A 54,149-nucleotide genomic window follows, 5' to 3' on the forward strand; every position below is an offset into this window, starting at 1 on the left:
GCCATGGGGCTTAAGGGTCTTTTGGGCCTGGGTCCACCCCCCTGGGCCGAGCAGCTCCTTTAATGGGCATTCGTGCTACCTTGAGGAGAATGGGACGCCCTCCCCTGTCCGAGGCCCAGGAGGACTACCTGAAGCAGCTTTTCCTCCTGGAGGCAAAGCGGCAAGGCCCGGTGCCCACCCAAGCGCTGGCCGAGCGCCTGGGGGTTAAACCTCCCTCGGTGACGGAGATGCTGAAGAAGCTCACCGCCTTGGGCCTGGTGGAGCACGCCCCCTACCAGGGGGCCCGGCTCACCGAGGCCGGGCGGCGGGTTGCCCTGGAGGTCCTAAGGCACCACCGGCTCCTCGAGGCCTACCTGCACCAGGCCCTGGGCTACGGGTGGGAGGAGGTCCACCAGGAGGCGGAAAGGCTGGAGCACGTGATCAGCGAGGCCTTTGAGGAAAGGATCGCCGAGCTTTTGGGCCACCCCCCCTTTGACCCGCACGGGGACCCCATCCCCACCAAGGACCTGGCCCTGCCGGAAGCCCCCGCCCTCCCCCTCTCGCAGGCCCCTTTGGGAGAGGCCCGGGTGGTGCGGGCCCTGGCCCAGGACCGGGGTACCCTAAACCTCCTGGCCAGGCTGGGCCTGGTTCCTGGAAAGGTCCTTAGGGTGGTGGAGAGGGGAGACGGGGTGGGCATCGAGGTGGCAGGGGAAGTATTCCGACTCCCCCAGGAGCTGGCCCAGGCGGTCGGGGTAGTGGCCCTTCAGGAAAGGGCTCCATAGACCAGGGTGCGGAAAGCAAGGCCAAGCCTTTGCCCAAGCTGGGAGTGAAGGGTCTTCTCCGGCTCCAGCACGGAAAGGAGATTGGGGGCTTGGGTAAACAGCAAGGCGCTCAGTTCCAGGGCAGGATCCACCAGGAAGTGGGTGCCGGCAAACCCCCACCAGTAGAAGTCCCCGGGGCTCCCTGGAGCCAGACCCCCATGGCCCAAACGCACCGCCACCCCCAGGCCGAAGCCGTAACCGGGCCCAGGTGTGTACTCGAGGCCCCGCCGCAACCCAGCCTCGTACAGGGGGCCCAGGTGGTCCTGGGTCATGAGGCGGCAGAGGCGGGGATGCAAAAGCCCCCGGCCCGTGCGCAGGGCCTCCAGGAACCGCAGGTAGTCCAAGGCCGTGCTCACGCCACCCAAGCCCCCCGCATACCGGGGCGGCTCCGCCTCCACGGGGATGAGGCGGATGGACCGGCCCGTCTCCGGATCCTTGGGGAAGGGCTCCGCCAGGCGGCTCGGGTCTTGGGCCCAGAAGCCCGAGTCCCGCATACCCAAAGGGGCAAAAACCCGCTCCCATAGAAGCTCCCCCAAGGATTTCCCCGAAAGAACCTCCAAGAGATGCCCCAGCACATCGGTGGAAAGCCCGTACTCAAAGGCTTCCCCAGGCTGGAAGCGGAGAGGCAAAGCGGCAAGCCGCTCCAAGAAGGCCTCCCGGGAGAGGTCAAACCGGTCCACCCCTGCCTCCAGGTAGAGCCGCTTCACGGGGGAGCGGAAAAAGACCCCATAGGTGAAGCCTGCGGTGTGGCGAAGGAGATCGTAGACGGTGAGGGGCCGCCTCAGGGGCTCGAGGACCACCTCCTCCCCCACTTCCCGTCCCACCTTTACCCCAGCAAAGGCGGGCAGGTACCTCTCCACAGGGTCCAGAAGGGAAAGGCCGCCCTCCTCCACAAAGGTGAGGGCCAAGGCGGAAACCCAGGGCTTGGTCATGGAGTAGATACGGAAAAGGGCGTCCTCCCGCATGGGCAGGCCCTTCACCGGGTCCACGTAACCCCCCACCCCGCGGTAGACCACCTCTCCCCCCCGGGCCACCAGGGCCACATACCCGGGAAGAAGGCCCTCAGCCACCTGCTTTTTCAAAAAAGCATTCAGCCGGGAAAAATCCATGGTTCCCCCTTGGGGACCTAGTCCGTATACCCTCAGGCGGGAGCAGCCCCCACCGTCCTGCCCCCGTCCACAAAGAGCACCTGGCCGGTGATGAAGCTGGACTCATCCGAAACCAGGAAAAGGGCAGCGTAGGCCACCTCCAAAGGCTTCCCCGAGCGGCCCAAGGGGGTGGCGGCGATGGCCTTCTCCCGCACCTTCTCCGGCACCTTGGCGGTCATGCGGGTTTCAATGAAGCCAGGGGCCAGGGCGTTGACCCGGATGCCGTACCGCCCAAGCTCCAAGGCCAGGGTGCGGGTAAGCCCCACCACCCCCGCCTTGGAAGCCGCATAGTTGGCCTGCCCCAGGTTGCCCAGGTACACCCGGGAACTGGTGAGCACAATGGAACCGGGATTGCGCTCCCGCATGGCCTCGGAAGCCGCCTTGGCCACCAGGAAGCTTCCCGTGAGGTTCACCCTTAGCACCGCCTCCCAGTCCTCCAGGGGCATCTTCCAGTGGAAGTTGTCCCGGGTGATGCCCGCATAGTGGACCACCCCATCCAGGCGGCCCAGGGCCTCGAGGGCCTCCTGGAATCCTCTCGCCACCGAGTTGGGGTCAGCCACATCCATGGGTATGGCCAAAGCCCCCGTGGCCTCCGCCGCTTCCCTTAGCGGTTCCTCCTCCAGATCGCAGGCCACCAGCTTGGCCCCCTCCCGGGCAAAGAGCTCCAGGGTGGCCCGGCCGATCCCATGGGCCGCCCCGGTGATCAGCACCACCTTGTCCTTGAGCCGCATCCCCCACCTCCTCTACGCAGCGACCGAACGGTCGGTAAGTCCACCCTACCCCGCGGCCAGGCTCCCCGTCAAGGGCCACCGGGGAGGCTTTCCCCTTTATGGACCCAAGCAGATCCCGGCCTAGAGCCGCCAGGCGTAGTACGGGGTTTCCACAAAGGCGGGCGGGCCTCCCAGGTACACCCTGAGCCCGGGAAGGATCAGGGTTTCCCCCTCCCACTCAAAGGCCAAGGGGTCCACCGGCAAGGGATAGTGGAGAACCCCTTCCCGGGGCAGGCCAAGCCGCAGGCGCTCGGGCTGGGAAAGCCGGCCCACCAGAAGGTAACGGGCCCTCTTGGGTCCAGACTCCGTGTAGAAGGCCACCTCCTCGCCAAGGTCCAAGAGGAAAGCCCGGCCGCGGATGTAGAGCCTGGCCCTATCCGTCCAGGTAGACATGGGGCCTCCCCCCAAGGTGGGCCACCCGCACTCGGGGGCCGTAGAGGTTTTGCAGGAGGGTTTCCGTGAGAACCGCTTCCGGGCTTCCCTCCGCCCAAAGCCTTCCCCCCTTGAGCACCGCCACCCGGTCGGCCAGGGCCGCCTGGTTGGGGTCGTGGAGAACGGAAAGGATCCCCATTCCCTTGACGGCTAAGCTCCGCAAGAGGGCAAGAAGCCCCCCCTGGTACTCCAGGTCCAGAAACGTGGTGGGCTCGTCCAAGAGGAGGTAGCGGGGCCTGGCCGCCAGGGCCCGGGCCAGAAGAACCCGCTGGCGCTCCCCCCCGGAAAGGCTGCCCAAATACCGGCCCCGGAAACGGGAGGCCCCCGTAACCTCCAAGGCCCACTCCACCGCTTCCCCATCCTCCCGTCCCTCCCGCCCCCAAAGGCCTAAGTGGGGAAGCCTTCCCAGGCGCACCACCTCCTCCACCAAAAGCCCCTCCGGGTAGGGACCTCCCTGGGGCAGGTAGGCAAGGAGCTGGCCCCGGGCATAGCTACCGTAGGCCCCAAGGGGCCTACCCTCCAGCAACACCTTCCCCGACCTGGGCCGAAGAAGCCCCGCCATAACCCTTAAAAGGGAGCTTTTTCCTGATCCGTTGGGACCCAAAAGGGCTAACCACTCCCCCGGCCTCAGGACCAGGTCCACCCCCAAGAGGGCATAGGGGCCCACGACGCCCTTAGCCTCAAGCCCTTCCACGCCGCCTCCACATGAGGTAAAGGAAAAAGGGCCCGCCTAGGAGGGTGGTGACCACCCCTACAGGAAGTTCCGCCGGACGGGTAAGGGTGCGGGCCAGAAGGTCCGCCAGGGTGAGGAGGGCTGCTCCCCCGAGGGCGGAGGCGGGTAGAAGCAGACGGTAGTCCTCACCCAAAAGGCGCCGGAGGAGGTGGGGGGTAACCAGGCCCACAAAGCCGATGATCCCCGCCTGGGCCACGGCAGCGGCCACCAGGAGGCTTGCGGCCAGGAGGAGGAGAAGCTTCAGGCCCTCGAGGGGCAGGCCAAGGCTCTTCGCCACCTCCTCCCCGAGTTGCAAAGCGTTCAGTACCCGGCCCAGAAGCATAAGGGGTGGAAGGGCTACGAGGAAGAAGAGGAGGAGGGCCTTCACCGAAGGCCAGCCCATGAAGGCCAGGTTGCCCAGGGTATAGGCAAAGACCGCCCGCACCCGGTCGGCATCCTGGAGCATCAGATAGGTGGTGGCCCCCGTCAGGACGCTTCCCACCACCACCCCCGCCAGAACCAGCTCCCCCGTCCGGGCCGCCCCCCCCGCCAGGACCAGGGTGAGCAAGGTGGCGGAAAGGGCCCCGAGGAACCCGAAGAGGGTGGCGGAAAGGGGGAGGCTTTGGAAGATGGCGTGCTGGGCAAAGGCGGGGGCCAGGCCCCCCAGCAAGCTGGCCAGAAGGGTCACGGCGAAGGCTGCCCCCGCCGCCGATCCCATGAGGTAGGGGTCGGCCAAGGGATTGCGGAATAACCCTTGGAAGCTGGCCCCCGCCACCGCTAAGGCTGCCCCCACCAGCATCCCCCCGAGAACCCTGGGAAGCCGCATCTCGGTAACGATGGGATTCTCCTTGAGGCCCAAAAGGGCTTGGAGTACCTCGCCTGGCGGAAGGTTTACCGCCCCCAGGGCCACCCCTAGCACCAGGGCCAGAAGAAGAAGGGAAAGCAACCAGAGGAAGACCAGGCTCCGCCTAAGGGCCAGGGGAAGGGTCTGGGTCATGGCCTAACGCCCGTGAAAACAATCCACCAGAAGCCTAAGCCCCTGGGCCACCCGGGGACCTGGACGGGAAAGGAGGCTATCCTGGCCCCCGGTAAACACGCAGATGCGCCCCGTCTGCACCGCCCTAACCCGGCTCCACCCAGGCCTGGCCCGGATGGTCTCCAGGGCGCCCGGGTAGGTGGCCACGATCACCTCGGGGTTTTTCTCCACCACGAACTCCGGGGCGATCTTGGGGAAGAGGCCCAGCTCCTTGGGGATAACGTTCACTCCCCGGGCCTTCCCGATAAGGACCCCGATAAAGCTTTCCGGGCCAACCGTGTAGGGGGTGGGATCGATCTCGTAGTAGACCGTAGGCCGGCTCTTGGCCTTGGCGGCACGGGACTCCTCCCCGTACACCTCCCGCTGGATCTGGGCCACCAGGCGCTCCGCTTGGGCCTCGAGGCCGAGGAGCTTCCCCAGGGTACGGGTGGTGCGGAAGATGTCCTCGTAGGTTTCGGTGCGCACCGCATACACCGTCAGGCCTGCCCGCTCTAAGGTTTCGTACAAACGCCCGTACTTGAAGACCAAAACCAAATCCGGTTTTAGGGAAACGATGAACTCCGGGTTGGGGTTGTAAAGCCCCCCCGCCTTGGGTAGGGCCTTCACCCTCTCAGGCCAGTCGGAGTAGTCGTCGGTGGCCACGATGCGGTCGCAAGCCCCCAAGGCGCACACGGTTTCCGTCACTGAAGGCAACATGGTAACGATCCGCTTCGGCGGCGCCTTAACGGTGACCGTGCGCCCCAGGTCATCGGTGAGGGTAAGGGGAAAGGCAAAGGCCAGAGCCAAAAGGACCGATAGAACCGCCAGTATTCTCCTCATGCCTACCTCCCTAAGGCCGCTAGGGCCAGGCCCGGGGGAGGTAGGGAAAACCCCTGCCAGGAGGCAGGGGCGCAAATGGCTTTGCAAACCCCATTGCTCCCCCATCCGCGTGAGGTGCCCGCCTAGGGGTCTAGCGGGCGGCCCTGGCAGGTATTCGGGCTTCCGGCCTACGTAGACGGGCACGAAGGAGGGCCGGTTACCGTTGCGGGACAGCGCCGGACTTGCACCGGACTTCCCCACTTTAAGCCTGGACTACGCGCCCAGGCACCAGGGCAACGGACCTGGCTTTGAGGCCCTAGCGGGCCTTAAAAAGAGGCTACTCCCTTGGGGGGTAAAGGGCAAGGGGTAAACTCCCCCCATGCGCGCCTGGGTGCAAGAACGCCTGCGTGGTCCACTGGTCCTTAAAGAGCTTCCTGACCCCACACCGAGCCCGGGAGAAGTGGTGTTGGAGGTGGAGGCGGTGGGCCTGAACTTCGCCGACCACCTCATGCGCCTTGGTGGGTACCTCACCCGCGTCCACCCACCCTTCGTGCCCGGTATGGAGGCCGTAGGTCGGGTGGCAGGCCAGCGCTTCGCCGCTTTAATGGGGCATGGGGCTCTAGCGGAGCGGATAGCTGTGCCCAGGGAGGCCCTTCTCCCCGTGCCAGAGGGGCTTTCCCCTGAGGAAGTCGCCGCTTACCCGGTTTCTTTCCTCACCGCCTACTTAGCCCTGCGGCAAGCGGGGGCCAAGCCCGGGGAAAAGGTCCTGGTGCAGGCAGCGGCAGGGGCCTTGGGAACCGCGGCCGTGCAGGTGGCCAAGGCCATGGGCTTGCGGGTGCTGGCCTCCGCCTCGAGGCCCGAGAAGCTGGCCCTCCCCCAAACCCTAGGCGCCGAGGCCACCGCCACCTATGGGGAGCTTCCGGAAAAGGCCAAGGCCTTCGGCGGGGTGGACATCCTTCTGGAGGTGCGCGGCAGCCTTCTGGAGGAAAGCCTGGCCCTTCTGAACCCAGGAGGAAGGCTGGTCTACATCGGGGCCGCGGAGGGGGAGGCCGCTTCCCTGAATCCCCTGCGCCTTATGCGCCGAAACCTTACGGTCACGGGCTTTTGGCTGGCTCCCCTCCTCAGGCAAAAGGCCTTGATGCAGGAAGCCTTGGGGTTTCTCCTGCCCCGGTTGGGCCGTGAGCTCAAGCCGGTGGTGGGGGCCGTTTTCCCTTTCCTAGAGGCTGAGGCCGCCTTCCAGGCCCTCATAGACCGGGGGCATACCGGAAAGATCGTGGTTCGCTTCTAACCCAAGCCCAGGAGGTGCCGCACCGCAGCCAGGTCAAAAAGCGCGTGGCCCACGCTCTTAAACAGCACGGGATCCCCGTCTGCTCGCTTGCCCAAAAGGGCTTCCCTTAAGGTGACCACGGGTTTAGAAAGGCCCTGAAGTTCCCCCGCCTCCACAAGGGCGTCCTCCGTGTCGCAGTAGACGGCGGCCCTTTCCACCAGGGCCCGGGGAACCTCCTGCATCTCCGGGCGGAAACTGCCAACGGCGGCGATGAAGGCGCCCTCCGGTACCCTTTCCGGTAGCACCGGGGCGGGACTGGGTGTAGCGGTAACGATGAAGGCTACCTCCTCAGGCACCTTCTCCCCCAGCCATTCCTCAGCGGGAAGGCCCATTTCTCGGGCCTTCTGCATAAAGGCCTTTAGCCTTTCCCGGCTTCTTCCCCGCACAAAGACCCTGGTGAGGCGAAGGCCTTCGGCGAAGGCCTCGAGGTGGGCTTCCCCCTGCGCTCCAGGCCCCACCACAAGAAGCGCCCCCTCTTGCCTCGGCGCAAGGAGCCTAGCCGCCAAAAGGGAGAGGGCGGCGGTGCGCCCTTTCGTGATCTCCTCCCCCGGCAGGTGGAAGACCTCCCCGGTATCCAGCCTCTTGGCCCAGACCTCCGCCTGCACCGAAGGCCGGCGCTGAGGCCCATCCCCTTCCCTTCGGGAAGCCTCCACCGTAACCAGCTTGCAAAGGGCCACCTCCTGGTCGGCGGCGGGCATCACCAGAAACTGCCTCTGGGGAAGGGTTAGAACCTGGCGCCTGGGGGCCACCCCTCCCCGGAGGAGCACCTTCCTTAGGGCCTCGGAAAGAGCCAGGTATCCCATGCCTTTAGAATGCCCCACATGCAGGCTCTCCTCAACACCGTGCTCCCCGTGGCCTTGGTGGTCTTGGCCGGTTACCTGTTGGGCAAGCGTATCCCCATGGACCTCACCACCCTAAGCCGGCTTACCCTGTACCTCCTGGTGCCGGCCCTCATCTTTGACGCCATGTATCGGGCAGAATACTCCCGGGAAGGCCTCTTGGGCCTCACCCTGGGCTTCACCCTCACCTACCTCCTTCTCTTCCTGGTTATCTGGAGTATAAGCAGACTTCTTCGCCTCTCCCCCGAGGCCTCCAAGGGGCTTGGTGTGTGCGGCCTCTTCCCCAACTCCGGCAACATGGGGCTCTCCCTGGTGTACTTCGCCCTGGGAGAAGAGGGCTTGAGGCGGGCGGTAATCTACTTCATCCTGTCCAGCGTGATGATGTTTGGACTTGGACCCGCCTTCATCCGGGGAGGGGGGTTTAAGGAAGGGTTTTCCTTCACCCTGCGCCTTCCTCTTTTCTACGCCCTCTTTCTGGGCCTACTGCTGAAAGCATTGGGAATAAGTCTTCCCTTCCGCCTGGACGAGGGTGTGCGCCTTATGGGCCAGGCAGCCATCCCCGTCCTACTCCTGACCCTGGGGATGCAGATGGGCCAAACCCGCTTCCAGGTGGGGGCCTTTGAGGGGGCGGCCAGCTTCTTAAGGCTTATCCTGGCACCCCTTCTGGCCTACGGGGTGGGGCTTTTCCTGGGGCTTCCTAGGCTTGAGCACCAGGTTCTGGTCCTGCAGTCCGCCACCCCAGTGGCGGTGAACGCCTTTCTCCTCACCCGGGAGTTCGGCAGCGAGGCCAACCGGGTGGCGAGGAGCGTGGTGGTTTCCACCTTTCTAGCCTTCCTAACGATTCCCCTTTTCCTCCTCCTCATCGGGATCCGGTAGGCTGGGGGTTCCCAGGTCCAGCTGGAAGAGCACCCCGCCTTCCCAAAGCCCCACCAGGCGGTGGTACCCCTCCCCTAAGGGAAAGGCAACCCCATAAAGGCCCGGCACCTCCAGGAAAAGAACCTTCTCCTGGAGCAAAGCCTCCTCCCGGAACCACTTAAGGTGAAGGTAGCCTGGCCGGGGAAGGCGCTCTACGCGAAGGGCCACGTGGGCCTCGCCCGCACCTTTCTCCAGACGGGCCACCAAAAAGGGTCGCTCCGGAGAAAGCGGCCTTCCGGGGTCCAGGGGCAAAAAGGTATAGCGGCACCCCCCAAGGAGGAGAAGAACCCCCAGGAGCCACCCTAGCCTCATCTCCCCTCCCCCGCCGTGCAAAGGGCGAGGAGAGCGATGGCCGCGGTTTCCGCCCGCAGGATCCTGCGGCCCAGGGAAACCGGAGTAAAGCCCCTTTCCTGAAGAAGCTCCACCTCCTCCTCAGCAAACCCCCCTTCCGGCCCCACGGCCAAGGCCAGAGGCTTAAGCGGATCCAACACCTCCCGCACCAGGCTCCTCGCCCCCAGATGGGCCACCAAACCCTGCTCCACGGCAGGGAGGGCCTTTAGGGGCATGGGGGGAAGCACCTCGGGCACCCGTAGCCTGCCCGACTGCTTGGCCGCCTCCACCGCCACCGCCTGAAGCCGCCTTAGCTTTCCTTCCCCCATCTCCTTGGGCACGCTGTGGCGAGTGATGAGGGGTTGGATGCGGGTGGCCCCGAGCTCGGTGGCCGAACGCACCACCTCGGAAAGCTTGTCTCCCTTTAGAAGGGCCGGATACAAGGCCACCTCCACCCCCACCTCCCGCTCGGGGCGCCACTCTTCCAGGATGCGGTAGCGCACCGGGGGGCCCAACTCCACCACCTCCGCCAAGGCCTCCCGTTCGGCATCAAAGACGGTGAACCGGTCCCCCACCTGGGCCCTGAGGACCTCGAGGAGGTGCCGGCTCTCCCTAAAGGAGAGCACCCCGGTAAGGCCTGGGCTATAGGCGCGGTGCGGGCGCATGGCTCACGTCCTGTAGGCCAGCAACACCCATTCCCCTTCCCCCTCCTCCCCCAGGAAGGAGAAGCCCTCCTTGGCCATGGCCTCCTTTACCCAGGAGGCTTTTTCCGCCAGGATCCCCGTGAGGAGAAGCCTTCCCCCAGGGGCCATGGCCTGGCGGTACCGGGGGGCCAGCTCCTGGTGAAGCTCTGCAAAGAGGTTGGCCACCACAAGGTCAAAGGGGCCATGGGAAAGGGCTTCCTCCAGGCTTCCCCAGAAGAAACGTACCCTAACCCCATTCCTTCTGGCGTTCTCCTCCGCCTGGGGGAGGACGGCTTCGTCAATGTCCACCCCCAAGGCCTCCCCGCCCAGCTTGGCGGCGGCGATGGCCAGGATGCCCGAGCCCGTACCCAAATCCAGCACCTTCTCCCCAGGGCACAAATGGCGGGCCAAGGCGGAAAGGGCCAGCCGGGTGGTTTCGTGATGCCCGGTGCCAAAGGCCATTCCCGGCTCTATCACCAAGGGTACCCCCTCGCCTTCCCAGGTATGCCAGGGGGCTAAAACCCAAAAGGGCCCCGCCCTTACCGGCCTAAGGTCCCTGCGCCAGGCAGCAAGCCAATCCTCGTCGGGGAGCTCCTCCCACACCCCCCCAAAGGGAAGGTCCACGGGAGCGGGGAAATAGGCCCATACCTCCCCCTCCCGCTCCTCGAGGCCCCGGGCCCCCCGATGGAAGAGTTCCGGGACCAGGGGGTCCAGCTCTGCCGCCGTGCCCTTGAGGCGGTAAACCCACACCCCGCTATTCTACCCGGTAACGGCAACAGTTCCCCCCCTCCGCCAGCCTCTCCTCCCGCATCAGGGGCAGGCCCAGTAACTCCTGGTAGGCGAGAAGTTCACTTTGGCAAAGGGCCTCGTGCTCCCGGGAAAGGGCCAGCTTGGGGCAACGCTTCTGGCAGAGGAAAAGCTTCCCCCCTTCCTCCACCACCTCCGCCTCGTAGCCCTGCTCCCGAAGGAACTGGGCCAGGCGGGTAAGCCGCTCCCGCAAGGGCAGGGCCTCCAGGTTCAGGGGGGCAAACAGGCTCCGGTTCCTTTCCAAGAGAAGGCGCACCACCCCCTCCCGGCCCAGAACCCTTTCCACCCCTTTAAGCACATCCCCGCACAGGGCGGCGTAGGGGGCCTCCCGGTCCTGGGCCATGTAAAGGCGGTAGGGCCGGCCCCGGCCCAGGCACTTCCTCACCTCCGAGCGCACCAGGCCCCGGGCCTCGAGGTCCTGGAGGTGCTTCAGGACCGCCACCCGGCTCACCCCTAAGGCCTTGGCCAGCTCCTTAGCGGTATAGGGCCTGAGCCTGAGGAGGTCCAGAACCCGTTCCTTGGTGCCTTCCAGGACTGGGACCATGTCAGGCCATGGGCAAGGCGATAAAGGCCTGCACGCTTAAGGCGGCAGCCAGCTCCCGGGCTGCCCTCCTAAAGGCTTCTGCCTCGGGGCCTTCGGGGCTTTCCACCAGGATGGGCCTTCCCCGATCCCCGCTTTCCCGCAAGGGTAGGGTGAGGGGAATCTCCCCTAGGAAACGGGCCTTGAGCTTCTCCGCAAGCCGCCTACCTCCGCCTTCCCCAAAGATGGGGGTGGGCTTGCCGCAATGGGGGCAGAGGAAGTGGCTCATGTTCTCCACCACTCCCAAAACGGGCACCTGCACCTTCTTGAACATGTCCGCGGCCCTTTCCGCATCTATAAGGGCCACCTCCTGCGGGGTGGTTACGATCACCCCGCCGGAAACTTGGGTGAGCTGGGCCAGGCTGAGCTGCACATCCCCGGTACCCGGGGGCAGGTCCACCACCAGGTAGTCCAGCTCCCCCCAGTTCACCTCCTCTAGGAACTGCTTGATGGTGCCATGGAGGATGGGCCCCCGCCAGATCATGGCCTGGCCGGGGGGAACGATGTTGGCGATGGAGAGGACCTTAAGGCCATAGGCCTCCAGGGGCAGAATCTTGCGATTCTGGTCCACCTTTAGCCTTTGTCCCTCCAGGCCAAACATCTTGGCCTGGCTGGGCCCGTAAAGATCGGCGTCCAAGAGGCCCACCCTAGCCCCTTCCGACAACAGGGCTAGGGCCAGGTTAGCGGCCACGGTGCTCTTCCCCACCCCACCCTTGCCTGAGCCCACCGCCACCACGTGCTTCACCCCGGGGATGGGGTACTGCTCGGGGGCCTTCACCCCTCCCCCGAAGCGCACCCGCACCTCCTCCACCCCCAAGGGCGCAAGGGCCCTGCGGATATCCGCCTCTATCTGGCCCTTTAAGGGACAGGCAGGGGTGGTAAGGTGGATGAGAAGGTCCACCCGGCTTCCCTCTAGCCGGATTTCTCCCACCATGCCCAGGGAAACCAGGTCCTTACCCAGCTCGGGGTCCATCACCGTGCGCAGGGCCTCGAGGAGCCGCTCTTCGGTAAGCGCCATACCGGGCTCAGGGTATACCCGGAGATGGTTTTGGGCAAGGGGTGGACTCACAGTTTTCATCCAAGCCACCTGGAAGCCTGGGCTAAAATGAAAAGAGCATGCATCCCGCCTGGCAAAAGCAACCCTTCTTTGAACTCCACCTGGCTTGGCTGGTCCAAGGACCCAAGGGCTTTGACCTCCTCTTCAAAGTGAATCCTTATAGCCTTTTCAAGACCCGCCAGGAGGCCCTGGAGGCGGCCAAGGTCCTTCTAGAAAGGGAAAGATTGGACCAAGACCCCAAGGTGGGCAAGCACAGGGCCCCCGTCCTCCTTTCCCCGGAGGACCGTACCCGCTTCCTGGTCCTCCTGGAAAGCGGCAAGGCCCTTCTGCCCCTGGATCGCTACGCCCTCTTGGGGGAGATCGCCTTGGTGGAGGAGCGCCTCCTCCACCGGGCCCCTTTTGGAGACCAGAGCAACGTGCTCCACAGCCTGGAGGGGCTTCCCATACGCCTTCTCCACACGCCCCTCAACGACCCCGAGGCGGAGTCCAGGGAACTATCCCAAGGGATTCTCCGGATGCAGCCGGAGGGCATAAGGGTAGGGGAAACCTTCCTGGCCATCCCCCCGGAAACCCTCATAGAAGGCCTAGCCTATGAGGAGGCCTTCTTTGACCTGGGGGAAGGCCACTACTACCTTTACGCCCTTTCGGGCTCCACCCCCTCGTAGGGGGCCTTTTGGTCCAGGACGGCTTCCGGGCAAGGTAGGATGTAGGCCAAGAGGTTAGGGGCCTTCCTGGCCCCGGCCATGGCGTGGGGGGAACCCCCAACCAGGCGGCCAAGGGCATGGGTGCCTGGGCGGCCTTTCTCATGGGCCCCATCCCAGCACCCCAAACCCTTCCCGGCTTGGGTAAACTATCCGACAGCATGGACCTACCCAAGGCCTACGACCCCAAGACCGTGGAACCCAAGTGGGCGGAGAAGTGGGCGAACAACCCCTTTGTGGCCAACCCCAAAAGCGGCAAAACGCCCTTTGTCATCTTCATGCCTCCTCCCAACGTTACCGGTAGCCTGCACATGGGCCACGCCCTGGACAACTCCCTGCAGGATGCCCTCATCCGCTACAAGCGCATGCAGGGCTACGAGGCCGTCTGGCTGCCCGGCACCGACCATGCGGGCATCGCCACCCAGGTGGTGGTGGAAAGGCTTCTCCTGAAAGAGGGCAAGACCCGGCACGATCTGGGCCGGGAGGCCTTTCTGAAAAGAGTCTGGGAATGGAAGGAGGAGTCCGGGGGAACCATCCTGAAGCAGCTCAAGCGCCTGGGGGCCAGCGCCGACTGGAGCCGGGAAGCCTTTACCATGGACGAGGCCCGCTCCCAGGCGGTGCGCTATGCCTTTAGCCGTTACTACCACGAAGGGCTGGCCTACCGCGCCCCCCGCCTGGTGAACTGGTGCCCCCGGTGCGAGACCACCCTTTCCGACCTCGAGGTGGAAACCGAACCCACCCCGGGCCGGCTCTACACCCTGGCCTACGAGGTGGAGGGCGGCGAACGCATCGCCATCGCCACCGTGAGGCCGGAAACCGTCTTCGCCGACCAGGCCATCGCCGTCCACCCCGAGGACGAGCGCTACCGGCACCTCGTGGGTAAACGGGCCCGCATCCCCCTCACGGACATTTGGATCCCCATCCTTGCCGACCCCGCCGTGGAGCGGGAGTTCGGAACCGGGGCCCTTAAGGTTACCCCCGCCCACGACCCCTTGGACTACGAGATCGGCGAGCGGCACGGACTGAAGGCGGTTTCCGTCATCAACCTGGAAGGCCGGATGGAAGGGGAAAGGGTGCCGGAGGCCCTCCTGGGCCTGGACCGGTTTGCGGCCCGGAAAAAGGCGGTCGAGCTTTTCCGGGAGGCGGGCCACCTCCTCAAGGAGGAGGAGTACACCATCCAGATGGCCACCTGCTCCCGCTGCGGCACCCCCTTGGAGTACGCCATCTTCCCCCAGTGGTGGCTGTCCATGAAGCCCCTGGCGGAAAAGGTCATCCGCGGCCTGGAGCGGGATGAGATCGCCTTTGTCCCCGAGCGCTGGAAGAAGGTCAACCTGGACTGGCTGAAAAACGTCCGGGACTGGAACATCTCCCGCCAGCTCTGGTGGGGGCACCAGATCCCCGCCTGGTACTGCCAGGACTGCCAGGCGGTGAATGTCCCCCGCCCCGAGCGCTACCTGGAAGACCCCCAGGTATGTGAAACCTGCGGAAGCCCTAACCTCAAACGGGACGAGGACGTGTTTGACACGTGGTTTTCCTCGGCCCTTTGGCCCCTTTCCACCCTGGGCTGGCCCGAGGAGACGGAAGACCTCAAGGCCTTCTATCCGGGCGATGTCCTGGTGACGGGCTACGACATCCTTTTCCTCTGGGTGAGCCGGATGGAGGTATCCGGTTACCACTTCCGGGGGGAACGGCCCTTTAAGACCGTGCTCCTCCACGGCCTAGTGCTGGATGAAAAGGGCCAGAAGATGTCCAAGTCCAAGGGGAACGTGATAGACCCCCTGGAGATGGTGGAGCGTTACGGAGCCGATGCCTTGCGCTTCGCCCTCACCTACCTGGCCACAGGGGGCCAGGACATAAGGCTGGACCTCCGCTGGCTGGAAATGGCCCGGAACTTTGCCAACAAGCTCTACAACGCCGCCCGTTTCGTGCTTCTAAGCCGCCAGGCCTTCCAGGCCAAAAAGGACGAACCCACCCTGGCCGACCGCTGGATGCGAGGCCGCCTGAGCCGGGGGGTACAGGAGATCACCGCCCTGTACGAGGCCCTGGACCTGGCCCAGGCGGCCCGGGAGGTGTACGAGCTGGTCTGGAGCGAGTTTTGCGATTGGTACCTGGAGGCCAGCAAACCGGCCCTTAAGGGGGGGAATGCCTTTACCTTACGCACCCTCGAGGAAACCCTCGCCACCCTTTTGCAGCTCCTCCACCCCATCATGCCCTTCCTCACCAGCGAGCTCTACCAGGCCCTTACGGGCAAGGAGGAGCTGGCCCTCGAGGCCTGGCCCACGCCCATGGGGATAGACACAGAAGCCGAAGCCGCCTTTGAGGCCCTCAAGCAGGCGGTGACGGCGGTGCGGGCCCTAAAGGCCGAGGCCGGGCTTCCCCTGGCCCAGGAGGTGCGGGTGTTTCTGGAAGGGGATACGGAACCAGCCAAGGAGAACCTGGAGGTTTTCCGCTTCCTGGCCCGGGCCGAGCCCATGGAGGCCCGCCCCGAGAAGGCCCTGGTGAAAGCCATGCCTAAGGTAACGGTGCGCATGCCCCTAGAAGGCCTCTTGGATGTGGAGGAGTGGAAGCGCCGGCAGGAAAAGCGCCTGCAAGAACTCCTTGCCCTGACGGAAAGGAGCCGGAAAAAGCTTGACGCCCCGGGGTTCCGAGAAAAGGCCCCCAAGGAGGTGGTGGAGGCCGAGGAGGCAAGGCTTAGGGAAAACCTGGCCCAGATCGAGCGGATCCGGGAAGCCCTCAGCCAAATAGGGTGAGCCGGGGATCCCGGGCTTCCCCGGGGGCCTCGGCCACCGCTTCGGCTCGCCGCAGGTTCAAGGTGACGAAGGGGAAGGTTTCCAAAGGTTCCAGGTCCACGATGGGCTTGTTGGGGGTAAGGACGTAAAGCTTGGCCTCGAGGAGGGTTTGGAAGGGTTTGGCCTGGGAAAGGTGGTCGGAAAGCCGCACCCCCCGGGGAAGCAGAAGATCGCCCGCAAGGAGGTAGTCCCCAAAGAGGAAGGCCAGCCTCCGCCTTTCCAATAGGCGGGGGCTGGTGCGGGGTTCGCTGGGTTTGCCCCCCACCGCCCACAGGATCCGCTCCTTCCGCAGGGCGAGGAAACCGGTGCTGGCCTTAAGGTCCTTGGCCTCCGGGGGATGGGCGTAGCCTGGGGTGTAGATGAGGGCCCCGGTGACGGGAAGATAGGGCCTTTCCTGGTTCAGGAGATCCGCGGTACCCGCCCCGGGCACCAGGTGGATGAGCCCGTAGACCCGGTAGGCCTGGGTGTAGATCCTGGCCTCATGTACTTCCCGTGGTTGTTTATACACCCTTCACCCCCTCTTCCGGCAAAAGCGTCTGCCCCACCGCCCAGTAGGCCACAAGGGCCTCGCTGAAAAGGGGGGCGTGCTTCCTCTGGTAGGCGAAGAGAAGCCTCTGCCCCACCAGGGCCCTGAGCCGCTCCTCTGGGGTGTCCAGGATAGGCAAAGCGGCGAGTCGCCTCTGGGTGGCCGCTCCTAAAGCCACGTAAACGGGGGACACCTTCACGGGAAAAGGCGGCAGGCCCAGCCAAAGGGAGGCTTCCTCGGGGGGTAGCAAACGGAACCCCGCCTTCCTTGCGTACCCCAGCCCCTCGAGGTTATCCTCGGGCACATAAACCCCTTCCCCCGCCTTGGCCCTGGCCAAGGCCTCCGGCAAAAGGATGGGATAGGCGAAGGGGGGTATCCCGCCTTCCAGATCCCCCGGCTCCCGGAAGTCCAGGGCTTGGGCCTCATAGGACAGGGTGCCGTTCCAGCGGTTTTCCATAAGCAACACCGCCGCCTCAAGTTCAGGGGACAAGGAATCCACCCGCTCCCCCATGCGCCAGGCCACCACCCTAACCCCCTGGAGGCGGAAGGCGAGGTGCTTCCCCTCCCCCATGGAGCGGGCCTCCTCCGGGGAGCCTTGGAGGAGAAAAAGGGGCTCGGGATTCCCTTCCCCAAAGGGCTCCAAGGCCAACAAGGCTTGGTGAAGGTCCGGAAGTGACGCCAAAGGGGGTAAAAGCCCTACAAGAGCCACTTCCCGCACGGGGTCGGGAAAAGAGGCGGCAAAGGCCTCCATCCGTTTCCTAAAGGCAGGGAAGCGGGCCTCGTCCAAGGCAAACCCGGCGGCTTCCCGGTGGCCGCCAAAGCGCAAAAGGAGGTCCTCGGCACTCCTTAGGGCCTCCACGGCGCTGATGGGGGGAAGGCTCCGCACCGTGCCCTTCCCCTTGGCCACGATGAAGACGGGGCGCAAGGTGGCCTCGAGGATCCGGCTCGCCACGATGCCCATCACCCCCGGGTGGCCCTCGGGGTCGTGGAGGACGATGGCCTTGGCCTCGGGGTCCGCCTGGGGGAGGAGCCTTCTCAGCATCTCCTCCTCTATGGCCTGGCGGCGGGTGTTCAGCCGATGGAGCTCCTCCACCAAACCCCTGGCCTCCTCCTCGTCCTCGGTGAGGAGAAGCCTAAGGGCCTTCTCCGCCTCCCCCAGGCGGCTTGCCGCATTGATGCGGGGAGCGATGCGGAAGGCCACCTCCACCGCTTTCCCCGTGTAGCCCACGCTTTCCGAAAGCAGACGAAGCCCAAGGATGGAGGACTCCTTCAGGCGGGCAAGCCCTTCCCGCACCAAAGCCCGGTTCCATCCCCAAAGGGGGGCCACGTCGGCGATGGTGCCCACCGCCGCCAGGTCGGCATACTCTAGGGGCGGGGGCAGGCCCAGCCTTTGGTAAAGGGCCCAAAGGAGCAGGAAGGCCACCCCCGCTCCCGTGGGGTGCTCCTCGAGGTCCGGGGTGTAGGCGGGATGGAGGATCAGGCCCGGAGGAGGGGTATCGCGGGGCGTGTGGTGGTCGGTTACCAGGACCTCCACCCCGTTTTCCACAAGCTCCCGAAGCTCGGCGTGGTTGGCGATACCGCAGTCCACCGTCAGGAAAACGTCCGCCGCTTCCCGGTGCTCCGGAATACGGGCGGGATGAATGCCGTACCCCTCCTCGAGGCGATGGGGGATGAAGGGGTGGATCTCCGCCCCCAAGGCCCTGAGGCCCCGCACCAGGATGGCGGTTCCCGTGAGCCCGTCGGCGTCGTAGTCCCCGTGGACACGAATCCGCTTTTTCCCCTTTAGCGCCCTAAGGAGAAGCTCCACCGCCTCCTTAAGGCCCCTTAGGGGAAGAAGGCCCAAGGTGGGTTGCAGGTCCTCCGGGCGGCGCACGCCCCGGTGCCAATAGGCCAAGGCGGCCTCAGGCCCCACCCCCAAAGCCTCCATCAACTCCCGCCACTCCCTCACAGGCGGCAGGGGAAGAAGACGCCAGCGCACCCGATCCCTCATACAACCCCCCGAGCCTCCTTCCTCTCGTCCCGCAGAGCGGGATGGCTATACCTCTTCCCGGTCAGGGATTTTGGGAATCTCCTCGATGCGTTCCCGCTTTAAGGCGTTGACCTCACCCTGAAGCCGCCGCACCTCCCTTAGAAGGGCACGCCTCTCCCCCACGCCCCATAGCCAAAGGGCAAGGGCATAAACCCCCCCCACCACAACGCCCAGGGCATAGACCCCCGGAAGAAGGTAGTAAAGGGGCCAGGGTCCCCAAGGCGTGGGCACCTCCAGGAAGGGAAAGGCCAGGTACAGGTAAAACCCCGCACCCGCCACCCCCAAGGTGGCCAGAAGGAAAACCCAGTTCGCCAGCTTCATGGCCTTAGAATACCCCTTCCTTGTAGTCGGTTAGGCGCACCCGCCCCTCGTAGAGGGCTTTGCCCAAAAGGGCACCTTCCACCCCGAGGCGCTTTAGGCCTAAAAGGTCCTCCGGGCCAGCAATGCCCCCGCCCGCAATGAGCTCATGGGGCCAAGCCTCCCGTACCCGGGCCACCACCTCCAGGTCCAGGCCCTTCAGCGTCCCATCCCGCCGCACATCGGTGTAGATCACCGTGCGCACCCCCATGGCTTCCCAACGCCTAAGGAGGTCCAGGGCGGAAAGGGAGGCGGCTTCCTGCCAACCCGAGACCACCACCTCGAGGCCCCGGGCATCCAAGGCCACCACCAACCTGAAAGGCCCCACCGCCTCCAGCATGGCCTCCAAGAGGGCAGGGTCCTTCACCGCCACCGTGCCCACCACCGCTCGGGAGGCCCCCAGGAGGAGAACCTCCTCGAGGACCTCCAAGGAGCGTATCCCACCCCCCACCTCAAAGGGAACACGGAGGGCCTGGGCAATCCGGCGAAGGGCCTTTAGGTTATCCCCTTTTCCCAAGGCCCGGTCCAGGTCCACCAGGTGGAGAAGCCTAGCCCCTTCCTCCTGCCAGCGCAAGGCCGCGGCCACCGGGTCCCCGTACTGGGTTTCCCTCTCGGGGTCCCCCTCGTAGAGGCGCACCGCCTTGCCCCCCTTCAGGTCCACGGCGGGAATCAGCAACATGCGGCTATCCTACCAGCGCCCTTAGGGCTTCCTCCAAATCGGGGCTTCGCATCAGGCTGGTGCCGATGAGAACGGCATCAAAGAGCCCTTTCAAGGGCTCAAGTTCCTGGCGGCTAGAGTACCCCGATTCCGCCACCAAGACCCCGCTAAACCCCCTCTTCCGGGCTAAACGGCCGAGCCTCGGGGCCGTGGCCAGGTCAATCTCCAAGGTGGTGAGGTTGCGGTTGTTGATGCCCAGGATACTGGCCCCCGCCTCGAGGGCCAGCTCCAGTTCCTCTTCCGTGTGCACCTCCACCAGGGCCTCCAGGCCAAGCCGCTTGGCCTCCTCCAGGTAGACCCCGGTGAGCTCCCGCAAAAGGGCCACGATGAGCAGCACGGCGCTTGCCCCATAGGCCCGGGCCTCCTCCAGCATGAAGGGGTCCACCACGAAGTCCTTGCGCAGGAGGGGTAGGTCCACCGCCTGGCGGACCCTAAGAAGGTCCTCGAGGCTACCCCCAAAGCGATGGGGCTCGGTGAGCACGCTGATGGCCCTAGCCCCACCCCGGGCGTAGGCCTGGGCTGCTTGGGCGGGGTCTATCTCCCTAATGACTCCTTCCGAGGGGCTCGCCTTCTTCACCTCGGCGATCACGGAAAGCCCTGGCTGGAGAAGGGCCTCCCGGAAGGAGGGCAGGGTTTCGGGAAAAGGGGGGAGGGGGCGGGGCACCACCTCCTTAGCCCGCCTGCGGGCGATTTCGCCCAGTACCCCACCCATGCAGTCTAGACCGGGCACCCGCATAGGCACACTTATACCATAGAATCCATACTTTGACTTAGCACCGGGTTCTAGGGGGTGTTGCGTTTATTGCGTTTGTGTGCTATCCTGGGGGTGCTATGGTAGCCCCCCTGGGCTTAGACCCCGCTCACCAGGAGGAAGTCCGGGCCTTGCTAAATGCGCTTCGTTCTGGCGACGTGCTGACCGTCAACGGGCAAACCCTTTCCCTCTCCCCTTCCTTGGCTGAGGCGCTCCGCGCTTACCTCGAGCCCTTAGCCCGGGGAGAGCCTGTTGTGGTGGTTCCCTTGGAGGCCGAGCTCACCACCCAGCAGGCGGCAGACCTATTGGGCATCTCCCGGCCCTATCTGATCCGCCTTCTGGAGGAAGGGAAAATCCCCTACCGCAAGGTGGGTACCCATAGAAGGATCCGGGCCCGGGATCTGTTGGCCTACAAGGAGCGGAGCCGGCACAAAGGCGAGGAGATCCTGGGCAAACTGGTAGAGGAGGCGCAAGAGCTAGGCCTCGGTTACTGACGTGCGCGGTGTGGCCTTGGCCCTGGGAGGGGGTGGCGTACGCGGGTACGCCCACCTGGGGGTCTTGGCCGTTTTGGAGGAAGGCGGGATCCCCATCCGGGGGCTTTCGGGAAGCTCTGCGGGCGCCTTGGCCGCCGCTGCCTACGCCTTCGGCCACAAAGACCCCTGGAAGGTGCACGAGGCCATCTTTGACCAGGAGATCGCCGGGCTCCGGCAAGGGGGTAACCTCCGTACCCTGGCCAGGCTTTTCACCGCCTTCCGGCGCCCCCATCTTTTTGCAGCGGAGAGAATCGCCCTGGGATTGCAGCGCCTCTTTGGGGAAGCCCGCCTCGAGGATAGCCCCATCCCCCTGGCCATCCAGGCGGCCGACCTCCTCACCGGGGAAAGGGTGATCCTTCGCCAGGGCCCTGTATGGAGGGCCGTTCTCGCCAGCATGGCCATCCCCGGTCTCTTCCCGCCCGTACCCTGGGAAGGAAGGCTTCTGGTGGATGGGGACGTGGTGGAGAAGGTCCCGGTAGGGGCCGCTAAGGGGCTTTTCCCCAAGGTGGTGGCCGTGGACGTGTCCAATCCCCCTCCCCGGGAAGGGCCGAAAACGGCCCTGGAGGCAGCGCTCCTCGCCGGGGAGGCCAGCCGTAGGCGCCTGAAGGACCTGGCCCTTAAGGAAGCCGACCTGGTCATTGCCCTGAACCCCCCCAGGACCATAGGCACCTTTGACCACGAGGCCCTCCCCCTGGTCTACGAGTTGGGGCAGCAACGGGCCAGGGAACGGCTGGAGGAGGTCCGGGCCCTATCCCGGGTGCGCCTAAAGGATGTGGCCCGGGCCCTCAGGCTTCCGGTCTCCTAACCCGGCAGCAAAGCCCGCTCGGCACGGTACCATAGGTAGAAGAACCCCAAGGTTCCCAGTAGGAGAAGGGTTAGGCCCGAAGGCCGAAGGAGCAAGCCCATCACCCCCAGGAAGAAGAAGAGGGCAGCCCCTAAGCCCACCACCCGCAAGGGCATGAGGGGCTCCCCCCTTTCCTTCCGCCACACCGCCTCAGCCTGAAGGAGAAGCCATAGCCCACCCCCCAGGGCCAGGGCCCAAAGAAGGGGGTGGGCCGCCCGGGGTACCACCCAAGCCAAAAGGAGGAGGACACCCCCCTGAAGCGCCAAGAGAAAGCCGGCGTAGAGCCTAAGCCCCTTAAGGCGCAAGGAAGGGGGTGCTTGGGGATCCAGAAGGGCCTCGAGATACCCCCACGGGCTTGGTTCGCGCTCGGGTGCGCCCACGGGCCTAATGGTGCAGGACCCTCTGCAGGAAGGCCCGGGTCCTCTCCTCCTTGGGGGAGGTGAAGACGGCCTCCGGCCTCCCCTCCTCCACAATCTGGCCCCCGTCCATGAAGATCACCCGGTCCGCCACCTCCCGGGCAAACCCCATCTCGTGGGTCACCACCAGCATGGTCATCCCCCCATGCGCCAGATCCCGCATCACGTCCAAAACCTCCCCCACCATCTCCGGGTCCAGGGCGCTGGTGGGCTCGTCAAACAGCATCACCTTGGGCTCCATGGCCAAGGCCCGGGCTATGGCCACCCGCTGCTGCTGGCCCCCGGAAAGCTGGGCCGGGTACTTCCTCGCCTGGTCCAGAATCCCCACCCGCTGCAAAAGCTCCAGGGCCTTCCTCTCCGCCTTTTCCCTCGGCCAACCCCGCACCCGCATGGGGGCCAGGGTGATGTTCTCCAACACCGTCAGGTGGGGGAAGAGGTTGAACTGCTGGAACACCATCCCCACCTCCCGCCTGACCTCCTTGAGGGCCCTCTCGTCTTTCACGCTGTGCCCGTCCACCACCACCTCCCCCTCCTGAAAGTCCTCCAGACGGTTGATGCACCGGATCAGGGTGCTCTTCCCCGAACCCGAGGGCCCGATGATCACCAGCTTCTCCCCAGGGGCCACCTCCAGGTGGATCCCCTTGAGCACGTGCAGGGAGCCAAACCACTTGTGCAGGTTGTGGATGCGGATGATGGGGTCCACCGCTTTCATTTTCTCACCCGCTGGATGGCGTAGACCAGGAGGAAGAGGCCCAGGCCCAGGGCATCCGTAAGGAGGCCGGGCACCACCAGGGTGAGGGCGGCTGCCATGAGAAGGGCCCTCTCCAGGAGGGTGGTGCGCTTGTGCAGGAAGCCCACCAGGCTGGCGCTGAAAGCGGTCATGCCCAAAAGGGCGGAAAGGACGATCCACACCCCTTCTCCCAGGCTTTCCACCCCGAGAAGAAGAAGCTTGGGGCTGAAGAAGAACATGTAGGCGAGAAGGGCGGTGCGAAGCTCATACACGAAACCCTGGACCGCCGTCTTCCAGAAATCCGACTTGGCGATGGCGCTGGCGGCGTAGGCGGCCAAGGCCACGGGAGGCGTGGAGTCGGCCATGATGCCGAAGTAGAAAACGAACATGTGGGCCGCCACCGGCGGTACCGCATACCCCGCCTTCTCCGAAAGCTGAAGCACCACCGGCACCACCAAGGAGGCCATGACGATGTAGTTGGCGGTGGTGGGCAAGCCCATGCCCAAAAGGAGGCTGGTGAGCTGGGCCAGAAGGAGGACCAGGATCAGGTTCCCCCCCGACAAGCGCTCCACGATGTCCGTAAGGCCAAAGCCAATCCCGGTCATGGTGACGATGCCCACGATGACGCCGGCGCTGGCCGTGGCCAGGGCGATGCCCACCATACCCCTGGCCCCCGCCTCGAGGCCCTCCAGGATGAGCCTCCCTCCCCTCAGAAGGCCAAAGCCCAAGCCAGCACCTGACCGGTAGGCCCGCCACACCTCCTGGGCCAGGAGGAGGACCAGCATGAGGAAGATGGTGTTCAAGGCCGCCCGCTCTGGGGTGAGGCGCAAGGCCACCAAGGCGTAGATCAGGTACAGGAGGGGAAGGAGATAGTGGAAACCGGAGCGCAGGATGGGGCCCACGGGAGGCAGTTCCGAGCGTGGTACGCCCTTCAGGCCAAGCTGGAGGGCCTCGAGGTGCACGGTGATGAACAAGGTGGCGTAGGCCAGAAGGGCCGGGATCACGGCGATGAGGATCAGCTGGCTATAGGGGATCCCCAAAAACTCCGCCATGATGAAGGCTGCCGCCCCCATCACCGGAGGCATGAGTTGGCCGTTGGAGGAGCTGGCCACCTCCACCGCCCCCGCCTTCTCCGGTGGGTAGCCCACCCGCTTCATCAAAGGGATGGTGAACGTGCCGGTGGTAACCACATTGGAGACAGAGCTTCCCGAAACCACCCCCGTGAGGGCGCTGGCCACCACCGCCGCTTTGGCCGGCCCCCCGCGGAAGTGGCCTAAAAGTGCATACGCCAACTGGATGAAGAAATGGCCTGCTCCCGCTTTCTCCAAAAGCGCTCCAAAAAGTACAAAGAGGAAGACAAAGGTGGCGGAAACCCCCAAGGGCACCCCCCAGATCCCCTCGGCGGTGGTGTAGAGCTGCCCCATGAGCTGGCCCCACTGACTGCCCGCATGGAGCTGGAGCCAGGGAGGAAGGGTAAAGGGCAAGAGCCCCTTGGGCCCGGTAAGGGCGTAGAGGACAAAGACCGAGGCGATGAGGGGCAGGGCAGGCCCCACCACCCGCCAGGCGGCCAGGAAGAGGACCACAAGGGTCAGAGTCCCCATAAAGACATCCCGCCCGCTGGGGATACCCCCCCGAAGCTGGGTGATGCCGTAGTAATCAAAGACCACGTAAAGGGCCCCGCCTACCCCCAGCAAGGCCAAGGCCCAGTCCAGAAAGGGAATCCGGTCCCTAGGTCCCCGCCGCCCGGGGTAGGCCAAGAAAGCCAAGGCCAGGGCAAAGGCCAGGTGGACCGCCCTGAGCCGTAGGGGGTCCAGGGTCCCTACCTCGGTGGCCCAAAGCTGAAAGAGGCTCCAGACCACCCCCAGGCCAAACACCAGGTACCGGGCCACTCCCTTGGGCCTTCGCCCTCCCTGCTCGGTCTCCTCCACCAAAAGCGAGACGTCCTTATCCATGCTCCCTCCAGGCAAAAGGGGCCCCAGGCGGGGCCCCCAGGGTCTAGCCAAGCGCCTACTTGAGGACCCCGATCTCCTTGTAGAAGCGCTCCGCCCCCGGATGCAAGGAAATGGGCAGACCTTTCGCCGCCTTCTGGAGGCTGAAGAACCGCTCCAGGTTGGGATGGATCTTCTTAAAGGCCTCCTGGTTGCCGAAGACCGCCTTCATGAAGCTGTACACGGTATCGGGGGAAAGCTTCTCCGAAGCGATCAGCATGGCCTGGACCGCCACCGTGGGCGTGGTCACGTCCACCCCTTTGTAGGTCCCCCCGGGAATGTTGAAGCCCACGTAGAAGGGGTACTTCTTGGCAAGGGCCTGCACCTTGGCCAGGTCCACCGCCACCAGGGTGATGGGGGTGGTGAGGGCCAGTTGCTGGATGGCGCTGGCCCCCAGGCCCACCGTGTAGAAGAGGGCATCCGCCCGCTTGTCCTGCATGAGCTGGATGCCCTGGGTGGCGCTCACCCGGATGGCCTGGCCCAGGTCCTCAAACCGGAGGCCGTAGGCCTCGAGGATCTGCCGGGCGTTTTGCTCGGTGCCCGAGCCCACATCGCCCACCACCACCCGCTTGCCCTTGAGGTCGGCCACGGTGCGGATGCCCGCATCCGCCCGGGCCACGATGTGGACCACCTCGGGGTAGAGGGCCGCCAGGGCACGGATGCCCTTCACCGGCTTCCCATCAAAGGCCGTGATGCAGCATCCCTGATAGGCGTAGTAGGCGATGTCGTTCTGGGCCAGGGCCATCTCGAACTCCCCGGCGGCGATGGCGTTGATGTTGGCCACGCTGCCGCCAGTGGAGCGGGCGTTGGCCCGGATACCCACATTGGCGTCGTTCACCAGCTTGGCCATCCCCGTGGCCACGGGGAAGTAGACCCCCGTGGTGGAGCCCGAGCCGATGGTGATAAACTCCTGGGCCAGGCCCAGTCCTAGGAAGGCAATCCCTGCCAACAACGTTCCTTTCAGCCGCATAACCATCCACCTCCTTTGCGCCGCAGGCAGTATACCCGTAACCCCTTCTTTTTCACAAGCCCTACCTCCCCGCCGTCTGGAGCCTCTTCTCCAAGAGATTGGTGAAGGAGGTAAGGACGGTGGTAAGGAGTAGATAGATGGCCGCCACCGCCAGGTAGACCTCCACCGGGCGGAAGGTGGCGGAGATGATGCGTTGCCCGGAAAGGGCCAGCTCGGTGAGGGCGATGACGCTGGCCAAAGAGGAATCCTTAAGAAGGGCCACCACGTTGTTGACCAAGGGGGGCACCACGATGCGCAGGGCCTGGGGCAGGATCACAAAGCGCATGGTATCCGCCGGAGAAAGCCCAAGGGACCAAGCGGCCTCCCACTGCCCCTTAGGGATGGCCTGGATACCCGCCCGCACCACCTCGGCGTTGTAGGCCCCCACGTTGAAGGAAAGGGCGATGAAGGCAGCCCAGTAGGGGGTGAGAACCTGCTGGGCCTCGGGCCAAAGGGGCTTTAGCAAAAGGGGCAGGGCGTTGTAGGCGAAGAGGATCTGCACCAAAAGGGGTGTGCCGCGGGTAACCCAGATGTAAAAGCTGGCGGGAAGCCGCACCCAGGCCCGGCGGGAGAGGCGGAACATCCCGGCAAACACCCCGATGACCAGCCCCGCCAATCCCGAGATTAAGGTGAGCTTTAGGGTGATCTCCGCCCCCAGGGCCATGGCCGCACCCGCAGAAGCCGCCCGGTCGGGGCCAAAACCCGTGAGGAGAAAGTAGCGCTCCAGCACCACGCCCAAAAGGGCGAACAGGCCGAAATACCCTCCGATGAGGAGGGCAAGCACCAAGGGGACCCGTAACCAAAAGGGCATCTTCACGGCAGGAAAAGGGCCCAGGGCACCCCGTCACCCCAGGCCCAAATGGGGTTTACTTACAGCGTACGTCCTCGCCAAACCACTTCTTGCTGATCTGGGCGTAGGTACCGTCTTTCATAAGGTCACTAAGGGCCTGGTTAAGGGCCTGAAGGACGCTCTTGTTGCCCTTGGCCACCGCCATGGCCACCTTTTCCTGGAAGACCAGCTCACCCACTTGTAGGGTGTTTTCCAGCTTCCTTTCTTTGATGGCCTCCTTGGCCACAAAGCGGTCGGTGATCCAAGCATCCAAGCGGCCCGAAAGAAGGTCCTGCAAGGCATCAGGGTCCTTCTGGTAGGTGCGCACCTGCTTGATGCCGGGAATCTTCTGGGCCGCCTCCATGTAGGTGGTGCCGATCTGCACCCCCACCACCTTGCCCTGCAGGTCCTTGGCCGTCTTTGGCCCCCCCTTCTTGCTCACGATGACCCCACCTGTGCAGTAGTGGGGGTTGGTGAAGTCCACGGCCTTGGCCCGCTCCTCGGTGATGCCGTGGGAGGCAATCACGAAGTCAAAGCGACCCTGGTTCAGCTGGATGAGCAGGCTGTCAAAGGCCTGGGTGATCCAGACGGGCTTTAGGCCCAGCCTCTTGGCGATGGCGTTGCCCAAATCGATCTCGAACCCCACCAGCTGGTTTTTCTCGTCGAAGTAGTTGAAGGGGGGAAAGGCGCCCTCCGTACCGATGCGAATCTCGCCCGAGCGCTTGATCTGGTCCAAGCTCCGCACTTGCGCCAAGGCCACAGCCAACCCTAGTACTGCCAACAGAAGCAGAACCCTTTTCATGCTCACCCTCCCTGATGCACGGGCCGATTATACCGGGTGTGCCCCGTCGGTCAAGGGAAGCGCGGAACCTGCCCGAACACATGAACCAAAGTGTTGGCGTTAACCTTTTGGGACATCTGTCCCTTAACATAAGGGCTATAATAAGTATTAGAAAGGAGGGTGTCTATGCGTGGGTTCTGGCGTTTGGGCCTTTTATTGGGAAGCCTGCTTTTGGTAGCCCAAGGGCAGACGGGTATGGATCCTTGGAGGATCCAACGGGGAGGGCAACTCTATGACCACTGGATCAAGGCCAAAGGCGTGGAAACACCGGCGGGTAACCACCCCCTCTGGGCCCTTCAAACCACGAATACCAGGAAGGGAACCGATACCTGGCGTTGCAAGGAGTGCCACGGCTGGGACTACCTGGGCAAGGATGGCGCCTATGGCTCGGGATCTCACTACACCGGGTTTGTAGGCGTGCTCCAGGTGCGGGAAAAGAGCCTGGCGGAAATCGTGGGTATCCTAAAGGGAGCCACCAACCCCAAGCACGACTTCAGTCCCTATTTGAGCGAGGAGGACCTCGAGGACCTGGCTCTCTTCCTCAAGTACGGCACTCTGGACATGCGTACCCTCATTGATTACAAGGCCAAGAAGCCCATGCGGGGCAGCCTAACCTCCGGGAAGGCCATCTACCGGGTCTGCGCCTCGTGCCATGGGGAGGACGGCCGGGCCATCAACTTCCTCACCCCGGAAAATCCCGAATACGTGGGCACTCTGGCGAAGGCTAATCCCCAGGAAACCCTCCACAAGATCCTCAACGGCCAGCCTGGCAACTTTGTCATGCCTGGGTTCTCCTTCCTCCTCCCGTCCCAACTTCAAGACCTCCTTGCCTACCTGCAAACCCTACCCGATAAGTAAAACCGGCCGCGGCCAAGGGGCCTCGGCAAAGCCGAGGCCCCTTTATACCTTTGGACCGCTAGGCCCAGCGCACCCACTCCACCCGACCGGTGACGGGATGTTTAAGGACCAACCGCACCCCGTAGGCGTAGCTTCCCGGACGGGAAGGGCGATAGGAAACCTCAAACCGCCCCGATCCCTCCCGCATGGGCACCACCTCCAGCCCCCCGCCCGCACGCCGCACCACCAACTGGACCTCGAGGAAAGGCCTTAGGGCCTCCGGCACCTCCCCTTCCAAATAGGCCCGCGCCTGCAATGGCGCCCCATTCAGCGTCAGATCCCCGGGAACCTCCACCCGGAGGGCCAAGGCATGAAAGGCAGGCAAGGCCTCGTGGAAGGAGCGCAGCACCTCCTCCTGAGCTTTCGCCTTCCCCGCCCACTCCTGCCCTCTTCCGTAAAGGGCCAGGTACTCCCGCACCATGCGGGCGGCGCTGAACCGGGGGCCCACGGTGCGGAGGCTCTCGTGGACCATGGAAAGCCACCCCGAGGAGTAGCCCTCAGGCCCCTTGGCGTAGAAAAGGGGGAGCACTTCCCCCTCCAAGACGTCGTAAAGGGCTTGGGCGTCCGCCATATCCTGGGCCTCCTCGTTCTCGTAGACCCGCTCATCGCCGATGGCAAAACCGTTTTTGCCGTTATAGGCCTCGGCCCACCAGCCATCCAGGACGCTCAGGTTCAAAACCCCGTTCAAGGCCGCCTTCATCCCGCTGGTGCCCGAGGCCTCCATGGGCCGGCGGGGGGTGTTAAGCCAGACGTCCGAGCCGTGCACCAAAACCCGGGCCAGGTACATGTCGTAGTCCTCCAGGACCACCATGCGGTCCTCGAGGCCATACTCCTTGATCTTGGCCACCAGCTCCTGGAGGTAGGCCTTGCCGGGGTCGTCCTTGGGATGGGCCTTGCCCGCAAAGACGAACTGTACCGGATAGGGCCCCTCTAGGATGCGGAGGAGACGCTCGGGATCCTTGAAAAGCAAAACGGCCCGCTTATAGGTGGCAAAGCGGCGGGCGAAGCCGATGGTGAGGGCCTCAGGGTCCAGAACACGCTCCGCCTGGCGGAGGCGGCTTGGGCTCTCCCCGTTTCGGCGGCGTTGCTCGTAGAGGCGGGACCGCACCTCCCGCACCAGCCCGGCCCTGAGGTCCTGGTGGATGCGCCAGAACTCCTCCCCCAACCCCTCCACCTTCCAGGCGGCGGGGTCCTCGGGCCGCTTCAGCCACTCGGGACCGAAGACCTCGGCGTAGTGGCGCCGCAATCTGGGGTGGAGGAAGGTCCAGGTGTGAACCCCGTTGGTGATATGGCCAATGGGCACCTCCTCCCGCAAAAGCCCCGGCCATAGGTGGTGGAACATCTCCCGGGAAACCTCCCCGTGGAGGCGGGAAACCCCGCCCGCTTGGGCGCTGGTCCTAAGGGCGAGGTTGGACATGGAGAACACCTTGCCCCAGGGCTTCTCCTCCAAACCCAAGGCCACAAAACCCTCCCAGTCCGTGCCCATGCTTTCCCAAAAGCCATGCAGGTAACGGTCCACAAGCTCTAAGGGGAAGGCGTCATGCCCCGCGGGCACGGGGGTGTGGGTGGTGAAAAGGGCTCCCGCTTTGGCCAGCTCCAGGGCCACGGCAAAGGGATGCCCCTCGGCCACCAGTTCCCGTATCCGCTCCAGCCCCAAAAAGGCGGAGTGCCCCTCGTTCATGTGGAAGACCTGGGGGTTAAGCCCCAAGGCCCTAAGGAGCCTCACTCCCCCAATGCCCAAAACCATTTCCTGCTGGATGCGCATCTCCAGGCCTGGGGCATAAAGCCTGGCGGTGATGGCCCGGTCTTCGGGGGCATTTTCGGGTAGATTTGCGGTGAGAAGGTAGACGGGTACCGCCCCCACCTGCACCCGATAGGCCCCAAGCCAGACCGTGCGCCCGGGAAACTCCACCCCCACCCTCAAAGGGCGGCCCTCCCGGTCCTGCACTGGCAGGAGGGGCAACTCCTCCGGGTGCAGGGTCTCGTACACCTCCACCTGGGCACCCTCCGGGGAGAGGCGCTGGTGGAAGTAGCCCTCGTGGTAGAAGATCCCTACCCCCACCAGGTTCAGGCCCAGGTCGCTGGCCGCCTTGATGTGGTCACCGGCCAGCACCCCAAGCCCCCCCGAGTAGATGGGCAAGGAGCTATGAAACCCATACTCCGCCGAGAAGTACGCCACTAGCGGCCCTTCCTTCCTCTCCCGATCCTTTAGATAGCTTTCCAAGGCCGCCACCACCGCCTGGACCCGGGCGGGATAACTGGTGGCGGTGAGGGCTTCCAAACGGGACGGGTCCACTTCCAGAAGAAGCTTGACCGGGTTCCCACGGAAGCGCTTCCAAAGCTGGGGGTCTATCTCCTGAAAGAGCTCGGCTGCCTCCGGGTTCCAGCTCCACCAGAGGTTATAGGCCAGCTTCCTTAAACCCTTAAGGGCCTCGGGAAGCTCGGGCATGGCGGTAAGGTGTCCCAGTACCTTCACAAAGGGGATTATACCCGCTCCTCCTCGAGGCTCCAAACGACCCCCACTTATGGAAACATAGCGGCAAGCAGGAGGCCTTCCCCGCTTAGCGCAAGCGCCGCCAAAGTTCCGGGCTAAAGAGGAGCGCCACCGGCAGGATCTCAATCCGACCCGCCCACATCTGCAGGATCAGAATCAGCTTGGAAAGGGGATGAAGCTCAGCATAGGAACCCATAGGCCCCACTGGACCGAGCCCTGGGCCGATGTTGCCGATGGCCTGGGCGCTGGCGGTAAAAGCCGTCACAAAATCCCCTTCCAAAAGCGCCAGGATCAGGGTACCAAAACCAAAAAGAAGGGTGTAAAGGAAGATGAACACGGAAACCTGCCCCAAGGCCTCCTCGGAAACCACCCGCTGTCCCAGGCGCAGGGGAAGGACCGCCCTGGGGTGGAGGGTGCGGGTGATTTCCCGCCTGAGAAGGCCGAAGAGGAGAAGCCAGCGCACCACCTTGATGCCCCCTGCCGCCGAGCCGGCACTTCCCCCCACGAACATCAGGATCACCAGGATGGCCTGGGCCGGCACCACCCATTGGGCAAAGTCCACGCTGGCGAAGCCGGTGCCAGTGAGTATGGAGACCACCTGGAAGAAAGCGTGGCGGAGGCTGGCCTCGAGGCCATACATGTGGTGGGTGTAGAGGTAAAGGGAAAGGAGCGAGCCCGCCAGGAGCACCAGCAGGGCATAGGCCCGGAACTCCGCATCCTTGAGGAGGGGCTTGACCTCCCGCCCGAAGAAAAGGCGGTACTGGAGCAGAAAGTTCACCCCCGCCAGGAACATGAGGAGGCTAGCCAGCCACTGGGCAAGGGGGGAATAGGTGGCAAAGCTTTGCGGGTTGGGGCTGAACCCCCCCGCCGGGGTGGTGGTGAGGGCGTTGGCCAGGGCCTCAAAGACGGGTATCCCCGCCCACCAGTAGGCCAAAAAGGCCAAAGCGGTAAGGGTCAGGTACACCCGCAAGACCGCCTGGGCGGTGTGGCGAAGCCTGGGGGTGAGCCTCTCCTTCTCCACCCCCGTGCTCTCCGCGAAGAAGGCCTGGCGGCCCGCCACTTGCAGCTGGGGAAAGACGCCCAGGAAGAGCACCACGATGCCGATGCCTCCCATCCACTGGGTAAAGCTCCGCCACAGAAAAAGGCTTTTGCCAAACTGCCCAAAATCCGCAAGCACCGTGGCCCCGGTGGTGGTGAAGCCGGAAAACGCCTCAAAAAGAGCATCCAGGTAGCCCAGCCCCCCAGAGATCCAGTAGGGTATGGCCCCCAGGGCGGGCACCAAAAGCCACAGCAGGGCCACGGCGGCAAAGACCTCGGCCCGGGGCGGTTGGGCTTGGGGATGCCCCACCCCCTGCAGGGCCTTGCCCAACCCTATCCCCAGCACCGCCCCCAAGAGGAACCCCTTGGCGTCCTCCTTCCAGCCCAGGGCCAAGAGGGCAAAGGCTAGCATGAGAAAGCCGAGACCCTGATACGTCAAGCCCAAAAGGTACAGGCTGGAGCGAAACCCTTGCCTAGCCGACGATGCGGGCCACGGCTTCATCCGCCACCTCCCGGGCCACCACCAAAAAGAGCCGGTCGTTGGGAAGGGCCTCCAGGTCCTCCCGGTAGAGCATCACCCGATGGTCCCGCTCCAGGGCCACCGGGGCCACCTGGGGCGTGGCCAAAGCCCTCAGGTGCCTGGGCCTGAAGTTTTCCGGAAGCTCCACCTCTAAGAGCTCAATGTTCTCGTCCATGGTGGACACGTGCTCCACGTTCTCGGGCCCCAGGTAGTCCAAAACCGCCCGCACCGCAGCCTGGCGGGGGGTCAGGGGCAGGTCTATGCCCACCTGCTCAAAGAGCCTGCGGGTTTCCGAGCGGGACACCCGGGTGATCACCTTGCCCACCCCAAGCTGCTTGGCCAGCAAGGAAGCCAGGAGGTTCTTCTCGTCGTTGTCGGTCACCGCCACCACCGCATCGGCTTCCTGCAACCCCTCCGCCTCCAAGAGCTCCAGGTCGGTACCGTCCCCCTGGATGATGAGGGCACCGGGAAGCTCCTGGGATAGCCATTCGCACCGCTCGCGGCTGGGCTCGATGATCACCACCTCCAGGCGCCGCCTTAAAAGCTCCTGGGCCACCATAAAGCCCACGTTGCCCCCACCGATGACCATCACCCTCCGCACCCCCCGCCCCGTGGCGAAATAGGCCTCCAGCTCAGGGAAAGCCCGTAAGGTGGTGACGAAGAGGATTTTGTCCCCAGGCTCCAGGATGACCTCGGGGCACTCGGGGTGGGCAAAGCTCCAAAAGGCCCCCTCCCGCACCACCCCCACCACCAAGACCCCCTCGGGCCAGGGAAGCTCGGCAAGAAGCCGGTGGGCGTAGGGGCCACCCTCCTTCACCCGGTACTCCACAAAGCGGAGCCGTCCCTCCGCCAGCACCTCGGTGTCCACAGCCCCGGGGACCAGGATCACCTCCACGATCTCCCGGGCCATGGCCCTCTGCGGCCAGAGGACCTTGTCGATGCGGGTACCCAGGATCTCTGCGGTACGGGGGTCGGTGAGCACATCCACATACCCCCCCTTGCCCACAAAGCAGAGGGTTTCCTTAGCCCCCAGGCCCTTGGCGAGAAGGGAGGCCAGGAGGTTCACCTCGTCGGAATCCGTGCTGGCGATGAAGAGGTCCGCCCGGTCCACCCCGGCCTCCCTAAGGGCGTCCGGGTCCGTGGCCCCGCCCACCACCACCTTTACGTCCAGGTGGGCGAAGCGCTCCTTGGCCTGAGGGTTGCGGTCCAGAACCACCACCTCATGGGCTTTTTCCAGGGTGCGGGCCAGTTCCCCGCCCACCTCCCCGCCCCCGGCGATGACGATGTACATACCGCCCCTATCCTAAGCCTGGACCCCGTAAAGGTCGTAGGTGTCGGCCCGGGTGATCCGAACCTGGATCCTCTCCCCCACCCGGGCTGTGCCGTCCGTTTCCACGTAGACCAACCCGTCAATACCCGGGGAGTCCCGGTAGCTCCGGCCCACGGCCAAGCCCGGCTCCGGAAGCTCGTCCACCAGGACCTCGAGGGTCTTCCCCACAAAGCCCTGGTTTTTCCGCAAGCTGATCCCCGCCTGCACCTCCAAAAGCCGGGCCTTCCGCTCCTCCTTGACCTCCTCGGGCACATGGCCCTCCAGGGCGTTGGCCTCGGCGCCCTCCACCGGGGAGTAGGTGAAGACCCCTACCCGGTCCAGCTCCGCCTCCTGCAAAAACTCCAGGAGGATTTGGAAGTCCTCCTCGGTTTCCCCCGGGAAACCCACGATAAAGCTGGAGCGGATGGCAAGCTCCGGCACCACCTCCCGCCAAGCCTTGAGGGTCTTCAGGTGGCTTTGGTACCCCCCGGGGCGGCGCATGAGGCGGAGGATCCTTTGGGAAGCGTGCTGCAAAGGCACATCCAGATAGGGAAGCACCTTGCCCTCAGCCATGAGGGGAAGAAGCTCCCGCACGTGGGGATAGGGGTAGACGTAGTGAAGCCGTATCCAGGCCCCAAGCTCCGCCATGTGGGAAAGGAGCTCCTTGAGCTCGGCCTTCACCAGGCGGTCGCCCCAAAAGCTTTCCCGGTAGCCGATGTCCACCCCATAGGCGGAAAGGTCCTGAGCGATGAGGAGGAGCTCCCGGGTGCCGGTGGCCACCAGCCGGGCGGCCTCCGCCAAGATCTCCCCGGCGTCGCGGGAGCGCAAGGACCCCCTGAGTTTGGGGATAATGCAGAAGCTACAGCGGTGGTCGCACCCCTCGGAAAGCTTCAGGTAGGCGTAGTGCCGGGGCGTGAGCTTCACCTGGGGCGGGATGAGGTCCAAGAGGGGGTTGCGGGACGCCGGCAACGCCTCCTGCACCACCTCTAAAACCCGCTCCACCTCCCCCGGACCGGTGATCTCCAGCACCTGGGGGTGCCTCTTTCGGATCACCTCAGGCCGGGCCCCCAGGCACCCCGTCACCACCACCTTGCCGTTTTCCCGCAAGGCCTCCCCAATGGCCTCGAGGCTCTCCTCGATGGCCGGGGTGATGAAGCCACAGGTGTTCACCACCACCAGCTCCGCCTCCTCGTAGGTGGCGCTGGTTTCGTAACCCAAGGCTTTCAGCCGGGAAAGGATCTGTTCCGAGTCCACCAGGGCCTTGGGGCAGCCCAGGCTCACAAAGCCGATCTTGGCCATAGACCTCCAAGGAGCCCCCAAAGGGCTATCCTCGGGGCTCCAACGCACCAGTATAGCCCCCTTCCAGCCTCCCTGCGAGGGGCATCACGGGGCTGCAAAACGACGGGTGAGGGGCTTGCCCGGCTCCCCCAAGGGACCCAGGTCCTTGCCGTCCAGAAAAACCCGCACCGCCCCCGGGTTCCCCGAGCGCACCTCCACCGGCAGGTCAAAGCTGAGCTCCGCCCCCACCTCGGGAATGCCCTCGTAAAGCCGCTTATCTCCCTGGGTCACCCTAAGCCAGCTCCGGCCCTCCAGGCGAAGGACCAGCCTCCCAGAAGGTGCCGTAGGCGAGGGAGCCGGGACAGCCTGAGCCTCCTGGGGCTTGGGGGAAAGGCGGTAGCGTAGGGCGCGGTTTTGGTCCAGCACCACCTCCTCCTGGAAGGGCTCATACCCGGGCAGTTCCAGCCGGATCACCCGCCGGCCTCCTTCCAGGGGGGGGCTCTTTAGGGGGGTCTGTCCTAGGTAGAATCCGTCCAGGTAAACCCGAGCCCCTGGGGGTTCGCTGGCCACCTCGAGGCTAAAACGTTCCGGGGATTTTGGAGGCGGCTCGGGCGGCAGGCTTACCGTTTGTACCGGCGTGGGGCGCAGGAGCAGGTAGGCCCCGTACCCTAAAACCCCCAAGAGGACCAAGGCCAAGAGAAGAGGCCAGGGCCAAGGGCGCCGGGAAGCCGGCGGGGGCGGGAGCGAAGGGGTGGGGGTTGCGGGATAAAGGGCCAAAAGGGGCTCGGGGTCCAGCCCCAAAAGGAGGGCATAGCGCCGGAGGTAGCCCCGGGCCAAGGCGGGTTCGGGAAGGTCCGCAAAGCGGCAGGCCTCGAGGGCCTCCAACACCTTGGTCTTTAGGGCCAGCCGCTCGGCCGCCTCCTTGAGGGATAGTCCCTTCTCCTCCCGGGCCCGGCGAAGCCTTTCCCCCAGTTCGCACACAAGGCTATTCTAGCCCGGCTAGGGCCAAGGCCACCCTGGCCGCCAGGCGGGCGTTTTCCACGAGAAGCCTTTGGTTGATCCGGTCGGTTTCCCCGCGGGAAAGCTCAGAGAGACGCCTCAGCAGGTAGGGGGTAAGGGCCTTACCGTAGATCCCCTCCCGGGCCGCCTGGTGGTTGGCCTCCTCCACCCAAAGGGCCACCTCCTCGTAGGGCAGGCCCTGGGAAACGGGGTTCACCAGGAGGACCGCCCCCAGGCCCAGCTCCCGGGACTTGCGCAGCACCAAGGCGGCCTCGAGGGGGGTTTCCGCCCGGGTGGGCACCGGAAAAGGGGAGTCCGGGGAAAAAAAGGCGGGAAGCCGGTCCGTGCGGTAACCCACCACGGAAACCCCCAGGGTTTCCAGGCGCTCCAGGGTGGCCCTCAGGTCCAGGATGGCCTTGGGCCCCGAGGAAACCACCAGGATGGGGGTGCGGGCCAGGGCCAGGAGATCGGCGCTTTCGTCAAAGGGCTCGGGATGCACCCCCCCGATCCCGCCGGTGGCGAAGACCGCTATCCCGTAGCGGTGGGCCAGGTGGACCGTGGCGGCCACCGTGGTCCCAGCGCTCCTCCCCTGGACCAAGAGGGCAGGCAGGTTCCAGAGGCTCGCCTTCTCCGCGCCCCCCTGGGCCAGGGCCTCCATCTCCTCCCGGGAAAGGCCCACGCGTACCTCGCCCCTTACGATGCCAATGGTTTTGGGCATGGCCCCTTCGGAGCGCACCGCCTCCTCCAGGGCCCTAGCGGTGTGGAGGTTCAAGGGGTAGGGTAACCCGTGGGTGAGGAGAGCCGACTCCAGAGCCACCACAGCTTCCGCCACAGGGGAAGGATACCACGCCTCATACCACCCCACCCTGGCTTGCGCCAGGGTGGGGGCCCCGGAAAGGCCCCTTTATACCACCCCACCCTGGCTTGCGCCAGGGTGGGGGCCCCGGAAAGGCCCCTTTGTAGGCCCCGTCGCGGAAGGGTCTGACGGAGAGGGCATCACACCGCCGGCCACACCAGGACCTCTTCCCCCACCTTGAGCCCGTGGAAGAGGAGAAGCTCGGGCGCAAGCCGGATCTCCACCCCCAGCCCCCCCACGCCTTCCACGGATAGGAGAACCTCCTTATGGGCCTTTACCCGCACCTGCTGGAAGGGGCCGTAATGCTCCCGCCAGGCGGAAAGGAGCAGGGCATCCACCTGCGCCCCTTGGCGTCCCAGGGCTACCCGAAGCCGGGCGGTGCGGGGCACCCGGGGGAAGACCTCCACCAGGCGCAGCCGGGCCAGGTGGCCCAGGCGCCTCAGGACCTCCCCCAGGGGAAGAGCCTGTCGGGAAGCCAGATCCAAGGGGCTTTGGCCGCTTTCCAGGGCCAAAAGCAGGGAAAGCTCCACGGGGTCCAGGGTACCCTGGACCGCCTGGGCCCGGGATCCCGGCCGCACCAGGTCAAAAGGGCCCACCTCCACCCGCTCATCCAGAAGGCGAATGGCCTGCAGGAGATGGGCCTCGAGGGGCCCTTCCAAGGAGCTCACGGGTGGGCGCACGGCAGGCTGGAACTGAAACCGACCCTCCTTCAAGGCCAGCACCTCCAACAAAGCCTCCCGCCCCACCCTTTCCCCAAACACCGCATGGACCGGCCGGCCCCGCTCCAGGTACACCTCTCCCCTTCCCCCCCCTGCCTCCACCACGAAAACCCCCGTCCTTCCCCCCTGGGCGAGGAGCTGCAACCAGTCAATGGGACCTAAGAGGCGGAAATCGCCTTCCATAAGGAACCGAGGTACCCCTTGCCAAAGAAGTGCACATGGGCCAGGAGGTAGTAGACCTGGTACCGGGGCAGGGCCCGTTCCACCTCTTCCGGAATAGGGTAAAGGGCCTGGTAGGCCCTCCAGAACTCCTGAGGAAAGCCCCCAAAGAGGCGCATCATGGCCAGGTCCACTCCCCGCTCCCCCACGAAGAAGGAGGGGTCCAGTAGGGCGGGCCCCTCTGGGGTGAAGCGAAGGTTGCCGTGCCAAAGATCCCCATGGAGAGGCACTGGACCCTCGGCGGGCAGGGGCTTTTGGAAGAGAGCCTCCACCCTGGGTCCCAGGCCCTCGAGGCGGTCCCAGGCGGCCTTTAGGAGAGGCTCTATACACCGCAGGAAGAAGAACTCCGTCCACTCCTCTCCCTCCCCACCGGGTAAGGGAAAGGTGCCCAAGAATCCCGCCTCAGCCCAGTAGAAGGCTTCGCGCCGCCGGTGCAGCCCCGCCAGCATGCGGGCCAGTCCTTGCCAATCAGCAGGACCCTCCGGTAAATATTCCAGGACCAACCCCTCCTCCGCCACAAAGAAAACCTGCGGCACCCGCACCCCCCGCTCGGCCAAGGCCCTAAGCCCCCGGGCCTCCGCGGGAAAGAGGCCGGGAGGAGGGTTGGGGGAAAGCTTCACCACATAAGCCCCCAGGCGGTACACCCGGGAAATATCCCCGCCGTATAGGGCTTGAGGCGGACCCTTGGCTTCAAGCCCCGCCCGTTCCAGAAGTTCCCTTGGGTCCATCCTCCCCCATAATGTGGTCCAGGAAGGCCCGGGCCGCAGCCTCCACCATCCAGTACACCTCCTGGCAGTCCTCCAGGTCCCCGTAGTAGGGGTCCGGCACCTCTCCCCCGCCTAGGTAGTCCAGGAGGAGGCGCACCTTCCCCCTGGCCTCGGGGAAGCGCCTTTGCACCTCAGCCAGGTTCTCCCGGTCCATCACCAGGATGTGGTCGTAGCCCTGGGCATCCTCCCGGGTCATCTGCCGGGCCACATGGGGGAAGTAGGCCCCTTCCCGCTCCAGTACCCGGCGAGCCCGGGGATCCATGGGCTCCCCGGCATGCCAAGCCCCCGTGCCGGCGGAATCCACCTCAAACCGGGCCTCGAGGCCCCGTTCCCGGATGAGCTTGCGGAAAGCCCCCTCCGCCAGGGGGCTCCGGCAGATATTCCCCAGGCAGACAAAGAGCACCCGTATGGGACGGCCCATGCCTCCCATGATAGATAGGCCCTCAGTAGGGAACCTCCGCCACCACCTCCGTGCCCTTTCCCGGCTCGGAACGCACCTGGAAGCGCCCGCCCCGCGCCTCCACCCGCTCCCGCATCTGGGTGAGCCCGAACCCACCTAAACCCTGGGCCTCCGCATTTTGAAACCCTCTTCCGTTGTCCCGAACCACCAGCCGCGCCCCCCGCTCTCCCAAGGGGAGGAGTTCCACCTCTACCCGGCTAGGCTTGCCGTGCTTGGCGGCATTGGTGAGGGCCTCCTGCAGAACCCGGAAGAGAACCAACTCGCTGGCCTGGGAAAGCCCCACGGCCTCAGGCAGGCTAAGCTGAACCCGAAACCCCGCCTGCTCGGCAAAGGCTTGGGCATAGCGGCGCACGGATTCCAGAAAGCCGTAGCGTTCCAGGTCGATGGGCCTCAAGGCGAAGATGCTCCGGCGCACCTCCCGGATCTGCGCCCTGAGGGTTTCCTTCACCTCGTTCAAAGCCTTCAGGGCCGCTTCCTGGTCCTTAGGCAAAAGCCTCTCCGCCAAGTCCAACTTTAAGGCCATGAAGGCCAGGCTTTGGGCAATACCATCGTGGATCTCCCGAGCGATGCGGGTGCGCTCCTCGTTGATGGCCAGTTCCTCCGCCCGGAGGTACGCCTGGGCGTTGCGCACCGCCAAGGCCACCTGGGAGGCCAGGAAGGACAGGAAAGGAATGCGCCGGGAAAGACCTTCCCCCTTGAGGACCAGCACCCCCACCGTCTCCCGGGCCTTTAGGGGTAGGGCCAGGGTTCCCTCTTCCACGAACACCGGCCCCTCGAGGCTCCCCTTCCAAACCCCATCCGGTAGGAAGGGATGGGAGGGTAAGACCAGGCCCCGCACCACCCGGGGCACCAAGAACCCCTCCTCGTCCAGGAGGAGAACCCCACCCCCCTCCGCTTCCGCCCAGGACTGGATCCGCTCCAAAAGTCCCTCAAGAAGCCGGTCCAGATTGGCCTCGGCCTTAAGGGCCTGGTCCACCTCAAAGAGGGTGAGGCGGTCCCGGCTTCGGGCCACCACCGACTGCAGGGCCCCTGCCACCTCGTGGGCCAGCACCTCCAAGAAGACCCTTTCCGGCTCCGGGGGGCAGGCCTCCAGGTACCCCTTTAAACCCGGAAGCTCCACCCGCACCCCGCCGCATTCCTCCCCCCCATGGACCCCCTCGGCCTCGAGGGCCACGGGATACCCCAGGGTTTCCCCCAAAGCCCGGGCGATGCGGGAGACCGCTTCCTCCAGGTTCTCGCTCTCCAAGGCCTCCCGGAACACCCTCCCCGCCGCCAAAAGGCGGCGGTTCGCCTCCTCCAAGGCCCTTTCCGCCCGCACCTTCTCCAGGGTTTCCTGGGCGATCCACTCCAGCACCGCATAGGTGACCAAGGGGCCCACCAGGCCGTAGAAGCCAAGCCGTAGCCAAAGGAGGCTATCCACGTGCCGGTAGGGCAAAAGGGCCAGCTCAAAGACCATCACCACCGCCGCGATCAGGGGCGGCAAAAGCCGCTGGGCCAGGCGCACCAATCGGTAGAGGCTGTGGCTAGCCATCCTTTTCCTTCGTACCCTCCTTTTTGGGGGAGGAGGCTACCGCATACCGGCTTTGGTGCAGAAGCCCCCTGAGAAGTTGCACCTCGCCCGGGGAAAGCCGGGCCTTGTGGAAGATGCGCCGCAAGCGCCGCATGGCGTAAGGGTGGCGGTGCTCGTCAGTGAAGCCGATTTCCAGCACATACCGCCCCAGGTCCGCAAAAAACCCCTCCAGGGCCGCCAGGTCCGCAAGCTCCTCCCTAAGGGCCAAAGCGGCCCCCTGCACCCAGGCCTGGTAAAGCTCGTAGGCGAAGACCACCACCGCTTGGGCCAGGTTCAGGGAAGGTTGCTCGGGGGCGGTGGGAATGGTGCCGATGAGGTGAGCCAGGTCCAACTCCTCGTTGGTGAGGCCAAAGGTTTCCCGACCGAAGACCAAGGCCACCTCCCCCTCCACAGAAAGCACGTGAGCGGGCACCTCCTTAGCCGTTACCACCGGGGCCGGGTACAGTTCCCGGGGCCTTCCCGTGGTGGCCACCACAAAACTCACCCCCTCGAGGGCCTCCCCTAGGCTTTCCACCGCCACCGCCCGGTCCAACACCTCCTCGGCGTGCACCGCCAGCCAGTAGGCTTCCCGGGCCCAAGGAGGGCCCACCCGGGGCGAAGGCCTCACCAGGTAAAGCTGCGAAAAACCGAAGTTCCGCATGGCCCGGGCCACCGCCCCCACGTTCATGGGCTCCTGGGGTTCCACTAGAACCACACGAATCCGCTGCAACACGCCGTATTCCTCCTTAAGGGGCCTCAGGCGAACCCCCCCCTTCCCCGTGCACCGTGCCCCCATCCGACCCAGGTTCTTCCGGGGATGGGGCGGGGGCAGGCTCCGGCACCGGACCGGGTTCCGCCCCGAGGGAGGGGGCTGATGGAGGCTCCGGTGCGGGCGGGCCCTCCGAGGGCATGGGCGCCTTTGGGGTAGGGGGGGGACTTACTCGGGGCACGGGTACCTTCCCCTGAGGGAACCAAGCCCTTATCCCCCCCGGGGAAGGCTGGCCCGAAAGCAGGTCCACCTCCACCTGCACCAGGCCCGCCGGCGGGGGGAAATCCCCTCCTGGACGTCCCCGCAAGGCCGCAGCCACAAACTCCCGCCAGATGGGGGGGTTGACCACGGAGCTGGAAGGCTCCCTCCCCCCCAGGCGCAGGGGCTTGTTATCGTCGCGGCCCACCCAGACCACCGCAGAAAGCCCCCGGGTCACCCCAGCAAACCAGAGGTCGCGGGCCTCGTTGGTGGTCCCCGTCTTCCCCCCCACCACCCGGCCGGGGATACGGGCCCCCTTGGCCAGGCCCTTCTCCCCCAGGTCGTAAACGTATCCCTTCAAGAGGTCCCACCCTTGGTAGGCCACCAAGGGATCAAAGAGGCGGCGCCGTTCCGGAAAGGCTTGGTAAAGCACCTGCCCCTGGGCGTCCTCCACCCGCTTCACGTAGATGGGGGTCACCCGGTAGCCCCCGTTGGCGAAGGCAGCGTAGGCCGCGGCCAGGTCCACCGGGGTGATGGAGGCACCCCCGATGGCTATGGCCAGGGTGGGGTACTTGACGGCAAACCCCGCCTGGGAAAGCTTCCTGGCCACCTTCTCCACCCCAATGGCTTGGGTGGTGTAGATGGCGGGCAGGTTGAGGGAGAGGTCCAGGGCATAGCGCACCGTAATCTCCTGGTTAAGGAAGGTACCGGAGAAGTTCTTGGGCCGCCATACCCCTCCCTTCTGGCTGGGGTCGGGAAACTCCAGGGGGCGGTCGGGCACCAAGGTGGCCTGGGTCCAACCCTCCTCAAAGGCGGTAGCGTAGACAAAGGGTTTCACCGCGCTCCCCGGGTTACGCAGGGCCCGGGTGGCCCGGTTGTACTCGTCCCCTTCCCGCCTTACCCCCCCCACCAAGGCCAGCACCTCCCCCGTTTCCGGATCCAGGCCCACCATGGCCAGCTCCGCCCCCTCCGGCAACCTGGCCCCCTTGGCCGCGGCCTCCGCCGCCCGTTGCATGGCTGGGTCCAAGGTGGTGTACACCTTAAGCCCCCCCTCGCCATAGACCTTTTCCTTCCCGAAGCGGGCCTCGAGGAAGCGGCGCACCTCGAGGACAAAGTGGGGGGCCATCCGGTAGTCCAGCTGCCTGAGGATGCGGGCCTCGGGATCCACCAGCCTGGCTTCCAGAAGGTTTCCCTCCCCGTCGTAGCGCACCTCCCACCCCTGGGGCGCCAAGGGCTCCCGCCAAGCAGCCTCGGCCGCCTCATGGCTCACCCAGCCCTCGGCCACCATCTGGTGCAAAAGGAGGCGCATCCGCTCCCGCACCCCCTTCAGGTCCTGGTAACGGGCGTTGGGAGCCGGGATCAGGGAGGCCAGGTAGAGGCCCTCCGCCAGGGTCAAGGCCGCCGGATCCTTCCCGAAATAGGCTTCCGCCGCCCCCTTGATGCCCACGGCGTTGCCCCCCCAGGGCACCACGTTCAGGTACATCTCCAGGATCTCCTCCTTGGTGTAGCGCCTCTCCAGCTCGAGGGCCAGGGCCCACTCCTTGAACTTACGCTCCAGGGAGCGGGCCTGGGCCAGCTCCTTGAGCAGGGTGTTTTTGATGACCTGGGTGGTGATGGTGCTTCCTCCCTGGAGATCCCCGCGAAGGATGGCATAAAGGGCCCCAAACAAGCGCACGAAATCCACGCCGTAGTGCTGGAAGAAGCGGCGGTCCTCCGAAAAGACCACGGCCGCCACCGCCGCCGGGGAAACCTCGGTAAGCCGCACCAGGCTCCGGTGGATGGCCCTTCCCTCCTCCACGCTGGCGATCTGGGCCAAAGGGGTGCCGTCCCGGGCATAGAGGGTGGAGGTGGCGGTGAGGCGCAAGCGGTCAAACTGGGACAGGTCCGGAAGGTCGCGGGTGTAGGCATAGGCCAGATACCCCAAGGCCAAGCCTGCTCCCAGCAAAAGGCCGGCCAGCAAGAGGAACAGGAAGCGGAGCACCCGCACGCCCTTAAGTTTACAAGGGCCTACCCCAAACCCAAAAAGCGGAAGAGCTTGTCCCGGGTGAGGGGTTTTTCTATGGCCATCACCCGCACCACCTCGGCCGTGGTGCGGAGCTTCTCGTTGGGCTCTATGAGCACCGCCAAGGGCACCTCCTTAAGCCGGCGCACATGCCGGATGCGGGCCGCTACGGCAAAGGGATCCACGTCCAGGTCCTGGTCCAAAAGCACATACCGGGGCGTGTGGTCCAATAGCCAAAAGAGCCCTTCCCGGGCCAGGTCAAAGTGGCGAACAGGGATGCCCTTCTCCGACAGCACCAGGTCCACATAGGCCCGCAGGGCATCGCTACGGCTTAATAGGAGAAGCCCCGGATAATCCGTCGCCACGGGGCCAGTTTATCCAAGGGGTGCGAAAAGGATATGAAAAGATTTGGCTGGGGCGCGTGGACTCGAACCACGACCGGCGGATCCAAAGTCCGCTGTCCTGCCATTAGACGACGCCCCAGCACCCAGGCCCTTGCCCCAAGGGGCAAAGCCACCCAGATTGTAGGGCAAAGGGCCTTTCCCGTCAAACCCCCCTCACACGTTAAAGAGGATGTAGAGGACATCCCCATCCTGCACCAGGTAATCCTTGCCCTCCAGGCGCACCCAACCCCTCTCCTTAGCCCTGGCCCATCCCCCAGCCTCCACCAGCTTTTCCCAAGGGATGACCTCAGCCCGGATGAAGCCCTTCTCCATGTCGGAGTGGATCTCCCCCGCCGCCTCGGGGGCCTTGGTCCCTCGGCGCACCGTCCAGGCCCGCACCTCCTTCTCCCCGGCGGTAAAGAAGGTGATGAGGCCAAGCGCCCTATACCCCGCCTGGGCCAGGCGTTGCAGACCGCTTTCCCTCAGGCCATAGGCGGCGAGAAGCTCCTGTCCCTCCTCCGGAGAAAGCTCGGCCAGTTCCGCCTCCAGACGGGCGGAGACCACCACCACTTCTGCCCCCTCGGCCTTGGCCTTTTCCCGCACCGCCCGGACATGGGGGTTACCCTCGCCTTCGGGCAGGTCCTCCTCGCCCACATTGGCCACGTAGATCACCGGCTTGGCGGTGAGGAGAGGGGTTTCCCTGAGCAGGCGGCGAAGCTCGGTATCCTCCCCCGCCTGCCCGTTTCCCAGGAAGGTGCGGGCGGGCTTTCCCTCCTCTAGGTGGGCGTAAAGGGCCTCCGCCACCTCGAGGGCGGGGACCAGGTCCCGGTTGGCCCGGGCCTCCTTCCTCAGCCGTTCAAGGCGCCTTTCCCAGGTGGCGAGGTCAGCCAAAAGGAGCTCGGTTTCCACCACCTCGGCATCCCCCAGGGGATCCACCCGGCCCATCACATGCACCACATCGGGATCGGGAAAGCACCGGAGCACGTGGGCGATGGCCGCCACCTCGCGGATGTGGGCCAGGAACTGGTTGCCAAGGCCTTCCCCCCTATGGGCACCCTTCACCAACCCGGCGATGTCCACAAACTCCACATGGGTGGGGATCACGGGAGGCATCCTATCGCCCTTGGCAAACACCCTCTGCAAGGCGTAAAGCCTTGGGTCCTCCAAGGCCACCACCCCCACGTTCTTGTCGATGGTGGCGAAGGGGTAGTTGGCCGCCAAAGCCCTTGCCCGGGTGAGGGCGTTGAAGAGGGTGGATTTGCCCACGTTGGGTAGACCGACGATTCCTACAGCCAGCATCCTGACCTCAAAAAAAGCCCCACCGAGGGGCCTCTTTTCATCCTATCACACCCTTTGCGTATGATGGCAGGGTATGGACCTGGCCGCCCACATTGACCACACCCTCTTAAAACCCACCGCCACCCCCGAAGAGATCCTCAAAGTGGCGGAAGAAGCCCTGGAATACGGGTTTTTCGGCCTCTGCATCCCCCCCTCCTACGTCCCCCTGGTGCGGGAGCGTTACCCCCATGCCCCCTTTCGCTTGGTAACCGTGGTGGGCTTCCCCTTGGGCTACCAGACCAAGGAGACCAAGGCCCTCGAGGCGGCCTTGGCCTTTGCCCAGGGAGCCCATGAGGTGGACATGGTGATCCACCTGGGCCGGGCCCTGGCCCAGGACTACGCCTATGTAGAGGAAGAAGTCCGCACCGTCCGCCAAGCGGTGCCGGGTGCCGTCCTTAAGGTGATTCTGGAAACAGGCCACTTCACCCCCAAGGCTTTAGAAGCCCTAGCCGAGGCCGCCATCCGGGGCGGGGCCGACTTCCTGAAGACCTCCACCGGCTTTGGCCCCCGGGGAGCCAGCCTGGAGGACGTGGAACTCCTGGTCCGGCTGGCCCAAGGCCGGGCCCAGGTGAAGGCGGCAGGCGGCATCCGTGACCCGAAGATGGCCCTCAAGCTTCTGGAAGCGGGGGCCACCCGTCTGGGCACCTCCAGCGGGGTGGCCCTGGTGAAAGGGGAAGGTGGGGATGGGTACTAAAAAGCGGCGCAAAAAGCCCACCCTGGCCGGGCTTCCGGGGTACGTGCTCCTCCTGGTCATCCTCCTCCTTTGGCTTTACCAGGAGCTCCGCCCAGGCCCGGTTTCCCCCCCCGCCCAGGCGGAACCAGGGGGGGTTGAGGTCTATTTCATGCCCCAGGAGGGGGAGGCCGCCAAGGCCCGCCTCATCGCCCTTATGGACGGGGCCAAGGAGAGCCTGGAAGGGGCCTTTTACGAGTTTCGCGACCTGGAGATCGCCAGGGCCCTCTTGCGGGCCAAGGAGCAAGGGGTAAGGGTCAGGGTGTACGGGGAAAGCGATTACCGAAGCGATTTCCGCCGCTACCTGGTGGGGGCCGCCTTGGGCCAACAGGGGGAAACCCCCAGGGTGCCCCAGGAGGCCCTGAGGCAACGGGTTAAGCCCCTATCCCTGGATTGCGAAGAGATCGCGGGCCTTCCCGTCTGCTTTGACGAACGGGAGGGCTTCATGCACCATAAGTTCCTGGTGGTGGACGGCAAGGCGGTCTGGACTGGGAGCACCAACATGACCTGGAACGCCTTCGCCCGAAATAACGAAAACAGCCTTCTCCTTCCGTCCCCCACCCTGGCCCAGGGGTACGCCAAGGAGTTCCAAGCCCTTTTTGGCGGCAACAAGGAGGGTTTGGGAGAGCCCGTGGCCTTCGCCCTTACGGACGAAAACCTCTCCCTGGAGGGCACCGCCTATTTCAGCCCAAGAGGGGGTCCATTGGCTCGGGAAGCCCTCCTGGAAAGGCTAAAAGCGGCCAAGCAGGAAATCCTGGTGATGGCCTTTGTCCTAAGCGATCGGGAGGTGGTGAAAGCCCTCATCCAGGCCAAGGGAAGGGGCGTTCCCGTCCAGGTCCTCCTGGAGACCCGGAACCTCCGGGATAGCCGCTACCAGGACCTTAAGGACGCCAGCATTGAGGTGCGCCAGGATGGCAACCCTTACACCCTGCACCACAAGGTAATGGTGATAGACGGCACCTGGGTGGTCACGGGAAGCTACAACTTCACCGCTAGGGCCTGGCAGGTAAACAACGAAAATCTCCTCATCCTGAAAAGCCCCTCCCTGGCCCAGCGATACCGGCAGGAGTTCTTGAGGCTATGGCAGGAAGGAACGCCCCTTTAGTGCTCACCCTAGCCTCGGGTAGTCCCAGGCGTAAGGCCCTCCTCGAGGCCCTGGGCTTTCCCCTAAGGGTGGTCCCCCCTGGGGTGGAAGAGGAAGGGGAAAGCCTTCCCCTAGACCCCAAGGAGCTGGCCCTGGCCCTGGCCCGGCGCAAGGGGGAAGGGGTGCCAGGGGAGTGGGTATTGGCCGCGGATACCGTGGTGGACCTGGAGGGCCGGGTGCTCGGCAAACCCAAGGATCGGGCAGAAAACCACCTCTTTCTCCGCCTCCTTTCCGGCAGAACCCACCGGGTCCACACCGCCATCTACCTGCGCACCCCTCAAGACCTGGTGACGGAGGTGCACACCACCCAGGTCCGCTTCCGCAGGCTTTCCGAGGAGGAGATCGCCTGGTACGTGCACAGCGGCGAGGGCCTGGACAAGGCGGGGGGCTACGGAGCCCAGGGCTTGGGCATGGCCCTTTTGCAGGCGATCGAGGGGGATTTCTACACGGTGGTGGGCCTGCCTGTGGCCCGGGTTTTTGCTCTTCTTTGGGAGAGGGGGTTTAGGCCATGAGGGAAGTGGCCCTGCGCCGGGGGCTTTTCCTCCTCCTCTTGGCCTTGGGCCTGGCCATGGCAGCCTTAACGCGCCCCCTTGCCCCCCGCCTTGCCCTAACCCTTTCCCCCCTCACCGCCCCCCTTCCCGCCTTGGGCCACCGCCTGGGGCAGAACCTGCGGGCCGCTCTGACCGCCCTCCTTAACCGCCAAGACCTCTTTGCGGAAAACCGAGCCCTAAAGGCACAGCTCTCCCAACTGGAGGGCGAGAATCGGAGGCTTCGCCTCGAGGTGGAGCGCCTCTCCCGGGCCCTCAAGGTCCAGGCCACCCAGGCCCCCGGGGTGGTGGCGGTGGCCCCGGTGGTGGGGGAGGACCTTTCCGGGCTTTACCGCCGCCTCGTCCTGGGCCTAGGGGAGCGGGATGGCCTCCGGGTGGGCATGCCGGTGACCGCCCCGGAGGGGCTGGTGGGGCTCGTCGTGGAGGTGGAGGAACGCCGAGCCCTGGTGCGCACCCTTCTGGACCCGGAAAGCCAGGTGGGCGTGCGGCCGGAGAAGGCCCCCGGACGGGGGATAGCCCGGGGTGTCCCCCCTGACCACCTGGTGGCGGAGTTCCCCCCCACGGTCAAGGTGGCTCCGGGCGATCTGCTCCTCACCGGAGCCCCCCTGGGCCTTTTCCCCGATGGCATCCCTGTGGGCCGGGTGGAACGTGTGGAGCGCATCCAAGGGGGATTAAAGCTGCGGGCCTGGGCCAGGCCCCTGGTGGAGCTATCCCTACTGGAAGAGGTTATCGTGCTGAGGCCGTTATGATGGGCGTTTTGCTCCTGATCACCCTCGCCCTCTCCGGATTCCTAGGGGCCCTCTGGCCTCAGGGGCTGATGGCCCCGGACCTCTTCCTGGTCCTGGCCCTCCTCTATGCCCGAAGCCTTCCCTACTACCTGGGCCTCCCCTGGGCCTTTTTCCTGGGGCTTGTGCAAGATCTCCTGGGATACGGGCTTTTGGGTCTCCATGCGGTAGGGCTTTTGAGCGCCAGCTACGCCTACTATGCGGCAAGCCGCCGCCTAGCTCCAGGGGAGGCTCCTGGGATCCTCTTCTCCTTCATCTGGGCCTTTTCCGCCAAGTGGGCGGGCTACTTCCTGGTGGCCTACTGGCTACGCCTGGAACTTCCCGCCTTCTTGCCCCGGGACCTTCTCCTCGAGGGCCTCCTCACCCTTCCCTTGGCCCTCCTGGCCTGGCGCCTCCTGCCGCCTCCCCGACGACCATGACCAGCCGGCTTTACGCCCTCATGCTCTTCTTTCTCCTGGCCTTCGGCCTCCTGGCCCTAAGGGCCTGGCACCTGCAAGTCCTGCAGCATGAGAAGTACGCCCTGCGGAGCCAAGGCAACTACCTGAAGACCGAGGGCATACCCGCCCCCCGGGGCCGCATCCTGGACCGCAAGGGCCGGGTGATCGCCCAGGACCGGCTGGTGGTGGACCTGGTTTACGAAGGGGGCGAGGTGGCCTTCAAGGAGAGGCTTCTGCCCCTCTTGGGCCTCAAGGAGCTCCCCAAGGTCCAGGGCCCCACGGTCCTGAAAGCGGGGGTGCCCGAATACCTGCTTCCCACCCTGGCGGAGATCACCGCAGGGCAGAAAAACCTCAAGCTGGTGGAGCGGATTGAGCGCCACTACCCCAACCCCATCTCGGGGCCCGTCCTCGGGTATGTGCTCCAGGCCAACGCCGAGCAGGTGAAACGGGGATACAGCCCCGACGAGCAGGTGGGCCAAGCGGGCCTCGAGGCGGCCCTCGAGCCCTACCTCAGGGGCAAGCGCGGCCTGAAGGCGGTGGAGGTCAACGTCCGGGGGGAGCGCCTTAGGGAAAGCATCCTGGAGGAACCCACCCCCGGGCAGGATGTGGTCCTCACCCTGGACCTGGACCTCCAGCAAGCGGCGGAAAAGGCCCTGGAGGAGGCCTTGGCGGACATCAACGCCGGACGGAGGTCCAAGGGCCTTCCCCCCGCCACCCTGGTTAAGGGGGCCATCGTGGCCCTAAATCCCAAAACGGGTGAGGTTCTGGTCATGGCCAGTGCCCCTTCCTTTGACCCCAACCTTTTCGCCAAACGGCCCATCCCCCAGGAGGTCCAGGCCCTTCTCACGGACAAGAACCTCCCCCTCCTGAACCGGGCGGTGCAACCCTATACCCCAGGCTCCACCTTCAAGCTGGCCACCAGCTATACCCTTCTGGAGGAGGGCTACGTGAATCCCTCCACCGCCTTCCGGTGTAGCCCCTACATAGTCTTCGGAGGCCAGGTGCGCCGCAACTGGGCCTCACGGGACATGGGCTCCATGACGGTCAGGGAGGCCATCGCCTGGAGCTGCAACACCTGGTACTACCAGGCGGTGGCCCAAGACCCCCTGGGGGTGGTGGACCGCCTGGCTGCGAGAGCCCGCCTTCTGGGCCTAGGGGAAGCGACCGGGCTAGAGATCGCTGAGCGCACCGGGCTTCTTCCCACCCGGGCTTGGAAGCGGGAGGCTTTAAAAGAGCCCTGGTATCCAGGGGAAACCCTTTCCTTGGCCATCGGGCAAGGACCCCTCCTCACCACCCCAGCCCAGGTGGCCCGCATGCTATCCACCATCGCCAACGCCGGGGAGAAACCCACCCTCCACCTGGTGAAACGCATCGGCCAAAGGGAGGTTAGGCCCCGGCTGGAGCCGGTTCCCGGGCGTTTTTGGACGGTGCTGCAGGAAGGTTTACGCAAGACCGTAAAAGAGGGTACGGCCCGCCATGTTTTGGGTAACTTCCCCGTGCCCACCGGGGGCAAAACGGGAACCGCGGAAACCCCAGGGAAACGGGCGGGCCTCGAGCACGCCTGGTACATGGGTTACGGCCCCGCCGAGCCCGGCTCCCCCTACCCCCCTTTGGTGGTGGTGGCCTTCTTTGAAAACGGCGGAGAGGGAAGCCGTGTGGCCCTCCCCGCCGTGCGGAAGGTGATGGCCGCTTACTGGCGGGTCGAGGAAGCCCAGGCCAGGTAGAATAACCCCATGCGGCTCCGCGCCAGCCCCAAGGCCCTAGCCCTGCGCTTGGACGGGGGAGAAACCCCGGAAGAAATCCAAAACCTTAAGCTACCGGAAGACCTTCCCCTCGAGGTGGAGGTGGCCGGGCCTGTGCCTGGGGACGTGCTCCAAGCCTTGCTGGAGCTGGGCCGGCCCCTCACCCTAATCCCTCCGCGAAACCGCCTTCCCGCCGGCACCCTGGTCCTCAGCAAGACCCTTCGCTCTGGCGAACGGGTGGAACACCCCGGCACCGTGGTGGTCCTGGGCGATGTGAACCCGGGAGCCGAGGTGGTGGCAGGGGGGGACGTGATCGTGGTGGGCAAACTGCGAGGTCTGGCCCATGCGGGGGCAGGGGGCGACGAGGAGCGCTTCATCTTCGCCCTGGAGCTGGCCGCCAAGCAGGTGCGCATCGGCCCCCACCTGGCCCAAGCCCCGGAGGACCTGGACGCACGGGGCCCCGAGATCGCCCGGGTCCAGGAGGGAAGGATCGTGGTGGAACCCGCTAAAAAGCGATAGTTCCCGTTTCCACCCCGTACCGCTTCAGCACGAGATAAATGACCCAACCCGATGCGGCCACGTACAGCCAGATGGGCACCAGCACCTTGGCCCAACGCTTGTGCAGAATGAACTCCCCTCTAAAAGCCCGCCAGATCACGTAAAGGGCCAACGGTCCGTTGAGGGCGGCCAGGAGGGTGTGGGTGATGAGGAGAAGGTAGTAGGCTCCCCGCCAGGCCTCAGGCCCCCCGTAGGCGGTGGTGCCATGAAGGGCCCATTTGGCCAGGTAGAAGACCAGGAAAAGGAGGGCCAAGGAGGTGGCCGTGAGCATGGCCCGGTGATGCCAGACCCTCTTCCCCCTTCTGATCAAGGCAACCCCCACCAGCAGCGCCAACCCTGAGAGCACGATGCTCCAAACCGCCAGCAAGCCCAAAAGCTCCTTCACGCCCTTTCCTCCCCTAAACGCTCGCCCAGAAGCCGCACGGGCTCCAGCCTTGAGGTGCGCGCATAACTGTAACCCCTCAAGTAATCCTCCTCTTGACCTAAAAGCTGGTAAAGCCTAAGGTAGGCCACGGCCAGAAGCCCATCCCGTTCCTGCCCAGGGGGAAGCCGGTGAAGAAGCCTGGCAATCTCGCGGAGCCTGGGGACCTGGCTGGCCTCGAGGGGAGTACCCCTCAGGGCCCGGGCCAAGTCCGCCAAGGTGTTGCCGTTCCGCCTCATAGCCCCCAGGAGTGTACCACGCCCTGCCCCTAGGGAATGCGCCGGCTGGCGCGGTTCCCAGCAGCGTCCACCGCAAGCAGCACAGCCCCGGCCGGTACCTCCGCAGAGAAGGCCACCGTGGCCTCCTTGGGAAGGGAAAGGGGAGTATAGCGCCCCCCCACCTGAACCACCACCCGGTCCACCTGGACGTTGTCCTCCACCCGTCCGTACACCCGGTACAAGCTGCCTTCCCTCTCCACCCTTTCCACCACGATGCGGGGAGGCACGGCATCCAACACCAGGGGGACCCGCTTCGCCCCGCGGTTACCTTGGGGGTCTTCCGCCTCCAAGAGAAGCTCTACCTTTCCGGAAGCCGGGGCCTGGAGGCGGAAGCGGAACTGCACCAGCCGCTTGCCTGCCTCCCCCTGAGGCATCACGGACTGGCCATTAACCCAGATCCCCGCTACCCCGGAGGGATCAAAGGCATAACCCTCCACCCTGACCTCTTTTCCCGGGGCCACCGCCCCACCCAAGGGCTCCGTAAACCCCACCTCCGGGGGAACGGTATCGGGCCGGGTGCAGGAGACAAGAAGAAGGATAAAAGGATAGAGGAGATGCGTGCGCATCTCCTCTATCCTAAAGGGTAAGCCACCTTAACGCAGGATCACACCAACCCGCCCGGCAAAATATGGGCCGAAAATCGGGCTAGGAAGAAGCAGGCTGACACCCAACTGGCCCTCAAAGTAGGGGTTTATAGCCGGATCGGGAAGCTGGATCTCCACTCCCACAAGGCCATGAGGATAGACACCAAACAAAGCGCCAGCTAGGTAGACGTTTGCCCCCAAGCCAAACCCGTAATACCAGCTCATCCCCAGGTTCGTGGAGCTGGGAATTGTTGTCTTGGACAGGATAAAGGCAGCATCGCCTGCAATGCCAAATAAGCCGAAGCCGGCTCCTAGACGTAAATTAGCACTCTGATACTGAAGGCCCAGATACGTAGGGTAACCGGAGTAGAAACCAATCCCTGGAGTCTGGGCAAACCCCATGGACAACGCCAAACTTGCCACCAAACCCAAGATAAGCTTTTTCATCGCCACCTCCTTTTGACCTGACCCCGTCTGACCCATGGGCCGATCACACTATAGCAAAGTGTTCTCTAGAAGTCAAACACAAGCTTATGTTGTATAAAGGGCGTTAATCTTAACATACCCCTCCGTCAAATCACACCCCCAGGCCACGCCCTCCCCGTGGCCCTCCTGAAGCTCCACCAGGATTTCCACCTCTTCCGAGCGCATAGCTTGGCTGGCGGCCTGCCGGTCAAAGGGAAGGGCGCCTCCGGCATACAGGACAATCCCCTGCACCTGGATCCGCACCCTTAGGGGATCAAACCGGGCTCCCGAGTTGCCTAACGCCGCCAAAATGCGACCCCAGTTGGGATCGTTTCCGTAAAGGGCGCTTTTCCAGAGGGCGCTCCCCGCTATGGTCCTCGCCGCTCGCCTGGCCTCCTCCTCCGTGGCCGCCCCCACCACCCGCACGGTCATGAGCTTAGTAGCCCCCTCCCCATCCCGGGCCATCTTCCTGGCCAGCTCCCGGGCCACTCCCTCCAAGGCGGGGACGAAGGCCTCGAGGGGCACCCCACCATAAGCCCCGTTGGCCATGACCAGGGCAAGGTCGTTGGTGGAGGTATCCCCGTCCACGGTCACCTGGTTGAAGGTGCGGTCCACAATGCCCCGCCAGACTTCCCTTAAGGCCCCCTGGGGCAACGCAGCATCCGTCACCAGGAAGGCCAGCATGGTGGCCATGTTGGGGTGGATCATGCCGCTTCCCTTGGCGATGCCCACGATCCTCGCCCCCTCCACCTCGGCCTCGGCCACCTTGGCCACCAGGTCGGTGGTGAGGATGGCCTCGGCGAAGGCATCGGCATAGGGGGTGAGCTCAATCTGGGGTAGACCCGCCTCCACCTTCTCCACGGGAAGGGGAACGCCGATGACCCCAGTGGAAGCCGTCAAGACCTCCTCCACGGAAAGCCCCAAGCGCAGGGCCGCGGCCTCAGCCATGCGCCGGTCGTCCAAAAAACCACGCTCCCCGGTAGCGCAGTTGGCGTTGCCCGCGTTGACCACCACCGCCCGTAAGGGGCCCCCTTGGGCATGAAGGGCCCTGCCCCGGTGGATGGAAGGGGCAGCGGCCCGATTCTGCGTGGCCACATAGGCCCAGGAAGCGGGAAGGCCGGACACCAAAAGGGCTAGATCGGGCTTGCCCGAAGGTTTGATGCCCGCCCGGGTGGCCCCTGCGCGGAACCCCCTTGGCAGCTTCACGGCCATATACCCTCCTTGGGAAGCGCGGTTTCTTCAGGAAAACCCAGCATCAGGTTCAGGTTCTGCACCGCTTGGCCCGCCATACCCTTGACCAGGTTATCCAAGGCGGCAAACACGAGGACACGCCCGGTTCGGGGCTCATAGAGAGGTTTCACATCCAC

General features: G+C 65.0%; 59 protein-coding genes, 1 tRNA gene and 1 riboswitch (2 of these 61 only partly in view). Of the genes, 16 read left to right on the forward strand and 44 right to left on the reverse strand.

All coding sequences use genetic code 11. From position 1 onward, the window contains the following. Positions 1-63: the final stretch of a DUF72 domain-containing protein gene (locus tag DK874_RS07090; protein WP_114313454.1), read on the forward strand. 846 nt of this gene lie to the left of the window's left edge; the window shows 63 of its 909 coding nt (coding positions 847-909); its start codon lies beyond the left edge, outside the window; its stop codon occupies positions 61-63. A 26-nt stretch (positions 64-89) separates the two neighbouring features. Further along, positions 90-761, forward strand: a complete 672-nt coding sequence (gene mntR, locus DK874_RS07095) for a manganese-dependent transcriptional regulator MntR (protein WP_114313329.1) — start codon at positions 90-92, stop codon at positions 759-761. Here the strand turns inward: mntR and DK874_RS07100 are convergent. The 6 genes from DK874_RS07100 to DK874_RS07125 form a co-directional block, all read right to left on the reverse strand. Further along, the gene (locus DK874_RS07100; RefSeq protein ID WP_114313330.1) at positions 743-1,909 is read right to left on the reverse strand and encodes a serine hydrolase domain-containing protein; all 1,167 of its coding nucleotides are present in this window, start codon (positions 1,907-1,909) and stop codon (positions 743-745) included. The two genes, mntR and DK874_RS07100, sit on opposite strands and share 19 nt — an antisense overlap. Before the next feature lie 32 nt (positions 1,910-1,941). Further along, complete coding sequence (locus DK874_RS07105; RefSeq protein ID WP_114313331.1) at positions 1,942-2,679, reverse strand: SDR family oxidoreductase; 738 nt, start codon at positions 2,677-2,679, stop codon at positions 1,942-1,944. A gap of 120 nt (positions 2,680-2,799) precedes the next feature. Next, positions 2,800-3,111, reverse strand: coding sequence for a hypothetical protein (locus DK874_RS07110; RefSeq protein ID WP_114313332.1), 312 nt, complete (start codon positions 3,109-3,111; stop codon positions 2,800-2,802). Beyond that, entirely contained in the window at positions 3,092-3,844 is a 753-nt protein-coding gene (locus tag DK874_RS07115) for an ABC transporter ATP-binding protein (protein WP_114313333.1), read from the reverse strand. Before DK874_RS07115 ends, DK874_RS07110 begins: the two co-directional genes overlap by 20 nt. After that, the gene (locus DK874_RS07120) at positions 3,831-4,859 is read right to left on the reverse strand and encodes a FecCD family ABC transporter permease (protein WP_114313334.1); all 1,029 of its coding nucleotides are present in this window, start codon (positions 4,857-4,859) and stop codon (positions 3,831-3,833) included. Before DK874_RS07120 ends, DK874_RS07115 begins: the two co-directional genes overlap by 14 nt. 3 nt (positions 4,860-4,862) lie before the next feature. Continuing rightward, entirely contained in the window at positions 4,863-5,717 is an 855-nt protein-coding gene (locus DK874_RS07125; RefSeq protein ID WP_114313455.1) for an ABC transporter substrate-binding protein, read from the reverse strand. A gap of 128 nt (positions 5,718-5,845) precedes the next feature. After that, a riboswitch (cobalamin riboswitch) is annotated at positions 5,846-6,004 on the reverse strand. A gap of 71 nt (positions 6,005-6,075) precedes the next feature. Between DK874_RS07125 and DK874_RS07130 the strand changes: the two genes are divergently transcribed. After that, on the forward strand, positions 6,076-6,984 hold the full coding sequence (locus DK874_RS07130; RefSeq protein WP_114313335.1) for a zinc-binding dehydrogenase: 909 nt from the start codon (positions 6,076-6,078) through the stop codon (positions 6,982-6,984). Here DK874_RS07130 and DK874_RS07135 read toward each other — a convergent pair. Then, entirely contained in the window at positions 6,981-7,826 is an 846-nt protein-coding gene (locus DK874_RS07135) for a Rossmann-fold NAD(P)-binding domain-containing protein (RefSeq protein WP_114313336.1), read from the reverse strand. The two genes, DK874_RS07130 and DK874_RS07135, sit on opposite strands and share 4 nt — an antisense overlap. Positions 7,827-7,835: 9 nt before the next feature. On the opposite strand from DK874_RS07135, the gene DK874_RS07140 reads away from it, so the two are divergent. After that, the gene (locus DK874_RS07140; protein ID WP_114313337.1) at positions 7,836-8,738 is read left to right on the forward strand and encodes an AEC family transporter; all 903 of its coding nucleotides are present in this window, start codon (positions 7,836-7,838) and stop codon (positions 8,736-8,738) included. Here the strand turns inward: DK874_RS07140 and DK874_RS07145 are convergent. From DK874_RS07145 to DK874_RS07165, 5 genes are read right to left on the reverse strand one after another with little or no spacing between them, the layout of a single operon-like run. Beyond that, entirely contained in the window at positions 8,697-9,089 is a 393-nt protein-coding gene (locus DK874_RS07145) for a hypothetical protein (protein WP_114313338.1), read from the reverse strand. The genes DK874_RS07140 and DK874_RS07145 overlap by 42 nt on opposite strands. Beyond that, positions 9,086-9,772 carry a 16S rRNA (uracil(1498)-N(3))-methyltransferase gene (locus tag DK874_RS07150; protein WP_114313339.1) on the reverse strand — a complete coding sequence of 229 codons (687 nt, stop codon included), beginning with the start codon at positions 9,770-9,772 and terminating at the stop codon, positions 9,086-9,088. The genes DK874_RS07145 and DK874_RS07150 overlap by 4 nt, the downstream gene beginning before the upstream one ends. Before the next feature lie 3 nt (positions 9,773-9,775). Beyond that, positions 9,776-10,540, reverse strand: a complete 765-nt coding sequence (locus DK874_RS07155) for a 50S ribosomal protein L11 methyltransferase (RefSeq protein WP_114313340.1) — start codon at positions 10,538-10,540, stop codon at positions 9,776-9,778. A 4-nt stretch (positions 10,541-10,544) separates the two neighbouring features. Further along, positions 10,545-11,141 carry a helix-turn-helix transcriptional regulator gene (locus tag DK874_RS07160; RefSeq protein WP_114313341.1) on the reverse strand — a complete coding sequence of 199 codons (597 nt, stop codon included), beginning with the start codon at positions 11,139-11,141 and terminating at the stop codon, positions 10,545-10,547. Position 11,142: 1 nt separating this feature from the next. Then, entirely contained in the window at positions 11,143-12,195 is a 1,053-nt protein-coding gene (locus DK874_RS07165; protein WP_114313456.1) for an Mrp/NBP35 family ATP-binding protein, read from the reverse strand. A 98-nt stretch (positions 12,196-12,293) separates the two neighbouring features. On the opposite strand from DK874_RS07165, the gene DK874_RS07170 reads away from it, so the two are divergent. Together DK874_RS07170 and DK874_RS07175 are read left to right on the forward strand one after the other, a co-directional pair. Then, the gene (locus tag DK874_RS07170; RefSeq protein ID WP_114313342.1) at positions 12,294-12,899 is read left to right on the forward strand and encodes a hypothetical protein; all 606 of its coding nucleotides are present in this window, start codon (positions 12,294-12,296) and stop codon (positions 12,897-12,899) included. 197 nt (positions 12,900-13,096) lie between these two features. Beyond that, positions 13,097-15,685 carry a valine--tRNA ligase gene (locus tag DK874_RS07175; RefSeq protein ID WP_114313457.1) on the forward strand — a complete coding sequence of 863 codons (2,589 nt, stop codon included), beginning with the start codon at positions 13,097-13,099 and terminating at the stop codon, positions 15,683-15,685. Here the strand turns inward: DK874_RS07175 and DK874_RS07180 are convergent. Genes DK874_RS07180 through trpC form a run of 5 tightly spaced genes read right to left on the reverse strand, consistent with a single transcriptional unit; the run spans position 15,669 to position 20,090 of the window. Then, positions 15,669-16,232, reverse strand: a complete 564-nt coding sequence (locus DK874_RS07180; protein ID WP_114313343.1) for a DUF6812 domain-containing protein — start codon at positions 16,230-16,232, stop codon at positions 15,669-15,671. The genes DK874_RS07175 and DK874_RS07180 overlap by 17 nt on opposite strands. Next, a complete protein-coding gene (locus tag DK874_RS07185) occupies positions 16,225-18,240 on the reverse strand; it encodes a single-stranded-DNA-specific exonuclease RecJ (RefSeq protein ID WP_114313344.1) in 2,016 nt (671 codons plus the stop codon). Before DK874_RS07185 ends, DK874_RS07180 begins: the two co-directional genes overlap by 8 nt. Before the next feature lie 45 nt (positions 18,241-18,285). Beyond that, entirely contained in the window at positions 18,286-18,600 is a 315-nt protein-coding gene (locus tag DK874_RS07190; RefSeq protein ID WP_114313345.1) for a hypothetical protein, read from the reverse strand. A 4-nt stretch (positions 18,601-18,604) separates the two neighbouring features. After that, positions 18,605-19,315: a 1-(5-phosphoribosyl)-5-[(5-phosphoribosylamino)methylideneamino]imidazole-4-carboxamide isomerase gene (gene hisA / locus DK874_RS07195; protein WP_114313346.1), complete on the reverse strand. Its 711-nt coding sequence runs from the start codon at positions 19,313-19,315 to the stop codon at positions 18,605-18,607. A gap of 4 nt (positions 19,316-19,319) precedes the next feature. Further along, positions 19,320-20,090 (reverse strand): indole-3-glycerol phosphate synthase TrpC, encoded by a 771-nt coding sequence (trpC, locus tag DK874_RS07200; protein WP_114313347.1) that lies wholly within the window; start codon positions 20,088-20,090, stop codon positions 19,320-19,322. A gap of 95 nt (positions 20,091-20,185) precedes the next feature. Here trpC and DK874_RS07205 point away from each other — a divergent pair, with 95 nt between their 5' ends. Then, on the forward strand, positions 20,186-20,599 hold the full coding sequence (locus DK874_RS07205) for a helix-turn-helix domain-containing protein (protein ID WP_114313348.1): 414 nt from the start codon (positions 20,186-20,188) through the stop codon (positions 20,597-20,599). Between the two features lies 1 nt (position 20,600). After that, on the forward strand, positions 20,601-21,443 hold the full coding sequence (locus tag DK874_RS07210; protein ID WP_114313349.1) for a patatin-like phospholipase family protein: 843 nt from the start codon (positions 20,601-20,603) through the stop codon (positions 21,441-21,443). On the opposite strand, the gene DK874_RS07215 is transcribed toward DK874_RS07210, so the two are convergent. The 6 genes from DK874_RS07215 to DK874_RS07240 form a co-directional block, all read right to left on the reverse strand. Further along, positions 21,440-21,862 (reverse strand): hypothetical protein, encoded by a 423-nt coding sequence (locus DK874_RS07215; protein ID WP_114313350.1) that lies wholly within the window; start codon positions 21,860-21,862, stop codon positions 21,440-21,442. The two genes, DK874_RS07210 and DK874_RS07215, sit on opposite strands and share 4 nt — an antisense overlap. Before the next feature lie 4 nt (positions 21,863-21,866). After that, a complete protein-coding gene (locus DK874_RS07220) occupies positions 21,867-22,610 on the reverse strand; it encodes an amino acid ABC transporter ATP-binding protein (RefSeq protein ID WP_162798741.1) in 744 nt (247 codons plus the stop codon). After that, the gene (locus DK874_RS07225) at positions 22,607-24,580 is read right to left on the reverse strand and encodes a TRAP transporter permease (protein WP_114313458.1); all 1,974 of its coding nucleotides are present in this window, start codon (positions 24,578-24,580) and stop codon (positions 22,607-22,609) included. Before DK874_RS07225 ends, DK874_RS07220 begins: the two co-directional genes overlap by 4 nt. 55 nt (positions 24,581-24,635) lie before the next feature. Further along, a complete protein-coding gene (locus DK874_RS07230) occupies positions 24,636-25,586 on the reverse strand; it encodes a TAXI family TRAP transporter solute-binding subunit (RefSeq protein WP_162798742.1) in 951 nt (316 codons plus the stop codon). 61 nt (positions 25,587-25,647) lie between these two features. Continuing rightward, entirely contained in the window at positions 25,648-26,436 is a 789-nt protein-coding gene (locus DK874_RS07235) for an amino acid ABC transporter permease (protein WP_114313461.1), read from the reverse strand. Between the two features lie 55 nt (positions 26,437-26,491). Continuing rightward, positions 26,492-27,256, reverse strand: coding sequence for an ABC transporter substrate-binding protein (locus DK874_RS07240; protein WP_114313351.1), 765 nt, complete (start codon positions 27,254-27,256; stop codon positions 26,492-26,494). A gap of 165 nt (positions 27,257-27,421) precedes the next feature. Here DK874_RS07240 and DK874_RS07245 point away from each other — a divergent pair, with 165 nt between their 5' ends. Next, positions 27,422-28,153 carry a cytochrome c gene (locus DK874_RS07245; RefSeq protein ID WP_114313352.1) on the forward strand — a complete coding sequence of 244 codons (732 nt, stop codon included), beginning with the start codon at positions 27,422-27,424 and terminating at the stop codon, positions 28,151-28,153. Positions 28,154-28,211: 58 nt separating this feature from the next. Here the strand turns inward: DK874_RS07245 and glgP are convergent, their stop codons facing one another. The 15 genes from glgP to ychF all read right to left on the reverse strand — a co-directional run bounded on the left by glgP (position 28,212) and on the right by ychF (position 45,051). Further along, a complete protein-coding gene (glgP, locus tag DK874_RS07250; protein WP_114313353.1) occupies positions 28,212-30,668 on the reverse strand; it encodes an alpha-glucan family phosphorylase in 2,457 nt (818 codons plus the stop codon). A gap of 85 nt (positions 30,669-30,753) precedes the next feature. Further along, positions 30,754-32,226 carry a TrkH family potassium uptake protein gene (locus DK874_RS07255; RefSeq protein ID WP_114313354.1) on the reverse strand — a complete coding sequence of 491 codons (1,473 nt, stop codon included), beginning with the start codon at positions 32,224-32,226 and terminating at the stop codon, positions 30,754-30,756. Beyond that, positions 32,198-33,535 (reverse strand): Trk system potassium transporter TrkA, encoded by a 1,338-nt coding sequence (trkA, locus tag DK874_RS07260; protein ID WP_114313355.1) that lies wholly within the window; start codon positions 33,533-33,535, stop codon positions 32,198-32,200. Before trkA ends, DK874_RS07255 begins: the two co-directional genes overlap by 29 nt. Before the next feature lie 12 nt (positions 33,536-33,547). Continuing rightward, positions 33,548-34,852 carry a 30S ribosomal protein S12 methylthiotransferase RimO gene (gene rimO, locus DK874_RS07265; RefSeq protein ID WP_114313356.1) on the reverse strand — a complete coding sequence of 435 codons (1,305 nt, stop codon included), beginning with the start codon at positions 34,850-34,852 and terminating at the stop codon, positions 33,548-33,550. An 84-nt stretch (positions 34,853-34,936) separates the two neighbouring features. Continuing rightward, complete coding sequence (locus tag DK874_RS07270; protein ID WP_114313357.1) at positions 34,937-35,812, reverse strand: RodZ domain-containing protein; 876 nt, start codon at positions 35,810-35,812, stop codon at positions 34,937-34,939. 4 nt (positions 35,813-35,816) lie between these two features. Then, the gene (locus DK874_RS07275) at positions 35,817-36,662 is read right to left on the reverse strand and encodes a pseudouridine-5'-phosphate glycosidase (protein WP_114313462.1); all 846 of its coding nucleotides are present in this window, start codon (positions 36,660-36,662) and stop codon (positions 35,817-35,819) included. Between the two features lie 164 nt (positions 36,663-36,826). Then, complete coding sequence (locus DK874_RS07280) at positions 36,827-37,588, reverse strand: DUF4388 domain-containing protein (RefSeq protein WP_114313358.1); 762 nt, start codon at positions 37,586-37,588, stop codon at positions 36,827-36,829. Beyond that, positions 37,564-38,352, reverse strand: a complete 789-nt coding sequence (locus DK874_RS07285) for a fructosamine kinase family protein (RefSeq protein WP_114313359.1) — start codon at positions 38,350-38,352, stop codon at positions 37,564-37,566. Before DK874_RS07285 ends, DK874_RS07280 begins: the two co-directional genes overlap by 25 nt. Continuing rightward, the gene (locus tag DK874_RS07290) at positions 38,315-38,821 is read right to left on the reverse strand and encodes a low molecular weight protein-tyrosine-phosphatase (RefSeq protein WP_162798743.1); all 507 of its coding nucleotides are present in this window, start codon (positions 38,819-38,821) and stop codon (positions 38,315-38,317) included. Before DK874_RS07290 ends, DK874_RS07285 begins: the two co-directional genes overlap by 38 nt. 13 nt (positions 38,822-38,834) lie before the next feature. Next, positions 38,835-40,382 (reverse strand): sensor histidine kinase, encoded by a 1,548-nt coding sequence (locus DK874_RS07295; protein WP_114313361.1) that lies wholly within the window; start codon positions 40,380-40,382, stop codon positions 38,835-38,837. Next, positions 40,375-41,130, reverse strand: a complete 756-nt coding sequence (locus tag DK874_RS07300) for an RNA methyltransferase (protein WP_114313463.1) — start codon at positions 41,128-41,130, stop codon at positions 40,375-40,377. The genes DK874_RS07295 and DK874_RS07300 overlap by 8 nt, the downstream gene beginning before the upstream one ends. 16 nt (positions 41,131-41,146) lie before the next feature. Next, complete coding sequence (locus DK874_RS07305) at positions 41,147-43,354, reverse strand: transglycosylase domain-containing protein (protein ID WP_114313362.1); 2,208 nt, start codon at positions 43,352-43,354, stop codon at positions 41,147-41,149. Between the two features lie 20 nt (positions 43,355-43,374). Then, positions 43,375-43,734 carry a response regulator gene (locus tag DK874_RS07310; RefSeq protein ID WP_114313363.1) on the reverse strand — a complete coding sequence of 120 codons (360 nt, stop codon included), beginning with the start codon at positions 43,732-43,734 and terminating at the stop codon, positions 43,375-43,377. 44 nt (positions 43,735-43,778) lie between these two features. Further along, positions 43,779-43,852 (reverse strand) — tRNA-Gln (locus DK874_RS07315). 74 nt (positions 43,853-43,926) lie between these two features. Then, entirely contained in the window at positions 43,927-45,051 is a 1,125-nt protein-coding gene (gene ychF / locus DK874_RS07320; protein WP_114313364.1) for a redox-regulated ATPase YchF, read from the reverse strand. A 73-nt stretch (positions 45,052-45,124) separates the two neighbouring features. Between ychF and deoC the strand changes: the two genes are divergently transcribed. The 7 genes from deoC to DK874_RS07355 are packed head-to-tail and all read left to right on the forward strand — an operon-like array spanning position 45,125 to position 50,995. Further along, positions 45,125-45,784 (forward strand): deoxyribose-phosphate aldolase, encoded by a 660-nt coding sequence (gene deoC / locus DK874_RS07325; RefSeq protein ID WP_114313365.1) that lies wholly within the window; start codon positions 45,125-45,127, stop codon positions 45,782-45,784. After that, complete coding sequence (locus DK874_RS07330) at positions 45,774-46,925, forward strand: phospholipase D-like domain-containing protein (protein WP_205387567.1); 1,152 nt, start codon at positions 45,774-45,776, stop codon at positions 46,923-46,925. Before deoC ends, DK874_RS07330 begins: the two co-directional genes overlap by 11 nt. Next, the gene (locus DK874_RS07335) at positions 46,901-47,476 is read left to right on the forward strand and encodes a Maf family protein (protein WP_114313367.1); all 576 of its coding nucleotides are present in this window, start codon (positions 46,901-46,903) and stop codon (positions 47,474-47,476) included. The genes DK874_RS07330 and DK874_RS07335 overlap by 25 nt, the downstream gene beginning before the upstream one ends. Then, positions 47,473-48,261 carry a rod shape-determining protein MreC gene (gene mreC / locus DK874_RS07340; RefSeq protein ID WP_114313368.1) on the forward strand — a complete coding sequence of 263 codons (789 nt, stop codon included), beginning with the start codon at positions 47,473-47,475 and terminating at the stop codon, positions 48,259-48,261. The genes DK874_RS07335 and mreC overlap by 4 nt, the downstream gene beginning before the upstream one ends. Beyond that, entirely contained in the window at positions 48,258-48,716 is a 459-nt protein-coding gene (gene mreD / locus DK874_RS07345) for a rod shape-determining protein MreD (protein WP_114313369.1), read from the forward strand. The genes mreC and mreD overlap by 4 nt, the downstream gene beginning before the upstream one ends. Continuing rightward, positions 48,713-50,458: a penicillin-binding transpeptidase domain-containing protein gene (locus DK874_RS07350; RefSeq protein ID WP_114313370.1), complete on the forward strand. Its 1,746-nt coding sequence runs from the start codon at positions 48,713-48,715 to the stop codon at positions 50,456-50,458. Before mreD ends, DK874_RS07350 begins: the two co-directional genes overlap by 4 nt. Before the next feature lie 9 nt (positions 50,459-50,467). Further along, entirely contained in the window at positions 50,468-50,995 is a 528-nt protein-coding gene (locus DK874_RS07355; protein ID WP_114313371.1) for a septum site-determining protein MinC, read from the forward strand. Here the strand turns inward: DK874_RS07355 and DK874_RS07360 are convergent. From DK874_RS07360 to argC, 6 genes are all read right to left on the reverse strand, one after another. Further along, positions 50,982-51,419 (reverse strand): DUF420 domain-containing protein, encoded by a 438-nt coding sequence (locus DK874_RS07360; protein ID WP_114313372.1) that lies wholly within the window; start codon positions 51,417-51,419, stop codon positions 50,982-50,984. The two genes, DK874_RS07355 and DK874_RS07360, sit on opposite strands and share 14 nt — an antisense overlap. Then, entirely contained in the window at positions 51,416-51,694 is a 279-nt protein-coding gene (locus DK874_RS07365) for a hypothetical protein (RefSeq protein WP_114313373.1), read from the reverse strand. The genes DK874_RS07360 and DK874_RS07365 overlap by 4 nt, the downstream gene beginning before the upstream one ends. A gap of 29 nt (positions 51,695-51,723) precedes the next feature. Beyond that, entirely contained in the window at positions 51,724-52,299 is a 576-nt protein-coding gene (locus DK874_RS07370; protein WP_114313374.1) for a hypothetical protein, read from the reverse strand. Positions 52,300-52,326: 27 nt separating this feature from the next. Further along, positions 52,327-52,764 carry a hypothetical protein gene (locus tag DK874_RS07375; RefSeq protein ID WP_114313375.1) on the reverse strand — a complete coding sequence of 146 codons (438 nt, stop codon included), beginning with the start codon at positions 52,762-52,764 and terminating at the stop codon, positions 52,327-52,329. An 84-nt stretch (positions 52,765-52,848) separates the two neighbouring features. Further along, on the reverse strand, positions 52,849-53,994 hold the full coding sequence (gene argJ, locus DK874_RS07380; RefSeq protein ID WP_114313376.1) for a bifunctional glutamate N-acetyltransferase/amino-acid acetyltransferase ArgJ: 1,146 nt from the start codon (positions 53,992-53,994) through the stop codon (positions 52,849-52,851). Continuing rightward, a protein-coding gene (gene argC / locus DK874_RS07385) for an N-acetyl-gamma-glutamyl-phosphate reductase (protein ID WP_114313464.1) crosses the window boundary here: on the reverse strand, positions 53,985-54,149 show its final stretch. The gene runs 876 nt beyond the window's last position; the window shows 165 of its 1,041 coding nt (coding positions 877-1,041); the start codon falls outside the window, past its right edge — the gene reads right to left on this strand; its stop codon occupies positions 53,985-53,987. Before argC ends, argJ begins: the two co-directional genes overlap by 10 nt.

This window comes from Thermus caldifontis (assembly GCF_003336745.1).
Taxonomy (GTDB): Bacteria; Deinococcota; Deinococci; order Deinococcales; family Thermaceae; genus Thermus; species Thermus caldifontis.

What these genes read in the sequence shown, in the direction of transcription:
- DK874_RS07145 (WP_114313338.1), bottom strand. Translation starts at nt 9,089, where the DNA reads ATGAGGCTAGGGTGGCTCCTGGGGGTTCTTCTCCTCCTTGGGGGGTGC.
- deoC (WP_114313365.1), top strand. Translation starts at nt 45,125, where the DNA reads ATGGACCTGGCCGCCCACATTGACCACACCCTCTTAAAACCCACCGCC.
- DK874_RS07280 (WP_114313358.1), bottom strand. Translation starts at nt 37,588, where the DNA reads ATGGAAGGCGATTTCCGCCTCTTAGGTCCCATTGACTGGTTGCAGCTC.
- DK874_RS07125 (WP_114313455.1), bottom strand. Translation starts at nt 5,717, where the DNA reads ATGAGGAGAATACTGGCGGTTCTATCGGTCCTTTTGGCTCTGGCCTTT.
- mreC (WP_114313368.1), top strand. Translation starts at nt 47,473, where the DNA reads ATGAGGGAAGTGGCCCTGCGCCGGGGGCTTTTCCTCCTCCTCTTGGCC.
- DK874_RS07230 (WP_162798742.1), bottom strand. Translation starts at nt 25,586, where the DNA reads ATGCGGCTGAAAGGAACGTTGTTGGCAGGGATTGCCTTCCTAGGACTG.
- trkA (WP_114313355.1), bottom strand. Translation starts at nt 33,535, where the DNA reads ATGTACATCGTCATCGCCGGGGGCGGGGAGGTGGGCGGGGAACTGGCC.
- DK874_RS07225 (WP_114313458.1), bottom strand. Translation starts at nt 24,580, where the DNA reads ATGGATAAGGACGTCTCGCTTTTGGTGGAGGAGACCGAGCAGGGAGGG.
- argJ (WP_114313376.1), bottom strand. Translation starts at nt 53,994, where the DNA reads ATGGCCGTGAAGCTGCCAAGGGGGTTCCGCGCAGGGGCCACCCGGGCG.
- DK874_RS07140 (WP_114313337.1), top strand. Translation starts at nt 7,836, where the DNA reads ATGCCCCACATGCAGGCTCTCCTCAACACCGTGCTCCCCGTGGCCTTG.
- ychF (WP_114313364.1), bottom strand. Translation starts at nt 45,051, where the DNA reads ATGCTGGCTGTAGGAATCGTCGGTCTACCCAACGTGGGCAAATCCACC.
- mreD (WP_114313369.1), top strand. Translation starts at nt 48,258, where the DNA reads ATGATGGGCGTTTTGCTCCTGATCACCCTCGCCCTCTCCGGATTCCTA.
- DK874_RS07290 (WP_162798743.1), bottom strand. Translation starts at nt 38,821, where the DNA reads ATGGGAGGCATGGGCCGTCCCATACGGGTGCTCTTTGTCTGCCTGGGG.
- DK874_RS07130 (WP_114313335.1), top strand. Translation starts at nt 6,076, where the DNA reads ATGCGCGCCTGGGTGCAAGAACGCCTGCGTGGTCCACTGGTCCTTAAA.
- DK874_RS07240 (WP_114313351.1), bottom strand. Translation starts at nt 27,256, where the DNA reads ATGAAAAGGGTTCTGCTTCTGTTGGCAGTACTAGGGTTGGCTGTGGCC.
- DK874_RS07285 (WP_114313359.1), bottom strand. Translation starts at nt 38,352, where the DNA reads ATGGACCCAAGGGAACTTCTGGAACGGGCGGGGCTTGAAGCCAAGGGT.
- DK874_RS07175 (WP_114313457.1), top strand. Translation starts at nt 13,097, where the DNA reads ATGGACCTACCCAAGGCCTACGACCCCAAGACCGTGGAACCCAAGTGG.
- DK874_RS07135 (WP_114313336.1), bottom strand. Translation starts at nt 7,826, where the DNA reads ATGGGATACCTGGCTCTTTCCGAGGCCCTAAGGAAGGTGCTCCTCCGG.
- DK874_RS07170 (WP_114313342.1), top strand. Translation starts at nt 12,294, where the DNA reads ATGCATCCCGCCTGGCAAAAGCAACCCTTCTTTGAACTCCACCTGGCT.
- DK874_RS07105 (WP_114313331.1), bottom strand. Translation starts at nt 2,679, where the DNA reads ATGCGGCTCAAGGACAAGGTGGTGCTGATCACCGGGGCGGCCCATGGG.
- DK874_RS07220 (WP_162798741.1), bottom strand. Translation starts at nt 22,610, where the DNA reads ATGAAAGCGGTGGACCCCATCATCCGCATCCACAACCTGCACAAGTGG.
- DK874_RS07120 (WP_114313334.1), bottom strand. Translation starts at nt 4,859, where the DNA reads ATGACCCAGACCCTTCCCCTGGCCCTTAGGCGGAGCCTGGTCTTCCTC.
- DK874_RS07160 (WP_114313341.1), bottom strand. Translation starts at nt 11,141, where the DNA reads ATGGTCCCAGTCCTGGAAGGCACCAAGGAACGGGTTCTGGACCTCCTC.
- DK874_RS07185 (WP_114313344.1), bottom strand. Translation starts at nt 18,240, where the DNA reads ATGAGGGATCGGGTGCGCTGGCGTCTTCTTCCCCTGCCGCCTGTGAGG.
- DK874_RS07235 (WP_114313461.1), bottom strand. Translation starts at nt 26,436, where the DNA reads ATGCCCTTTTGGTTACGGGTCCCCTTGGTGCTTGCCCTCCTCATCGGA.
- DK874_RS07365 (WP_114313373.1), bottom strand. Translation starts at nt 51,694, where the DNA reads ATGAGGCGGAACGGCAACACCTTGGCGGACTTGGCCCGGGCCCTGAGG.
- DK874_RS07295 (WP_114313361.1), bottom strand. Translation starts at nt 40,382, where the DNA reads ATGGCTAGCCACAGCCTCTACCGATTGGTGCGCCTGGCCCAGCGGCTT.
- DK874_RS07355 (WP_114313371.1), top strand. Translation starts at nt 50,468, where the DNA reads ATGCGGCTCCGCGCCAGCCCCAAGGCCCTAGCCCTGCGCTTGGACGGG.
- DK874_RS07150 (WP_114313339.1), bottom strand. Translation starts at nt 9,772, where the DNA reads ATGCGCCCGCACCGCGCCTATAGCCCAGGCCTTACCGGGGTGCTCTCC.
- DK874_RS07330 (WP_205387567.1), top strand. Translation starts at nt 45,774, where the DNA reads ATGGGTACTAAAAAGCGGCGCAAAAAGCCCACCCTGGCCGGGCTTCCG.
- rimO (WP_114313356.1), bottom strand. Translation starts at nt 34,852, where the DNA reads ATGGCCAAGATCGGCTTTGTGAGCCTGGGCTGCCCCAAGGCCCTGGTG.
- DK874_RS07165 (WP_114313456.1), bottom strand. Translation starts at nt 12,195, where the DNA reads ATGGCGCTTACCGAAGAGCGGCTCCTCGAGGCCCTGCGCACGGTGATG.
- DK874_RS07375 (WP_114313375.1), bottom strand. Translation starts at nt 52,764, where the DNA reads ATGAAAAAGCTTATCTTGGGTTTGGTGGCAAGTTTGGCGTTGTCCATG.
- DK874_RS07245 (WP_114313352.1), top strand. Translation starts at nt 27,422, where the DNA reads ATGCGTGGGTTCTGGCGTTTGGGCCTTTTATTGGGAAGCCTGCTTTTG.
- DK874_RS07370 (WP_114313374.1), bottom strand. Translation starts at nt 52,299, where the DNA reads ATGCGCACGCATCTCCTCTATCCTTTTATCCTTCTTCTTGTCTCCTGC.
- DK874_RS07205 (WP_114313348.1), top strand. Translation starts at nt 20,186, where the DNA reads ATGGTAGCCCCCCTGGGCTTAGACCCCGCTCACCAGGAGGAAGTCCGG.
- DK874_RS07110 (WP_114313332.1), bottom strand. Translation starts at nt 3,111, where the DNA reads ATGTCTACCTGGACGGATAGGGCCAGGCTCTACATCCGCGGCCGGGCT.
- DK874_RS07100 (WP_114313330.1), bottom strand. Translation starts at nt 1,909, where the DNA reads ATGGATTTTTCCCGGCTGAATGCTTTTTTGAAAAAGCAGGTGGCTGAG.
- DK874_RS07190 (WP_114313345.1), bottom strand. Translation starts at nt 18,600, where the DNA reads ATGAAGCTGGCGAACTGGGTTTTCCTTCTGGCCACCTTGGGGGTGGCG.
- mntR (WP_114313329.1), top strand. Translation starts at nt 90, where the DNA reads ATGGGACGCCCTCCCCTGTCCGAGGCCCAGGAGGACTACCTGAAGCAG.
- trpC (WP_114313347.1), bottom strand. Translation starts at nt 20,090, where the DNA reads ATGCGGGTGCCCGGTCTAGACTGCATGGGTGGGGTACTGGGCGAAATC.
- hisA (WP_114313346.1), bottom strand. Translation starts at nt 19,315, where the DNA reads ATGTTGCTGATTCCCGCCGTGGACCTGAAGGGGGGCAAGGCGGTGCGC.
- DK874_RS07335 (WP_114313367.1), top strand. Translation starts at nt 46,901, where the DNA reads ATGGCAGGAAGGAACGCCCCTTTAGTGCTCACCCTAGCCTCGGGTAGT.
- DK874_RS07255 (WP_114313354.1), bottom strand. Translation starts at nt 32,226, where the DNA reads ATGAAGCCGTGGCCCGCATCGTCGGCTAGGCAAGGGTTTCGCTCCAGC.
- DK874_RS07350 (WP_114313370.1), top strand. Translation starts at nt 48,713, where the DNA reads ATGACCAGCCGGCTTTACGCCCTCATGCTCTTCTTTCTCCTGGCCTTC.